Source organism: uncultured Thermanaerothrix sp., assembly GCF_938028735.1.
In the GTDB taxonomy this organism is placed as follows: domain Bacteria; phylum Chloroflexota; class Anaerolineae; order Anaerolineales; family Anaerolineaceae; genus Thermanaerothrix.
The window spans coordinates 171,147-228,817 of record NZ_CALIMF010000014.1 but is presented as its reverse complement, the minus strand read 5'-3'; the positions used below and the strand labels follow the sequence as shown (position 1 = coordinate 228,817).

53 protein-coding genes and 2 tRNA genes (1 of these 55 only partly in view) are annotated in these 57,671 nt (G+C 51.6%); 16 read left to right on the top strand and 39 right to left on the bottom strand.

Going from position 1 to position 57,671, the window contains the following annotated elements; translation table 11 throughout:
- Window positions 1-29 precede the first annotated feature (29 nt).
- The 4 genes from Q0721_RS08795 to Q0721_RS08780 are packed head-to-tail and all read left to right on the top strand — an operon-like array spanning window position 30 to window position 2,891.
- On the top strand, window positions 30-782 hold the full coding sequence (locus Q0721_RS08795) for an alpha/beta fold hydrolase (protein ID WP_299028439.1): 753 nt from the start codon (window positions 30-32) through the stop codon (window positions 780-782).
- Complete coding sequence (locus tag Q0721_RS08790; RefSeq protein WP_299028436.1) at window positions 779-1,777, top strand: alpha/beta hydrolase; 999 nt, start codon at window positions 779-781, stop codon at window positions 1,775-1,777. The genes Q0721_RS08795 and Q0721_RS08790 overlap by 4 nt, the downstream gene beginning before the upstream one ends.
- Window positions 1,774-2,241: a peroxiredoxin gene (locus Q0721_RS08785; protein ID WP_299028433.1), complete on the top strand. Its 468-nt coding sequence runs from the start codon at window positions 1,774-1,776 to the stop codon at window positions 2,239-2,241. Before Q0721_RS08790 ends, Q0721_RS08785 begins: the two co-directional genes overlap by 4 nt.
- 14 nt (window positions 2,242-2,255) lie before the next feature.
- Window positions 2,256-2,891, top strand: coding sequence for an SDR family NAD(P)-dependent oxidoreductase (locus Q0721_RS08780; protein WP_299028430.1), 636 nt, complete (start codon window positions 2,256-2,258; stop codon window positions 2,889-2,891).
- A gap of 140 nt (window positions 2,892-3,031) precedes the next feature.
- On the opposite strand, the gene eno is transcribed toward Q0721_RS08780, so the two are convergent.
- From eno to Q0721_RS08750, 6 genes are all read right to left on the bottom strand, one after another.
- The gene (eno, locus tag Q0721_RS08775; RefSeq protein ID WP_299028427.1) at window positions 3,032-4,324 is read right to left on the bottom strand and encodes a phosphopyruvate hydratase; all 1,293 of its coding nucleotides are present in this window, start codon (window positions 4,322-4,324) and stop codon (window positions 3,032-3,034) included.
- Between the two features lie 118 nt (window positions 4,325-4,442).
- Entirely contained in the window at window positions 4,443-6,083 is a 1,641-nt protein-coding gene (locus tag Q0721_RS08770; RefSeq protein WP_299028424.1) for a CTP synthase, read from the bottom strand.
- A gap of 285 nt (window positions 6,084-6,368) precedes the next feature.
- On the bottom strand, window positions 6,369-7,268 hold the full coding sequence (locus Q0721_RS08765) for a S1 RNA-binding domain-containing protein (RefSeq protein WP_299028421.1): 900 nt from the start codon (window positions 7,266-7,268) through the stop codon (window positions 6,369-6,371).
- Window positions 7,269-7,387: 119 nt separating this feature from the next.
- Entirely contained in the window at window positions 7,388-8,533 is a 1,146-nt protein-coding gene (locus Q0721_RS08760) for a trypsin-like peptidase domain-containing protein (RefSeq protein WP_299028417.1), read from the bottom strand.
- Window positions 8,534-8,539: 6 nt separating this feature from the next.
- Window positions 8,540-9,784, bottom strand: coding sequence for a S41 family peptidase (locus Q0721_RS08755; RefSeq protein ID WP_299028415.1), 1,245 nt, complete (start codon window positions 9,782-9,784; stop codon window positions 8,540-8,542).
- Between the two features lie 304 nt (window positions 9,785-10,088).
- On the bottom strand, window positions 10,089-10,748 hold the full coding sequence (locus Q0721_RS08750) for a pyrimidine 5'-nucleotidase (protein WP_299028413.1): 660 nt from the start codon (window positions 10,746-10,748) through the stop codon (window positions 10,089-10,091).
- A 142-nt stretch (window positions 10,749-10,890) separates the two neighbouring features.
- Here Q0721_RS08750 and mutL point away from each other — a divergent pair, with 142 nt between their 5' ends.
- Window positions 10,891-12,657: a DNA mismatch repair endonuclease MutL gene (gene mutL / locus Q0721_RS08745; RefSeq protein ID WP_299028408.1), complete on the top strand. Its 1,767-nt coding sequence runs from the start codon at window positions 10,891-10,893 to the stop codon at window positions 12,655-12,657.
- A gap of 25 nt (window positions 12,658-12,682) precedes the next feature.
- Window positions 12,683-13,543, top strand: a complete 861-nt coding sequence (locus tag Q0721_RS08740) for a DegV family protein (protein ID WP_299028405.1) — start codon at window positions 12,683-12,685, stop codon at window positions 13,541-13,543.
- Here Q0721_RS08740 and Q0721_RS08735 read toward each other — a convergent pair.
- Window positions 13,540-14,316, bottom strand: coding sequence for an NAD-dependent deacylase (locus Q0721_RS08735; RefSeq protein ID WP_299028402.1), 777 nt, complete (start codon window positions 14,314-14,316; stop codon window positions 13,540-13,542). The genes Q0721_RS08740 and Q0721_RS08735 overlap by 4 nt on opposite strands.
- 6 nt (window positions 14,317-14,322) lie before the next feature.
- Window positions 14,323-15,474 (bottom strand): response regulator, encoded by a 1,152-nt coding sequence (locus Q0721_RS08730; protein ID WP_299028399.1) that lies wholly within the window; start codon window positions 15,472-15,474, stop codon window positions 14,323-14,325.
- A 169-nt stretch (window positions 15,475-15,643) separates the two neighbouring features.
- On the opposite strand from Q0721_RS08730, the gene tilS reads away from it, so the two are divergent.
- Complete coding sequence (tilS, locus tag Q0721_RS08725) at window positions 15,644-17,059, top strand: tRNA lysidine(34) synthetase TilS (protein ID WP_299028396.1); 1,416 nt, start codon at window positions 15,644-15,646, stop codon at window positions 17,057-17,059.
- On the opposite strand, the gene Q0721_RS08720 is transcribed toward tilS, so the two are convergent.
- The 4 genes from Q0721_RS08720 to Q0721_RS08705 form a co-directional block, all read right to left on the bottom strand.
- The gene (locus Q0721_RS08720; RefSeq protein ID WP_299028393.1) at window positions 17,056-17,982 is read right to left on the bottom strand and encodes a tyrosine-type recombinase/integrase; all 927 of its coding nucleotides are present in this window, start codon (window positions 17,980-17,982) and stop codon (window positions 17,056-17,058) included. The genes tilS and Q0721_RS08720 overlap by 4 nt on opposite strands.
- Window positions 17,983-18,094: 112 nt before the next feature.
- Complete coding sequence (locus tag Q0721_RS08715) at window positions 18,095-19,123, bottom strand: LCP family protein (RefSeq protein WP_299028388.1); 1,029 nt, start codon at window positions 19,121-19,123, stop codon at window positions 18,095-18,097.
- Window positions 19,124-19,187: 64 nt separating this feature from the next.
- Complete coding sequence (locus tag Q0721_RS08710; protein WP_299028385.1) at window positions 19,188-19,976, bottom strand: LysM peptidoglycan-binding domain-containing protein; 789 nt, start codon at window positions 19,974-19,976, stop codon at window positions 19,188-19,190.
- Window positions 19,973-22,336, bottom strand: coding sequence for a histidine kinase dimerization/phospho-acceptor domain-containing protein (locus Q0721_RS08705; RefSeq protein WP_299028383.1), 2,364 nt, complete (start codon window positions 22,334-22,336; stop codon window positions 19,973-19,975). The genes Q0721_RS08710 and Q0721_RS08705 overlap by 4 nt, the downstream gene beginning before the upstream one ends.
- A 208-nt stretch (window positions 22,337-22,544) precedes the next feature.
- Between Q0721_RS08705 and Q0721_RS08700 the strand changes: the two genes are divergently transcribed.
- Together Q0721_RS08700 and Q0721_RS08695 are read left to right on the top strand one after the other, a co-directional pair.
- Window positions 22,545-22,629 (top strand) — tRNA-Leu (locus Q0721_RS08700).
- Window positions 22,630-22,702: 73 nt separating this feature from the next.
- Window positions 22,703-23,080 (top strand): septum formation initiator family protein, encoded by a 378-nt coding sequence (locus Q0721_RS08695; protein ID WP_299028380.1) that lies wholly within the window; start codon window positions 22,703-22,705, stop codon window positions 23,078-23,080.
- A 17-nt stretch (window positions 23,081-23,097) separates the two neighbouring features.
- On the opposite strand, the gene Q0721_RS08690 is transcribed toward Q0721_RS08695, so the two are convergent.
- Genes Q0721_RS08690 through Q0721_RS08680 form a run of 3 tightly spaced genes read right to left on the bottom strand, consistent with a single transcriptional unit; the run spans window position 23,098 to window position 27,686 of the window.
- The gene (locus Q0721_RS08690) at window positions 23,098-26,907 is read right to left on the bottom strand and encodes a GAF domain-containing protein (RefSeq protein ID WP_299028377.1); all 3,810 of its coding nucleotides are present in this window, start codon (window positions 26,905-26,907) and stop codon (window positions 23,098-23,100) included.
- A gap of 16 nt (window positions 26,908-26,923) precedes the next feature.
- Window positions 26,924-27,331 carry an ATP-binding protein gene (locus Q0721_RS08685; RefSeq protein ID WP_299028375.1) on the bottom strand — a complete coding sequence of 136 codons (408 nt, stop codon included), beginning with the start codon at window positions 27,329-27,331 and terminating at the stop codon, window positions 26,924-26,926.
- A gap of 19 nt (window positions 27,332-27,350) precedes the next feature.
- Window positions 27,351-27,686 carry an STAS domain-containing protein gene (locus Q0721_RS08680; RefSeq protein ID WP_299028373.1) on the bottom strand — a complete coding sequence of 112 codons (336 nt, stop codon included), beginning with the start codon at window positions 27,684-27,686 and terminating at the stop codon, window positions 27,351-27,353.
- A 222-nt stretch (window positions 27,687-27,908) separates the two neighbouring features.
- On the opposite strand from Q0721_RS08680, the gene Q0721_RS08675 reads away from it, so the two are divergent.
- Both Q0721_RS08675 and Q0721_RS08670 read left to right on the top strand, forming a co-directional pair.
- A complete protein-coding gene (locus tag Q0721_RS08675) occupies window positions 27,909-28,646 on the top strand; it encodes a LysM peptidoglycan-binding domain-containing protein (protein WP_299028371.1) in 738 nt (245 codons plus the stop codon).
- Window positions 28,647-28,793: 147 nt separating this feature from the next.
- Complete coding sequence (locus Q0721_RS08670) at window positions 28,794-30,158, top strand: hypothetical protein (protein WP_299028369.1); 1,365 nt, start codon at window positions 28,794-28,796, stop codon at window positions 30,156-30,158.
- Here the strand turns inward: Q0721_RS08670 and Q0721_RS08665 are convergent.
- The 5 genes from Q0721_RS08665 to Q0721_RS08645 all read right to left on the bottom strand — a co-directional run bounded on the left by Q0721_RS08665 (window position 30,150) and on the right by Q0721_RS08645 (window position 35,675).
- Window positions 30,150-31,418: an MFS transporter gene (locus Q0721_RS08665; protein WP_299028367.1), complete on the bottom strand. Its 1,269-nt coding sequence runs from the start codon at window positions 31,416-31,418 to the stop codon at window positions 30,150-30,152. The genes Q0721_RS08670 and Q0721_RS08665 overlap by 9 nt on opposite strands.
- A 95-nt stretch (window positions 31,419-31,513) precedes the next feature.
- Window positions 31,514-31,747, bottom strand: coding sequence for a hypothetical protein (locus Q0721_RS08660; RefSeq protein ID WP_299028364.1), 234 nt, complete (start codon window positions 31,745-31,747; stop codon window positions 31,514-31,516).
- A gap of 28 nt (window positions 31,748-31,775) precedes the next feature.
- Window positions 31,776-32,195, bottom strand: coding sequence for a vitamin K epoxide reductase family protein (locus Q0721_RS08655; RefSeq protein WP_299028361.1), 420 nt, complete (start codon window positions 32,193-32,195; stop codon window positions 31,776-31,778).
- 7 nt (window positions 32,196-32,202) lie between these two features.
- Window positions 32,203-33,456 (bottom strand): gephyrin-like molybdotransferase Glp, encoded by a 1,254-nt coding sequence (gene glp, locus Q0721_RS08650; protein WP_299028358.1) that lies wholly within the window; start codon window positions 33,454-33,456, stop codon window positions 32,203-32,205.
- Between the two features lie 23 nt (window positions 33,457-33,479).
- A complete protein-coding gene (locus tag Q0721_RS08645; RefSeq protein ID WP_299028355.1) occupies window positions 33,480-35,675 on the bottom strand; it encodes a bifunctional (p)ppGpp synthetase/guanosine-3',5'-bis(diphosphate) 3'-pyrophosphohydrolase in 2,196 nt (731 codons plus the stop codon).
- A gap of 267 nt (window positions 35,676-35,942) precedes the next feature.
- Between Q0721_RS08645 and pfkA the strand changes: the two genes are divergently transcribed.
- Complete coding sequence (pfkA, locus tag Q0721_RS08640; protein WP_299028352.1) at window positions 35,943-36,911, top strand: 6-phosphofructokinase; 969 nt, start codon at window positions 35,943-35,945, stop codon at window positions 36,909-36,911.
- Window positions 36,912-36,944: 33 nt separating this feature from the next.
- Here the strand turns inward: pfkA and prfB are convergent.
- From prfB to Q0721_RS08605, 7 genes are all read right to left on the bottom strand, one after another.
- Window positions 36,945-38,058, bottom strand: a protein-coding gene (gene prfB / locus Q0721_RS08635; protein ID WP_299028349.1) for a peptide chain release factor 2 whose coding sequence is annotated in 2 segments (ribosomal slippage) — window positions 36,945-37,991 and window positions 37,993-38,058 — 1,113 coding nt in all. Because the reading frame shifts where the segments join, the coding sequence is not laid out codon by codon here.
- A gap of 15 nt (window positions 38,059-38,073) precedes the next feature.
- The gene (ftsY, locus tag Q0721_RS08630; protein ID WP_299028345.1) at window positions 38,074-38,985 is read right to left on the bottom strand and encodes a signal recognition particle-docking protein FtsY; all 912 of its coding nucleotides are present in this window, start codon (window positions 38,983-38,985) and stop codon (window positions 38,074-38,076) included.
- A gap of 18 nt (window positions 38,986-39,003) precedes the next feature.
- Window positions 39,004-40,074, bottom strand: coding sequence for a 23S rRNA (adenine(2503)-C(2))-methyltransferase RlmN (gene rlmN / locus Q0721_RS08625; RefSeq protein ID WP_299028342.1), 1,071 nt, complete (start codon window positions 40,072-40,074; stop codon window positions 39,004-39,006).
- On the bottom strand, window positions 40,074-40,871 hold the full coding sequence (locus Q0721_RS08620) for an HAD-IIA family hydrolase (protein ID WP_299028340.1): 798 nt from the start codon (window positions 40,869-40,871) through the stop codon (window positions 40,074-40,076). Before Q0721_RS08620 ends, rlmN begins: the two co-directional genes overlap by 1 nt.
- Before the next feature lie 96 nt (window positions 40,872-40,967).
- On the bottom strand, window positions 40,968-41,573 hold the full coding sequence (locus Q0721_RS08615; RefSeq protein ID WP_299028337.1) for an ATP-dependent Clp protease proteolytic subunit: 606 nt from the start codon (window positions 41,571-41,573) through the stop codon (window positions 40,968-40,970).
- A 22-nt stretch (window positions 41,574-41,595) separates the two neighbouring features.
- Window positions 41,596-43,086 (bottom strand): trigger factor, encoded by a 1,491-nt coding sequence (tig, locus tag Q0721_RS08610; protein ID WP_299028334.1) that lies wholly within the window; start codon window positions 43,084-43,086, stop codon window positions 41,596-41,598.
- A 39-nt stretch (window positions 43,087-43,125) separates the two neighbouring features.
- Window positions 43,126-43,210: transfer RNA gene (locus Q0721_RS08605), tRNA-Leu, on the bottom strand.
- Between the two features lie 179 nt (window positions 43,211-43,389).
- Between Q0721_RS08605 and Q0721_RS08600 the strand changes: the two genes are divergently transcribed.
- Entirely contained in the window at window positions 43,390-43,821 is a 432-nt protein-coding gene (locus Q0721_RS08600; RefSeq protein WP_299028331.1) for a hypothetical protein, read from the top strand.
- 64 nt (window positions 43,822-43,885) lie between these two features.
- Here Q0721_RS08600 and ftsH read toward each other — a convergent pair whose 3' ends face one another.
- On the bottom strand, window positions 43,886-45,745 hold the full coding sequence (gene ftsH / locus Q0721_RS08595) for an ATP-dependent zinc metalloprotease FtsH (protein WP_299028328.1): 1,860 nt from the start codon (window positions 45,743-45,745) through the stop codon (window positions 43,886-43,888).
- A 182-nt stretch (window positions 45,746-45,927) separates the two neighbouring features.
- Here ftsH and Q0721_RS08590 point away from each other — a divergent pair, with 182 nt between their 5' ends.
- On the top strand, window positions 45,928-46,845 hold the full coding sequence (locus Q0721_RS08590) for a hypothetical protein (protein ID WP_299028325.1): 918 nt from the start codon (window positions 45,928-45,930) through the stop codon (window positions 46,843-46,845).
- Here Q0721_RS08590 and Q0721_RS08585 read toward each other — a convergent pair.
- The 11 genes from Q0721_RS08585 to Q0721_RS08535 all read right to left on the bottom strand — a co-directional run bounded on the left by Q0721_RS08585 (window position 46,842) and on the right by Q0721_RS08535 (window position 56,598).
- The gene (locus Q0721_RS08585) at window positions 46,842-48,062 is read right to left on the bottom strand and encodes a DinB family protein (RefSeq protein WP_299028320.1); all 1,221 of its coding nucleotides are present in this window, start codon (window positions 48,060-48,062) and stop codon (window positions 46,842-46,844) included. The genes Q0721_RS08590 and Q0721_RS08585 overlap by 4 nt on opposite strands.
- Window positions 48,040-48,393, bottom strand: coding sequence for a hypothetical protein (locus tag Q0721_RS08580; RefSeq protein ID WP_299028316.1), 354 nt, complete (start codon window positions 48,391-48,393; stop codon window positions 48,040-48,042). The genes Q0721_RS08585 and Q0721_RS08580 overlap by 23 nt, the downstream gene beginning before the upstream one ends.
- A gap of 35 nt (window positions 48,394-48,428) precedes the next feature.
- Entirely contained in the window at window positions 48,429-48,992 is a 564-nt protein-coding gene (gene efp, locus Q0721_RS08575; protein WP_299028313.1) for an elongation factor P, read from the bottom strand.
- 141 nt (window positions 48,993-49,133) lie between these two features.
- Window positions 49,134-49,706, bottom strand: coding sequence for a ribosome-associated translation inhibitor RaiA (gene raiA / locus Q0721_RS08570; protein WP_299028310.1), 573 nt, complete (start codon window positions 49,704-49,706; stop codon window positions 49,134-49,136).
- Between the two features lie 68 nt (window positions 49,707-49,774).
- Window positions 49,775-50,467, bottom strand: coding sequence for a ComF family protein (locus tag Q0721_RS08565; RefSeq protein WP_299028307.1), 693 nt, complete (start codon window positions 50,465-50,467; stop codon window positions 49,775-49,777).
- A gap of 76 nt (window positions 50,468-50,543) precedes the next feature.
- Window positions 50,544-51,494, bottom strand: coding sequence for a type II secretion system F family protein (locus Q0721_RS08560; RefSeq protein WP_299028304.1), 951 nt, complete (start codon window positions 51,492-51,494; stop codon window positions 50,544-50,546).
- A 19-nt stretch (window positions 51,495-51,513) separates the two neighbouring features.
- Window positions 51,514-52,482, bottom strand: coding sequence for a type II secretion system F family protein (locus tag Q0721_RS08555; protein WP_299028301.1), 969 nt, complete (start codon window positions 52,480-52,482; stop codon window positions 51,514-51,516).
- Between the two features lie 31 nt (window positions 52,483-52,513).
- Window positions 52,514-53,911 (bottom strand): CpaF family protein, encoded by a 1,398-nt coding sequence (locus tag Q0721_RS08550; RefSeq protein ID WP_299028298.1) that lies wholly within the window; start codon window positions 53,909-53,911, stop codon window positions 52,514-52,516.
- Between the two features lie 3 nt (window positions 53,912-53,914).
- Complete coding sequence (locus Q0721_RS08545; protein ID WP_299028295.1) at window positions 53,915-55,153, bottom strand: response regulator; 1,239 nt, start codon at window positions 55,151-55,153, stop codon at window positions 53,915-53,917.
- 31 nt (window positions 55,154-55,184) lie between these two features.
- Entirely contained in the window at window positions 55,185-56,270 is a 1,086-nt protein-coding gene (locus Q0721_RS08540) for an SAF domain-containing protein (protein WP_299028292.1), read from the bottom strand.
- 181 nt (window positions 56,271-56,451) lie between these two features.
- Complete coding sequence (locus Q0721_RS08535) at window positions 56,452-56,598, bottom strand: Flp family type IVb pilin (RefSeq protein WP_299028289.1); 147 nt, start codon at window positions 56,596-56,598, stop codon at window positions 56,452-56,454.
- A 430-nt stretch (window positions 56,599-57,028) separates the two neighbouring features.
- Between Q0721_RS08535 and Q0721_RS08530 the strand changes: the two genes are divergently transcribed.
- Window positions 57,029-57,577, top strand: coding sequence for a hypothetical protein (locus tag Q0721_RS08530; protein ID WP_299028287.1), 549 nt, complete (start codon window positions 57,029-57,031; stop codon window positions 57,575-57,577).
- A gap of 45 nt (window positions 57,578-57,622) precedes the next feature.
- On the top strand, window positions 57,623-57,671 hold the beginning of the coding sequence (locus Q0721_RS08525; protein ID WP_299028285.1) for an SPFH domain-containing protein. 989 nt of this gene lie beyond the right edge of the window; the window shows 49 of its 1,038 coding nt (coding positions 1-49); its start codon is at window positions 57,623-57,625; its stop codon lies off the right edge, out of view.

The following is a 57,671-nucleotide window of genomic DNA, read 5'->3' as shown; positions in this document are numbered from 1 at the left end:
AAAATCGATCTTGGCAGAGAGATCTAAAAATGAAAACTAAATTACGAATCCTTTTAGGATTACTTTTTGTTGGAGCTATCGGGATAGGGATCTTTCTAATTTGGGCACTTACGCCTCTGGGTCCAATGCCAGAAGCACAGGAAGCACTTCAATCAGATGCAATGGTCGAGGTGCAGCAGGGTCAGTGGTTGGTTTTTGTCCCTCGTGCTCGAGAGCCTCGTCTGGGCTTAATTTGGTATCCAGGTGGTCGGGTAGATTATCGCAGTTACGCGCCAATGGCACATGCTATTGCCGGCCAAGGTTACCTAACGGTTATTGTGCCAATGCCCCTCAACTTGGCGGTGCTATCACCAGAGGCGGCCCAGAAGGTTATAGCTGCCTATCCCCACATTGCGACTTGGGTAATTGGTGGACATTCCTTGGGTGGTGCGATGGCCGCTGCTTTTGTTTATGAGCATCCACAAGAAGTCCAGGGACTGATCTTAATGGCAGCCTATCCAGCGAGTAACCGTTCATTGCGTTTGGTTGCTGTTCCGGTATTATCAATCGCGGCTTCCGAAGATGGGCTGTCTACACCGCAAAAGATGGCCGCTTCCCGTTCTCTACTTCCTGAAACCACTCAATGGGTAGTTATTGAGGGCGGCAATCATGCAGGGTTTGGATGGTACGGAGACCAGGCGGGAGATGGTCTGGCGAGGATTCCTCGCGAAGCCCAACAGCAACAAGTGATTGAAGCCGTGGCTGGTTTCTTGGAAGCGATAGGAAAGGAAGAGGTACCGTGAAAGCATTAAGAATTCTTGGAGTGGTCTTAATCGGGCTGGTGGTGCTAGTGGCGGTTGGCCCACTTGTCATCCCCATTCCGCCCTTGCTAGAAGGAGTGGATGAGGAAAGCCTGGCCTGGCCAGATAGTCAGTTTATCGAATTGGGCGGATTAAAAGTCCACTATCAGCGTTACGGTGAGGGTCAGCCAGTGATGATCTTGTTGCATGGCTTTGGGGCCAGCACGTTTTCATGGCGCGAGGTGTTGAAGCCGTTAGGAGCGCACGGGACGGCAATTGCGTTTGATCGCCCGGGGTTTGGGTTGACCGAACGACCTATGCCTGAAGAATGGGAGGGGCCGAACCCTTATACATTGGATTTTCAAGCCGACCTGGTGATCGCACTCATGGATGCCATTAGAACCCCTCAAGCCATTTTGATCGGCAATTCCGCCGGGGGGACAGTCGCGTTATACACTGCGCTGAAATATCCCGAACGGGTACAGGCTCTGGTTTTGGTGGATGCGGCGATTTACAATGGCGGTGGTGCGCCGGTTTGGATACAACCGTTTTTGAATACTCCTCAGATGAACCGACTGGGCCCGTTAATGGTTCGATCATTGGCGGGTGAACAAGGTGTGGCGTTCCTGCGCTCAGCTTGGCACGATCCAAGCAAAATCACGGATGATATTGTTGCAGGTTATCGCCGTCCCCTTCAGGTAAGAAATTGGGATCGTGCCCTATGGGAACTGACGAAAGCCAGTCGTGCCTCAACCCTCAGCCAGAAATTGGGGGAGGTTAGGCAACCCGTTTTGGTTATTAGTGGTGATGATGATCGCATTGTACCCACTGAGGAGAGCGTTCGACTGGCTCGGGAGCTGCCTAATGCACGTTTATCCATTATTCCAGAATGTGGACATGTGCCGCAAGAGGAATGTCCTGAGGCTTTTCTACATACTGTCTTAACCTTTGTGATGAGTCTTGATCATGGCAAGGAACCCGTGGAGGTGCAAGGATGAGCAGACGTTTGAATGTGGGAGACGAGGCTCCTGATTTTGAGCTAAAGGATACACAAGGTAATTCAGTCAGGTTATCAGACTTACGTGGGCAACCCGTGGTCCTTGTCTTCAACCGTGGGTTTGCCTGACCGTATTGTGTGAAGCATATGGCGCAGTTGCGTCGGGATTATGAAGCGTTTGCAAAACGAAATGTGGCTGTTCTTATCATTGGCCCAGATGGACCGCGCGCTTTTAAGCGTTTCTGGGAGGAGCAAGCAATGCCGTTCGTTGGTCTTTCTGATGTGGGTTCTGGGGTGAGTCAGCGCTACCAGCAAGAAGTTAACTTGCTCAAGTTGGGGCGCATGCCTGCGGTATTCGTAGTGGATAAAGAGGGCAAAATACGGTATGTGCATTATGCCAAGACTATGGCCGATATTCCAACCAATGATCAGATTTTAGCCGCTCTAGATTCGCTTGATGAATAGGGAGATTTGATATCATGGCAAAAACAGCATTGATTTGGGGAGCAAGCGGTGGGATAGGTTTGGCGCTGGTAAAACTACTGACCACCAAAGATTGGCAAGTTATTGCCGTGGCCCGTAAAACGGAAAGCCTTACATCATTTACCCCTCATGTTTACGAGGCAGATTTCAGCTATCCAGGCTCATTGCAATCTATCACAGCACAAATGATCCAAGAAGGTTTCCAAGTTGATTGGTGGGTTTATGCGGCTGGTGACATTATGGTTGCACCGGTGACCAAGATGGATTTTGAACAGTGGCAGCGAATTCTTAGCGCTAATCTGAGCGGTGCTTATTGGGCCCTGCATTGTAGCGTTGAGCTACTTAATCCCGAAGCCTCCATTTACTTCCTGGGGGCTGTTAATGAGCGAATTCGTTTGCCTGGGCTTTCCGCTTACGCCGCAGCCAAAGCCGGCTTAGAGGCATTTGCAGATGTAACGCGTAAAGAATTAAAGCGAAGCGTTGTGGTGGTGAGACCTGCAGCAGTTAATACCCCCTTATGGAAGAAGGTGCCTTTCAAGATGCCTTCTAATGCGGTTGCTCCCGAAGTTATAGCCGCAAAAATGTGGGAGGCTTATCAGGCAAATTATTCGGGTTACTTGGATTTGCCATAATTAGCAAGGTTCTCCGCAATTTGGGTTTTAACCTAGAAACACTTAGAAACCTAATAGGTCGTGGAGAGAGTCTTTCTAAAAAAGACCGCTCTGGTCTGTGGATAGCCAGAGCGGTAGTGATCAAAGATGAACATTAAAGATCAGGCGCGTTTGAGAGCGTTCCAACCGGCGTAGACGGCGGTATCGCCGAGTTCAGCCTCAATGCGCAGTAATTGGTTATACTTTGCGACGCGGTCGGTGCGCGCAGGTGCGCCGGTTTTGATCTGTCCCATGTTCAAGGCAACAACCAGATCAGCAATAGTCGTGTCTTCGGTCTCGCCTGAGCGATGCGAAGTAACGGCACGCCAACCTGCTCGATGGCACAATTCAACCGCCTCAATGGTTTCTGTTAGGGTGCCAATTTGATTGAGTTTGACCAACAGGGCATTGCACGACTTTTCCTGGATGGCGCGGCGTACGCGTTCTGGATTAGTCACCAGTAAGTCGTCTCCAACGATCTGGATACGCTGCCCAAGTTCAGCGGTGAGCAATTTCCATCCCTCCCAATCGTCTTCGGCTAAACCATCCTCAAGAGACACAATGGGATATTGATCAATCCAGGATTTCCAGAAAGCAATCAGTTCTTCGCTCGTCATTTGCCTGCCTTCGCGGCGCATATTGTAGCGCCGAGTTTCAGGGTCATAGAGCTCAGAGGCAGCCGGATCAAGGGCGATGGCAATCTGCTCACCCGGCTTATAGCCTGCCTTTTCAATGGCTTCCAAAATCACCTCAACTGCTTCAGCATTGGCTTTGAGCGCAGGCGCGTAACCCCCTTCATCGCCAACCAAGGTGGCATAGCCCTTTGCCTTAAGGACACCCTTCAGCGCATGGTAAACCTCAGCACCCCAGCGCAGTGCCTCAGCAAAACTTGGTGCCCCTAAGGGGGCAATCATGAATTCCTGTGCGTCAGTGGATTGCCAGCCGGTATGGACGCCCCCATTAAGGATGTTCATTAGCGGAACGGGCAAGACATGGGCATATACACCGCCGATGTAACGATATAGTGGCAGCCCTAGGGCATTGGCCGCAGCCTTGGCGACGGCCAGGCTCACACCCAGAATGGCATTGGCGCCAAGCCTGGATTTGTTGGGAGTGCCATCCAATTCGATGAGCAACTGATCAATCGCCTTTTGCTCCACCGCATCCCAGCCCACCAAGGCTTCGGCGATTTCGTTATTGACATTATCCACTGCTTTGCGTACACCTTTGCCGAGATAGCGGGCTTTATCTCCATCACGCAATTCCAGCGCCTCGTGCACGCCAGTAGAGGCGCCTGAAGGAACTGCGGCCCGTCCCCAACTTCCATCAGCCAGCACGACTTCCACCTCTACAGTGGGATTGCCGCGAGAATCCAGGATTTCTAGCGCGGTAATGGATTCAATTGTCGTATCCATAATGTCCTCCTCAGAGAAATTATTTGAGATGGTACTTGAGTCTAGGGTAAGACCTTGGCATCTGAATGACTAGTATACTCCAAATGTCCTGGGTAATGTTGTGATATTTATCACGAGTTTAGACAGTTTCCATTTCGAAAGGCTGAACAGATACCCCGGCGAACTCACAGGCAGCTCTTACAAAGGCTTTGAAGAGCGGGTGAGGTCGCGTAGGACGTGAGAGGAATTCGGGGTGAAACTGGGTGCCTAGCATAAAGGGATGATCCGCCAATTCAGCAATTTCTACAAGACGTCCATCTGGGGAAAGCCCAGAGAATACCATCCCGGCTTCCTCAAACACTTGACGGTAGGTGTTGTTAAATTCAAAACGGTGGCGGTGGCGCTCCTGAACTAGGTTTTCCTGGTAGGCTTGAGCTGCCTTGGTGCCAGGCTTGAGCTGGCAGGGGTACAGTCCTAGCCGCATCGTACCGCCCAGCTCAGTTATTTGTTGCTGCTCAGGGAGCAAATCAATCACTGGGTAGGGAGTGGTTCGGTCAAATTCAGTTGAATTTGCCCGTTCATCGTTAAAGATATGGCGGGCAAATTCCACAACCATCATTTGCATTCCCAGGCACAAGCCAAGATAGGGGACTTTGTAAGTGCGCGCATAGCGAGCTGCCAGGATTTTGCCCTCAATTCCGCGTGAGCCAAAGCCCCCTGGTACCAAAATGCCGTGGGCCTCTTCGAGCATTTCCAAGGCTCGCCCGCGTTCCAAATCCGTGGCGTGAACCCATAAGATCTCGACCTCTACGCCTAGGTGAAGAGCTGCATGTTTTAGTGCCTCACGCACGCTCATATAGGCATCGTGCAATTCAACGTATTTGCCAACCAATGCAATCTTTACCTTGGGCTTTTCGCGGCGAACCTGCGCAACCAATCGCCGCCAAAGATTCCAATCGGGTTGGTGACGGGTTTCTAAACCCAGCCGCTCCAAAATAAAGTCCGCCACTCCTGCCTCTTCCAGCAACAGTGGGACTTCATATAAAATGGGGGTTGTGGTCATGGGGACGACAGCACGACGATCCACGTCGCAGTAAAGGGAGATTTTGTCCAGAAGGCTACGATCTACTGGGTAGTCAGAACGAGCGATGATCATGTCAGGATTAATGCCGATGGAGCGAAGTTCGCTGACCGAATGCTGAGTGGGTTTGGTCTTGAGCTCGCCAGTAGCGCCAATGTAGGGCAGCCAGGTCACGTGAATGTACATGGTATTTTCACGCCCCAATTCCCGCCTTAACTGACGTAAAGACTCTAAAAAAGGTTGGCTTTCGATATCGCCGACAGTTCCTCCAACTTCGACCAGCACGATTTCAGCGTTGGTAGTCTTGGCAACCAGGGTGATGCGGCGCTTGATCTCGTTGGTAATGTGAGGAATCACTTGAATGGTACCACCAAGGAAATCTCCTCGTCGCTCCTTGCTAATGATTTCGGCGTAAATTTGCCCAGTGGTCGTGTTGCAAACACGATTAAGACGAACATCCATAAAACGCTCATAATGGCCAAGGTCCAAATCAGTTTCTGCCCCATCGTCCAGCACGTAAACCTCTCCGTGCTGGTAGGGGCTCATGGTGCCAGGATCAACGTTAAGATAGGGGTCAAGTTTTTGCGCAGTCACGGAGAAGCCGCGCTCTTTTAGGGTGCGTCCGATGGCGGCTGCGGTCACTCCTTTCCCTACGGAGGAAACCACACCTCCGGTAAAAAAGATGTACTTAGTCGTCACAGATTACTACCTCCTGCAAACTAGATTACTGTTGGGGAATCGCTGGCATAGAGAGAGGGAGGGTCGGTGATCCGACGCCTCCCTCTGTGTGGACGAGGACTTCTTGTCTAGGTGTGGTCATGTGCTTGGGAGACCAGACGATCCTGTATAGGCGATCTAAAGCCTTCATTGTTTTCAAGTTTACCATATTCTCAAATCGAACGTCTGATTTTTTGTTTGCGATGACCAAAATACACGCGAAGAGGCGGGATATTATCCCGCCTCCTTATAGACACTATATTCTGCTTACGATTGACTAATGTTAGAACGATGTTCGAGAGTGCGGCTTAGAATGGCTTCTTGTTCTGCTGAGAGCGTTTTGGCTTTTTTCGCTTTAGACTCTTCCTTACGCTGCTTAGCCCGTTCCATCGCCTCGCGGAGCGCCAGTTCCATCGCTGTGGGTTCAGATTCAGAGGGTTGGACTTCCTCCATGGAACTGATCAGCTCGTCTAGATTGAGCGTGCTTTCATCAGATTTGCTCCGTGTGCGCTTGCGCCGCTTCTCGCGCTCTTTTTCGCGCGTTTTTTCTTTGCTGACTGTCTGATCGTAAACCTGGACTTCTTTCTTTTCTACGGGAGTGCGCTTCTTTTCTTCCGCTGGTTTGGGGTGTGTTTCCTGAACAGGTTCGGGTTGCAGGGCTTTTAGACTGAGTTTAATCTGCTTCTTTTTACGAATGACTTCAATGATCTTAACCTCAACTTCATCGCCTTCCTGAACAACCTCGGTAGGGGTTTTCACATATCCATGAGAAAGTTCGCTAATGTGGATCAACCCCGGTCGTTCAGCCCCAATATCCACAAAGGCGCCAAAGGGCTCGATGCGGACAACTTTGCCCCTAACGACCATCTCAGGTTTGATGTCTTTCCACTCGAGGTCGAGAGGCTTCTTCATGGTGAGTTCAATGCGATCCCCCTTAACCCGACGTACCCAAACATCCAGTGTTTGTCCTTCTTGCAGCACTTCTTTAATGTGCTTAATAGGCTGTCCCGGCGTGGGGGATGGGATCTGTGAGATATGCAAAACACCTTTTGCTACTCCAAGATCAATCACAGCCCCTGCCAGGTTAAGTTTCATAACCCTGCCGGTAAATTTCATCTTAGGTTTGATCTCTATCTTGTTGGCTTCCACGGCCACCATATTTTCCATAAGCCACACTCCCGTTTGCAATCTCAGTCAGCGAACAGGGATTATACCCCCGCTGATATCAACTGTCAAACTGTGTGCGGGTGAAACTTAGCACAAAGGCCAAAGTGGATGTTTGGAACTCAGCGTGACTCCCCTAGGGTTAGGTTGACCCGAAGGGTGCGTGAGCGTCGTACCAGTTCAATAATTACTTCATCCCCAGGCTTAAAGTTGAAAAGGACGTTGATAAAGGGGTGATTGGCGTCAATGGCGAGGTCGCCGATCCGAGTAATAATATCGCCGGGCCGGATACCGGCAGCCTCAGCCGGGCTACCTTGGATCACCTCAGAGACATAAATCCCCCATTCAACGGGCAGATTATATTGCTTCGCCAGCGTGGGGTTGATGGGTTGCCAGCGGACGCCAAGGAAGGGACGGGAGACGTATCCCTTTTCGATGATCTGGGTAGCTACTGCCTGGACAGTGTTGGAGGGGATGGCAAATCCTAAGCCTTCGACAGTGACACCACTGCTGGATGTACGGACGATGAGGGTATTTACCCCAACAACTTCGCCGGCCAGGTTAACTAATGGCCCGCCCGAATTCCCCTGATTGATGGCGGCATCAGTTTGCAGCAATCCCTCGAGGTAATAGCCTTCGCCCGTATCAATCGTGCGCCCTGTTGCGCTGATCACTCCAACGGTTACCGAGTTTTTAAAGTCTCCCAAGGGAGAACCAATCGCAATCACGGTTTCACCGGGGCGAAGTGCATCAGAGTCGCCCAAGGTAACTACTGCCGGGACTTCCCCCTCGATTTTTAGGACAGCCAGATCGGAGAAGCGATCTTGCCCGACCACTTGGGCTGGACGATCCTCGCCTGAAAGAAGGACAATACGGACCGACTCAGCGCCATCTACCACGTGGTTATTAGTAATAACATAGCCTTCTCGGGAAATAATAAAGCCACTACCACTCGAAGTTCCTCCGGGTATCACCCCGAAGAACCCCATTTGATCGGGCATTTTGGCTACCACGGTAACAACCGCCGGACTAACCTTTTCTACCACTTGGGTAATAGTGGTCTCGATCTGTGTAGTTTGAACAAAGAGATGAGCGGCCGGCGTGGGGCTGGATTGAGATGAGGGTTCAGGCAGGGCGGTGACGGGAGCAGTTATAGTCCTCTGGTTTTGGAAAAAGTAGTAAGCAACCAGACCACCCCCTAATGCTCCACACAAGGTGGCCGCAACCAGCACACCCAAGAGGGCTAAAAGAAGGATAGGGCGTTTCACGGCTTTCTACTCCTGAAGCAATATTTGAATAGCGGCCTCTAGCTGCGGGTCTTTCCCAGCTTTAAGATCGTCCTCGGTCAGAGGGACTTCAAGGTCAGGTGTTAATCCCACGCCGTTTATTTGTCGTTCTTTAGGGGTTAACCAGCGCGCAATGGTGATGCGCACAGCCCCTTGGTTGTTGACTAGGGGAGTCCAGGATTGAACAGATCCCTTACCAAAGGTCTTCGTGCCTACCAATTTCCCACGCTGATGGTCCTGGATAGCACCCGCAGTAATCTCTGAGGCAGAAGCCGTTCCCTCATTAACCAATACCACCAACGGGATGGTGGTAGCGATGCCTCGCCCTTTGGCTTCGTAGGTGATCTTGCGCCCGTCGCCATAGACTTCATACATGATTACCCCCTGTTTGATAAATTCTGAACTGACGTCAATCGCTGCATTTAAGTATCCACCGCCATTGTTGCGTAGATCCAGAATGACCCCCACTGGTTTCTGCTCTAATAGACGGGCAAGTGTGCTTCTAAGGTCAGATGCTGTCTTCTCGCCAAATGTGAACAGACGCACATAAGCGATATTCTGGTCCAACATTTTGCCTTCTACCGAGGGAATGGTAATTCTCTGGCGGACAATATTAACGTCAAAGGGGGTGGGTTCGCCTTCACGCTGGATAGTCAGAGTGACAGAGGTACCCGCCGGTCCCAGCACCCGTCGTAAGACCAGGCTTGGGTCCACGCCGGTCATATCCTCCCCATCTACAGCAATAATTCTGTCGCCAGCCTTAAGACCGGCTTTCTCCGCTGGCGAATTGGGCATTGGACTGATAATGGTCAAGAACTCACCACTGGTGTCTACCCATGCCCCAATACCCTCGTACTCACCCTCAAGTGGGGCGTTGGCTTGCTGGTACTCGAAGGGATCCATGTAGCCAGTATGCGGGTCATTAAGGGCTTCCAGCATTCCTCGAATAGCCCCGCGCATTAGAATCTCATCGTTAACCGGTTGATCTACGTACTGTTCGTGAACCAGGTCCCACGCTTGCCAGAAAGGTTTAAAGAGGGTTTCGACCGATGATGAGGTAGAAGTAGAAACCGGCGTGGGTAGGAATGTAAGTCGGCTAATAAATTGATTAATGGCTGAGGAAGTTGTAGCAGGGGCTCGTATGGCGACTACCACACCAGTGGCAAAACAGCTAATGGCAATTCCCAGGATGAGGGCGATGAATAATGCGATGCGCACAGACTTTGAATTCATAAAATGCTCCACTAAAAAGAGGTTTTTAGAGCCCGTCGGTTTCATTCTCTATCATTCCGAGGCTCATGAGGTGGTTCTGGTAGTGGTAATTGGTGCACAGCCTTGGCCAAACGTTCCCATTCAGCTTCTTCGTTCCAACGCAGTTCTCTTTGCCACGAGGTAAAATCAAGCTCTGGTTTGTGATGTGGAGGCGGCTGATGGCGATGGCGCCATAAGGAGACCAAAGTAAGGTTAATCACGAGCATAAAAGCGCAGAGCAGGAGAATGAACACCCAGGCCCCAGGCGATTCGGCGTGCATGGTTTCTACCCTACCTCATTGTCAAACAGACTGCCCTGGGCCAATACCCGGGGAAGTTCTTCGACTCTGCGGATATGAAAGTGCCCTTCACGGTTACGACCGTTCTCGCTGACTTGAACAGTCCAGAACCCCAATTGCCGGGCGGTGCGTAGATTGGCGGGCAAATCGTCAATGAGCAGGCAATGGCTGGTATCAGGGCATTGAAGCCTTTGTAGCATTTTGTGAAATGCTTCCGGGAATGGCTTGCAAGACGGCAACATATCCCAAATGTCAATAATCTGTCCAAAACACCCCTCAAGGTTCAATCGTGCCAAGACCCGATGGGCGTGATTCTTATCGGCGTTGGTAAAAATGACCTTGGGGTATGGAAGTACCTTCAGCAAAGTACGTAATTCGGGGTTGGGTTGAAGGTAGTTCTCCAAGGGAATGTCGTGTACAAAGGCAAGGTACTCGGCCGGGTCAATGTGGTATTGTAAGTAGAGACCGCGGAGCGTGGTCCCGTAGGAATGAAACAGATTTTTACGGAAAGCCTCAACTGCCTCAAGAGGGAGACCTAGCTTCTGATGAATAAATAGGTCAATCCGCTTGCCGATAGCTTCCCAAACGCCCGAGGAGGCCGGGTAAAGGGTATCATCAAGATCAAAGATCAGAATTTTGGGCTGCATCCTTTGCAGTATAACGATTTTATAAGGAGATGAGAAGAGGTCAACCCATTGATTTTTAAGGTTGAGGTGTCGGCGTAGTGTTGAAATAGCGAGAGTGGATATAATTAGAGCAATTCAATGATTATTGGCTCTCAGGTGAGCAATGCCCATTCAGATTCTAAGGGAAGAAGTTGCTGCGAAAATTGCCGCGGGTGAGGTGGTTGAGCGTCCGGTTTCGGTTGTCAAGGAATTGATTGAAAATGCACTGGACGCAGGAGCGACGGAGATTACCATTGAAACCCGCGAGGCGGGAAAGCGCCTGATAGAAGTGGCAGATAATGGGAGCGGTATTCTGTACGAGGAACTGCCTCTGGCAATTGCCCGTTTTGCTACGAGTAAGTTGAGCACAGCAGAGGATTTATTTAATATTCGTACCCTGGGTTTTCGGGGTGAGGCTTTGGCCTCTATCGCTGCCGTTTCGCGAATGACCCTGTTTTCTCGCCCGCCGGAGGCAGAACGAGGAGGGAAGATTGTGGTGCATGGGGGAAAGATTGAGACCCATGAGTTTGTTGGTTTGCCCCCCGGAACGGTTGTTCGGGTTGAAGATCTCTTTTACAACGTACCGGCTCGACTTAAATTTCTGAAACAGGATACCACTGAGCGTAACTTGATCAACGCTCTGGTAAGCCGCTACGCCATGGCTTACCCTAATGTGCGTTTTCGCTTGATCCACGATGGCAAGGTATTCCTACAAACTTATGGGCGAGGTGAACCGAGGGAAATCCTGGCGGCGTATTATGGGCTGGAAGTGGCACGACAGATGCTTGAGATTTTACTGGAGGAACCCGATCTCAGGGTTTGCGGTTTCATCAGCCCTATCTCGCAGACGCGAGCCAATCGTAAAGAGATCACCTTTTTTGTCAATGGGCGCTGGATCCAAGATGTGGCGTTAACCTCGGCACTTCTTCAGGCGTATCACACGCTGTTAATGGTGGGGCGTTACCCAATGGCCGTTTTATTCATTAACATTGTCCCCGAGGCAGTGGATGTTAATGTGCACCCGACCAAGGCCGAGGTGCGATTTCGCCAACCGGAACGTGTGTTCTCAGCAGTGCAACGCGCCGTGCGTCGGGCGTTACTAGCCCAATCCTCGGTAGCAGCGGTCGAGTTGTTGAGCGGGACCACGAGTCTTCCGCGGCAGACCCTAGATCCCGCTTGGCAAATGGCATCTGGCCTCAAGGTCGATGCAGAGAGCGGAGAGAGCACAGAACTATCTGCGCCATTGGAGGACACCACGTTGAGCTCGGGTGCGGCTCAACCTCAACAGGCCTCATTGCCGGGTCACTATTTGCCCCTGCTGCGCTTGGTTGGACAGGTGAGGGCCACCTATCTCGTTGCTGAGGGGCCCGATGGGCTTTATCTGATTGATCAACATGCAGCCCATGAGCGGGTCCTATTTGAGCGCCTAATGCGGGAACGGGAGCGCGGGTTGATAGTGCAATCCTTGCTGAACCCACAGCCCTTCCGCATACCCTTGGCCAAGGTGGAGGAGTTCCAGGAATATGTGGTCTTGTTACGTCAATGGGGATTTGAGGTCGAACCGTTTGGGCAGGACACTTTCTTGGTACGGACTTTCCCCGCCATTTTAAGTGGGAGTGATCCGGTGGCAGTTTTGCAAGCCTTGGTGGATGCGTTTGAGGAGGACGAATCATTATTGGAAAAAGAAGTGGAAGCGCGTTTGATAGCCCGAATCTGTAAACGCGCTGCTGTTAAAGGAGGGCAAGTTCTTTCTCGTGAGGAGCAAGAGGCCCTGTTGCGCGATTTAGAGGCGTGTGATTCCCCGCGTACCTGTCCACACGGGCGCCCTACGATGATTCATCTTGCAGCCGATGTGCTGGAGCGTCAGTTTGGGCGACGCGGTAGTCGCTGACTTAAATTAGGAGAGTGAGAGATATATGTTAGTAGTAACAGATAGTGCAGCCGATTTTGCCCCGGGGCAAATTGAAGGGCTGGATATTCACGTGGTGCCTCTGTATGTGATGTTTGGCGAAACCACCTATCGTAGCGGAGTGGACATCGACTATGAAACCTTTTACGATCGGTTGAGGTCAGGTGACATGCCAAGGACTTCTCAGCCCTCGGTGGGCGAGTTTGTTTCCGTTTATCGTACGCTGGCAGCACGGGACGCGGAGATCCTTTCTATTCATCTTTCTTCGGCGCTAAGTGGCACGCTCAGTGCTGCCAGGATGGCTGCCACTATGGTTCCAGAGGCCAAGATCACTTTTTTCGATAGCGGGGGTGTTTCGGTTATTGTTGGGTGGTGTGCTGAGATGGCGGCTAGGGCTGTTCGCGCTGGGTGGCCGTTGCAACGCATTCTCCAGCTACTGGAGCAAATTCGGGAAAAGATGCTCGGCATCTTTATGTTACCCACGCTGAAGTATATCATTGCCGGGGGGAGGGTTGGGCACTTAAGAGGCTTAATGGGTACCCTTATGAACATCAAGCCCATTATGGGATTTGATCTTGGACTTGGCACCATCATTGAAATAGGTAAAGAGTTTTCGCTACGACGAGCTATCCTAGCCCAGGCCGATTACATCGCCAAGCGCTTTGCACCAGGAACGCGCCTTAGAGTTCAGGTCGCTCATAGCCGCAATCTTGAAGGCGCGACTCTCTTAATGGAGCGCCTCAAGACCATGTTTGAGTGTTGTTTTTTGCCTCCAGCTACCATTGGCCCGGTATTAGGAGCACATGGTGGGGAGGGAATTGTGGGCGTCGGGGTGGCGCCAATGGATATATTTGAGGACCTGGCTTAGGCGCTTCTTTGGCCTAGGACGCGCGCAGCAACGTGAGGGATCACTTCCAGCACATTCTGGCGGAGGACAAGGGCTGCATCGCGGTCTAGGTAAGTCGGGGATAAAGTGTTAATAACGATCCGCCCGCCGTGCTCTAAGGTGTATAGAGGGAGCTGGGCAGCGGGCATTACTTCAAGGGAACTCCCGATCACCAACAACAGGTCGGCCTTCTCACAATGGGCGAGTGCCTCCTCCCAGGCTTCGATTGGGAGCATTTCCTCAAAAAGCACGATATCGGGTTTTAAGAAAGCCCGGCAGTTGGGGCAGCGTGGTGGGACTCCCCTTATGAAGGGTTCAATGAAAACCTCTATCTGGTATTGACGCTGACAGTTTAGGCAGGTTAGGGTGCGAAGTGAACCATGTAATTCGATGACCCGGGTGGCACCAGCACGCTGGTGCAGATTATCAATGTTCTGCGTAATGATGGCTTGAAGGTAACCAGCCTTTTGGAGGTCAGCCAGGGCGAAATGGGCGGGATTGGGAGTCGCGTGCCAGGATTTTGCAACCAGTGGTCGCAACCAATCAAAGAAGCGTTGGGGGTGGTGGCGGAATGCCCGCCATGAAGCCACTTCTAGCGGATTGTTACGCTCCCAAAGGCCGGTACCAGGAGAGCGAAAATCAGGGATGCCGGAAGGGGTCGAGATTCCTGCGCCGGTGAGCGCTACAGCATGGCGTGCGGCTTGGATCCACTCAGCTACTATCTGGATGTTCTTTTCCTGGTTGGTTTCTTGCATTGGGTTTCAAACGCGAGTCCGCTCGACAAATTGAGAGGCCAGTTGCATTACCTGCTGGGCATAAAGTCCTTCGGGTTGAATGTGAAGGAGGGGAACCGAACGCATTGCTGCATGGTAAGCCAGTTCTGGGACAGGTGGAATGGTGATGCTGACCGAATGTTCTAAAGTGTCCTGGACCTGGGTGATAGTGTACTGCAAATCAGCGCGCATACGATTATTCAACACCACCGTGAGCAGTTTAGATTTGCCGAAGCCATGCCCTTCCAGATCTGTCAGCAAGCGGCGGGTCAACTTGAGAGTGAAGGGTTGGGATTCGGCAACGACCATGACCTCATCGCATTGATTAAGAAGATCCAGATATCCGGGGAGAAAGGGCGTACCAATGTCCAAAATGACCAGGGTAGCAAGGGTCGCCAGATGGCGGGTGATGTTGATCAGTTTTTCGGCCATGCCCGAAAACAGCGGGTTGTAACTCTCGATACCTCGAGGGGCAAGAAGCAAGCGCACGCCGAATGTGGTGCGTAGCAGGTTATTTTCAACCGCCGAGCGAGTTACTTCTGAAGAGGAAAGGCTCAGCAGGTTTTTCAAACCTTGATCGTCGTGCAGGCTGAGAGCCTCTGCCCAGGTACCCTCTCCAAGGCGAAGTTCAGCCAGGATTACCTCACTCTTACTGCGTTGGTAACAGGCCAGCCCAAGATTCAGAGCCAGTGTTGAGAGCCCTATGCCGCCTTTGGCTGCTATCAGCCCTAAAACATATCCTCGAGGCAGGGAGGCTTCGCGACGGGCGCGGCTTCGTCCCAGTAAGGCTTTGATGTGGGCGATTAACTCTGCTGGGTGGATGGGTTTGGTGAGATAATCATCGGCGCCCGCTTCATATCCCTCTATCTTGTCTTCCACTTGGGATTTGGCGGTAAAGATTAGTATTGGGATCGAACTGGTCTCGGGATTTTGGCGCAGTTTGCGGGTCACCTCAAACCCATCCAGACCCGGCATCATAATATCCAGAAGGATCAGGTCAGGTCGTTCACGCACGGCAACCTGAAGCCCCTCTTCCCCAGAAGCGGCGGTTATTACATGATAGCCCTGCTTTTGAAGCATCAGGCCAACCAGGCGCAATGTCTCCAGATCATCGTCCACGACCAGGATCTTTTCGGCCATCCTTGCTTGTACTCCTTGTTCAAGGCTCTTTAGCAGTCTAGCACATTCTTCAGGCTGATACAAGCCTAAACGGTCTAGAAGCGTTTTCTGGATCTTTCGGGTGGAAGGAAGGAATTGGCGTATTGGTGATCCAGGAAGGGAAATGTATAATCTGATGGAGGTGTTCTGTATGAGGCTATTGGACGAATCATTACTCCACGAGACTTGTGGGTTGGAAAAACATTATCCAATCCTAGTTGGAGTGTCGGGAGGGCCAGATAGTGTCTATTTATGGTTACGGTTGCTTGAACTGGGCTTCGTGGTGGTGGTAGCCCATTTCGACCACGGCTTACGTCCTGATTCGGCAGCAGATGCCATGTGGGTGAGTGAGCAAGCGCATCGTTTGAATTGCCGCTTCGTGCTAGGGCAGGCTGAGGTAGAGACTGTTGCTGAGAAAGAGGGGCTTTCTCTTGAGGATGCTGCACGTCGCATGCGCTATCGTTTTTTATTTGAATCTGCGCAAGCTTATGCCTGTCAGGCGGTGGCGGTTGGACATACGGCGGATGACCAGGTGGAGACAGTACTCTTGCATTTGTTGCGCGGAAGCGGGTTGAGAGGACTAGGTGGAATGCGTTATCGTACTTTTCTTGAAGAATACTCGACTACCATCCCGCTTGTGCGACCTATCTTGGGAATTTGGCGCAAGGACATTGAACGCTATTTGGCGGAGAGGGAGATTTCTTACCGTCAGGATATGACTAATCGCGATTTGCGATTTTTGCGCAATCGTGTGCGGCATCGACTTATCCCGACTCTGGAGACTTATAATCCCCAAATTCGACGCCACTTGTGGCAAATGGCCTATAGCCTGCAGGCCGATTATGAGATTGTTGAGCGTGAAGTACAAGTTGCCTGGTTACGTTGTTTGGATGAGGAGTCGCCCAATTATGTGACGCTAAAACGAGCTGAATATTGCGCTGAGATTGGAGGGATCCGTGCCCGGCTTATCAGACTGGCTGTGGAACGTTTCACGCGTGAGCAGCGTGGAAGCAATTTCGCTTCAACGGAGCGTGTGGTTAAATTTATTCAAAGCGGCTACCCAGGGCAGGTTGAAATGGAAGGGGGAGTTCAAGTTGTCCTCGATAGCGCTCACATCTATGTCTTTCCGCGTGGCGAATGGCCGGTCAAACCCCTTTGGCCGCTTATTTCGCCTCAAACGACACTCCGGATTGAGGTTCCTGACCAACTTGCACTAGGGGAAGGTTGGATTTTAGAAACCTTTTTATCTTCATCTCAGGAGATGTTTGCATCGGTCAAACGCGATCCCTTTATTGCCTACCTAGACGCCGCTGTTGTTCGGATACCGCTGGTATTAAGAACCCGGCGACCAGGAGATCGCTTTTGGCCTTACGGGATGGAGGGCCCAATGCGTCTCTCGGATTTTCTGGTCAATGTGCGCTTGCCACGATGGGTCAGAGATCGTTGGCCACTCCTCTTTTCAGATGATGTGCTTGTGTGGGTGCCAGGGTTGCGCATTGCTCACCCTTGCCGGGTGACTCCATCTACACAAGAGGTTGTGGTGCTGAAACTTTACCGCTCAGCCTAACTGTCTACGGGTATTGGTGATGGGGTTATACTGTCGGCGAGGCGCTGCAATTTCATGCTAATTTCACGCCACTGAATTTTAGAAATGCCCAGTTTTTGACGGATCTGTTCTTGCTCCATACCCGATTGCCAGTCTCGAAGAGCACATGTCCAGCGGCACATGTCAAAAGAAAGATGTTTGGTAAGTCCTGCCTCTTCGCCGATATCTTCAAGCAAGTACTCCAGACGACGGGCTGACCACGGAAATACTGTGTCACGGGGCTGGTATTGTTCGAGGTATTCGTGATAGGCTTCTATCCAGGCTGGTGTGAGCGGCAGCTTACGTTCTTTATAGCGGTTACGGGGGTTACTGTAGCGGATGAACAGAAAAGGAGCCTCAGGGTTGGAGGTGTCAATGTGGTTACGATGAATGTTGAGGCACTCGCCTTTTTTGATACCTGTGTATAAAAGTAGGCTTAAAAGGATGTAGGGGCGGGCATCGGGTTTACGGGCGTGGCGGTGTGATTCGGCGACTTCCAAAACCTTTTGCTCTTCCTCAGGGGTCAGGACCTGAGGTAAGGGGCTGATAACAGAATATTGAATAACCTTCTCGGCAGGGTCGGCTGCGATGCGCCCGTTTTGGTGGAGCCAGCGGAAGAACGCCTTTATGGCCGTGATGCGCCGGGCCAGGCTCTTGGGGCTACAGGGTACACCGCGTCCATGCTGTAACCATGCCAGGAAATTGTTTAGTTCACGGGTTGTGATTTCTCCAACAGCGCGGTCGGGCGGGAGGTAGGCCGCTAGAAGCGAGAGATCACTGAGGAATGATTTGATGGTATATGGGGATTTTCCTTGGTCCCAGAGATAGATTTCCCAGGCGCGGATTATTGGGGCAAGGGGGGTCTGTGCGTTAACATGAGAGGGGATCTTGGAATAATCACTCATGGGTAGCCTCTGAATTTTCGTGTAGGTATAAATAATTATAGGCCAAATTGCTTAAAACGCCCATGTTCCCTTCGCTATTGAGAGGGATTTGAACGATGCGGTGCCCAGAGGGTTAGCGGGCGTTTAAGGCCTGACGCAAGATTTCGCGAATGGCTTCGATGTTGGGGATGAGGACACTGGCGCCACTTTCGGTTCTCGTGGGAGTGACCTGGGCAGGACCAATGGTATAGCGCCGAATGCGTGAGGGATCGGCCAGCAGTTGAGGTGCCAAAGGCGCTAAAGAGACCGCTACATCTAAAGGAAGGTTGGTCTCAACGCTAGAGCGGTAATACTGGTAGAGTTCGGGGGCGCGGGCTAGGGCGTTAAGGCTCATTAGTTTGTTGAATAACGCAATTAGGACCTCTTGTTCGCGCCGGGTACGATCGAAGTCGCTAGTACTGTACCGGGAGCGCACATACCACAATGCAGTTTGCCCGTCCATGTGGACCAAACCCGGCCCAACAGAACAATATCCATTTTGGGCCTGGGGCAATTTACAAACGTCTGTCAGGTTTCTGGCAGCGTAAACATCAATGCCACCCAAACTGTCCACAATGCTCACAAAGCCTTGGAAGTTGGTAAGTACGTAATAATCTATGGTGATCCCGAAGTTTTGCTGGAATGTGGCGACGGTAAGAGGGAACCCTCCAGCCGGGTGAGCGGTATTAATGCGGTTTTTGCCGCGCCCGGGGATGTCTACATATAAGTCGCGAGGGAACGAAACCAGGCTGGCTGTGCCCAGCTTAGGGTTAAGCGAGACCAGCAGAATAACGTCGGTGCGGTATCCTGCCCCTGGGCGCCAATCCGAACCTAAAACCAGGATATTAACCTGGCCCTCGGCGGGAATGATATCCCACAGAGGTGTGGGGGTGTTCTCCGGTGTGGGTTCCGTAGTGGGAGCAAGATTGGGGAGTGGGGTCTCGGTTGCTACAGGTAGAAAAGGTGTTGGCGTTGCGGTTGCATTGGGGGCTACCGTTACCCAATGTTGGGTCAGCGATACTGAACTACCTTGACTACCAATCTGGGCCGGCAAATTGCAGGCGATGGATATAAGGATAAGCAGAACAAGCAAGCCTAGTAGGATTACATGTTTTTTCATCATCTTTGCACTGTATTCAGGATTGTCATTCAATTATAAGACGATTATGAGGCACGAAAAGTTTCGGTTACGTAGTGGGAGGAGTGCCAGTGGGGGTTTCTGTTGGGGTTGGTATAGAGGTTTCAGTTGGGGACGGGGTAGAGGTGGGAGATGGTAGCGGTGTGAAGGTCGGAGAAGGGGGAATGGGGGTGGGTGAGGGAGGCGGGGTATCTGTGGGTCGAGGGACCTCGGGCTGCGGGGTGGAGGTGGGGGTGAACGTGCGGGTTGCAACATTGGGCACCCAGAGATATTGACCCGCGATAATCATGTCGTTTTCTAGGCAATTAGCTCGCTTGAGTAGCCAAACCGTGACCCCATACAGACCACCAATTCGGGTCAAAGTGTCGCCGCGTTGAACCCGGTAGAGGATCCAGCCTGGAGGCGGGGCACAACCCGTTGGGGAGGTTGGGCTGGTTGAGTTAGCAACTTGTAAGGAGGGTGTCAGGGCAGGTAGGTAAAGGATGGTCTCCGGTAAAAGCCCAGGCCCAACCAGACAATTGGCGGTCATAATCTGGTTGGCAGATATCCCGAGTTGGGCGGCTAAATTATCGATCGTTTCACCGTGTTGCACGATGTGAGGTTGCCATCCCGACGGTATTGGGCAGGCAATCTCGCTGCCAGAGGCTGCAGCGGTAGGGGTTGAGGAAGTGTTATTGGGAAGGGTGATGGGGGTGAGGTTGGGTGTTGGCAACAAAAGAGAGAAAGTGGGGGTACTGGCGAGAAGCTCATTCCCTGCAGTCAGGAGCGATCCTATTACTAGCAGGGTTGAAAGAACTCCCCATCCAATTCCTGGCAAAATGACCTTCCATGCTTTCATAGAATTGTGCCCACCGTTCCCAACGCCTCAATGGGTAGGAGCAAACTCACGGTTATAGCGTGGGAAGAGTCGCTGTCTACGTAGATTCTTCCGCCATTCGTTTCGATGAGCGCTTTGATCAACCCCAGATTAAGTCTTTCTTTATCTAGTTCCTGGAGCAAAGATTCCTCAAGGATGGTTTCACGCAGGAGTTGGCGCGGGGTGGTTTCCATTTTTTCCCAAGGGGTGTTAGAGATTTGAAGTAGAAGAAAAGGCGGCGAAGATAAAGTCGTCTCCCTCAAGATGCGTAAAGTGAGGTCGCTTTCGCTAGTAGCGCTGGTTACCAATTGCTGGAGAAGATGCACTAGAATCTGATAGAGATTATCAGAGTTGAGGCGCACCTTGGGCACATCTGCGGGAAGGTCAAGATGTACATTGATCTCGCGCTGTTGAATCTGAGGGGCAAGGTCATTGAGGGCTTGATCAATGATAGGCCCAATTTCAGCAATAACACTTACATCTTCGGGGGACTGCGCAGCGAGTGTTGAAATTTCATCTAACAATTGTTCAAGCAAATCGCGTGTTTTCACAGTGGCTACGCGTGTGCGCTCAAGAAACTTACGTTGGAGGGTGCTCAAGATGCCCACCGTTTCCCCCATGAGCAAATCTACATATCCCAGGATGGAGGAAAGGGGCTGACGCATCTCTTGGATAAGGGAAATGAGCACTTCCTGCTGGGTAGGTGGTAAACTAGAAGGCTGCCTGGCACTTTGCTGCAACTTAAGGATTTGGATGTTGGCTTCTGCCAGTGCGTTTTGCAGACGCGCAATTTCCTCAAGTGTGGAGCGTAGCTCATTCTCGAGATGTTCGACTTCTGGGCTAGAGGTGGATTTTTCTTGACTCTCGGCCAGCATCTCTCTCAAAGCCCGATTTTCGGCCTGGAGAGCCTCAATCATATCCTGAGCCTCGTGTTGAAGGGCGAGGAGGGCTTCCAAGTCATCTGAGGGTGTGGAAGGCGAAGTTGGTTTTGGGGCCTCAATAACTTGTCGAAGGGAACGATTCTCGGTCTGCATCTTTTCGAGGTCTGCTTCAAGTGACTGAAGCGCTTGTTCCAGTTGAGAAACCTGGGATTGAAGGTGATGAAATGCTTCGTCTTGTTTCAAAAGTGTTGCAATTTTTTGATTGAGTGCTTGCAGTCGTGTCAATTCCTCGGGCGTCCAGGCACGGTTGGAATAGGGTGTCAGTAAGACCACCAATCCGAATCGAGAGGTCGGGAATTCAATAGGGGTCGCGATCAGAGAGCCAGTGTGCTCTAGTCCAAGCGCGCTAGCCAGGGCTTGACCTTCTTCTCCCAAAGTATTTTCTTCCTCGAAAAGAAGGGACTTTTGATGACGAATTGCATTTAGGAGTTTCCGAAAGCGTAAAGTGCGGATATGGCTTGGCGCAATGGGCTCATCTCGAACCAGGTCGTAGCCAGCCTCTACTGTGAATGTTTCAATATCGGTTTTGTTCTGCTGCAAGATAAGGCAGAGGTCCGCTCGAAAAGTGTGAGCAATGGCCCGGGTCAAAGTTTGCAGGAGGTTAACTTTGCCGATCTCACCCGCCACATCACTCCAGGCAAAGATGGCTTGAATCAAGGGTGTGGTTGTGGGCTGGGTGGCAAGTGCGAAGGGCTCCGGGGTAACCGAGACGGGTATCGTGGTATTGAGACGTAAGACGTGTTGCACCATGGCTGGCAAAAGTGGATAGGCACATAACTGAGCCAGGCGCAGAGTAGCCGAGATGTTGGATTGTGGGGCATCGAGAGCATAGTGAAGCAATCCCCCTGCCAATATGAAGCCCATTATGCCGAAACCTTCCCCTGCAATAGGAGACGAACGGGTGAGCGCTATGACCAACGCCATGGAGGAAAACGCAATGATTATCACCGTCCAGAGTTGATCAAAAAGGGTTGCATTGTACCCAAGATCGATCCCGGTAGTCGGAGTGTAAAGGAGTTCAACCAGGAAGAGCAAAGGGATTAATAAAGTGAACACCAGGCTAAGGCGGTCAATGCGTGCGTTGGGGGCTGGAAAGAGCCAGAGCCGCCCCACCCAGAAAAGCGTGAGGCTCAAGACCATACGCTCTAGTGCCGGGATAAAGAATGAAGGAACCAGCAGATTTTGCCATGTCAGGCCTGCGCTAATGAACAGAAAGAGTTGCCCTGCCAGGGCTATGGTCAGTCCTAGGTAAAGGGTGCGCCGTATGGAGGGGGATGGATCAAGAGGCCAGAGTATGACATTCTGTAAGGCGAAGAGCACAGAGAAGGCAAGCACCAGATGGAAAAGCAGATTTCCTGGCGGTGATACGACTGAGGATAATAACTGTTCAATCGGTGTCATAGACTAATAGTTTTGGAAATGCTCTTTCAGGAGAGTAGGTAAGTAGTGAGGTGCAATAATTGTGCCTGAGAATCTCTATAATTTATTTTACTATGGGCTTCTCGGGTCATAGAGCCCACATATGGGCTGTAGGATGCGATTTTCGCGTTTGGGTCGGGTTGACAAATTCAGGGGGCTGACTTAAAATTTTGATCAGATCAGGAACCAAGCCGAAGTGGCGGAACTGGCAGACGCGCTACGTTCAGGGCGTAGTGGGCAATGCGCCCGTGAGGGTTCAAATCCCTCCTTCGGCACACGAAACAGCCCAACCCGAGAGGTGGGCTGTTTTGCCTTGTTATCCCCCACGCCTTGGAGTAAGATATAAACATGGAATCTTCTCCTTGGAAACCCCGCCAAATACTTTTTTTGGGTATTCTGATCCTTCTTTTTTTATTCTTGTTAGACTTGAATCAACGCTTAGTGCAATTGAATCGTTTGAGTCAAAAGCGTGATCAAATGCAAACCGAGGTTGCGGGTTTGCAACGTACGATCGATGCGCTTGGTACGCAAAAAGCCTATGCCACCTCGGAGAGCGCAGTTGAGGCGTATGCCCGTAACCAGGCGAATATGGTAAAGCCTGGTGAAAACCCGATCATTCTGGTACCAGTGCATACACCTCAACCCCCCTTGATGAGCACCCCAACCCCCGCTGTTGAACCCGTACAGCCCTGGCAAGTCTGGTGGGCACTGTTCTTCGGGCGTTAGCTGGATCGTTAGCTGGATTAGGCGGATTCTCTCTTTCGATATAAGACCAGAAGGGTTAGATCATCGGAGGCAGAGGCGAGCCCTCTAAACTCATCCAAAGCCGCCTTAATATACTCTGCAAGCGCGGTTGCACTTGTATGGGGGGCTTCCTTTATGACCCGAATAAGGTTTTCCTCACCAAAGGTATCCCCGGTTTCTGAGAACATTTCAGTCAACCCGTCGGTGTAAAGTAATAGAAAGTCGCCTGGGGCGAGGTAAGTGGTCTGATCCTGTAAGCGAATCTGGGGCACAATACCTAGTGCCATACCTTTTGAAGGTAAAGCCTCAATTTTCCCGTCGGCGCGAAAGATGAGAGGCCAGTTATGACCGGCGTTGGCATAGAGAATGCGTCCGTCATCGAGGTGGAGGATGGCGTAAATAGCGGTCACAAACAGTCCGTCCGGTGAGTCAAACACCAAAGAACGGTTGGCCCTTTGTAAGATGCGCGCAGGGGAAGGTTGCCCAGAGATTCCGAAAGCCCGAATCAAAGTCCGCGAGACAGTCATGTACAAGGCAGCGGGTACTCCTTTGTCTGAGACATCTCCAACCACAACGCCCCATCGGTTTTGTGGGAGTCGGATGATGTCATAAAAATCGCCGCCAACCTGACGGGCGGGTTCCCAGTAGACGCCAATTTCCCAATGAGGGTGTTCGGGGAAGCGGGTGGGTAGAAACGTCTTTTGAATCTGTCGGGCTACCTGAACTTCACGTTCCAACCGCTCTCGTTTGAGCATCTCACGGTTCAGGTGTTCGTTCTGAATGGCCAAGGCAATCTGTTGCGCAATTCCGGTAATAATTTCCAGGCGGCGTTCTTGGGAGGCGCTAGGATAGAGAGCATCGCGGACTAAAAGGGCTCCGTAGCGTTCCCCTTTGACGGAAAGAGGGATGCCTAAAAGGCGGTATGAGGCCTTGGTTTCCACTTCTTCATCGGTGACTAGAGAGTGGTGAGCCCATTCCGCGATTGGTAGATTGTCATGTTGAAGCGGGCATGTAATCAAGGTATCGTACTGGTGAATGAAATCTAATAAAGGGGCATGGCCGCAAGGATATGCTGTCCCCTCGAGGTCGGTTTGATGATGGTGATCCTGGTCAAAGGCCTTCACCAGACGGTATTCCTCTTTCTCGGCATCCCATAGGTAAATTGCGCACGCCTCTGCTCCTACCAGGATGGGGATAAGATGGACGGTGGTGTCTAACATGTCGTCCAGAGTGGTTTGACTCACAATGGCTTGGGCTACCTGTAGCAAGGCTGCGGTAACGTACGCCTCTTCCTGACGCGCGTCTAGCAGGCGGATGTTCTCCAGAGCCATGGCGGCTTGCTGGGCAATTCCCTGCAGAATAGCCAGGAGCTGGGGGTCAAAGCGGTAACCCGTGTGCGTATGCTCAGGGTGGTATCCAATCAACAATGCTCCGAGAATCTCATTGCGACTTATGAGGGGGAGCACCAGATAAGTGCCATCACTGGCACGTAAATCAATGTCCAGGAAGGATATCTCCTTAGCCGGGTCCTGGATAAAGACCGGCTCTCGGGTTTCTAACAAGCGTGCGACAGCCGGAATACGGCTATCAAAAGGCAGGTGGGGGGATAGGAGAGTGGGCAATCCATGCTCAGCCAGCATGAAAAAGGCCTGCCGGGCATCATCCCATATGAAAAAAGCACACTCCTTAATGCCGACCAGCAAAGGAATCAGGCGAGTTAAGGTTTCAGCCAGTTCTTCTACTGAACGAAGCGTCTGATTGGTTTCAGCAACCTGAAGTAAGATAGTAGAAATCCAGGCCTGCTCCTGGGCAGAGGCGAAGAGGCGATTGTTTTGAATTGCCACAGCAGCGTAACTGGCCAGCGTTGCTGCAATAAGAAGCGCCTCGCTGCCGTAGCGCCCCCCTGTGTGGTGCGCAAAAAGTAGCAAACCTAGTACCTGCCCCCCAGCCTTTAAGGGGGCAAGGATGGCAGAATAGTCGGCTGGGAAGCCAAGCGCTCGCCCTAGTGGGTCGTAGGGGTCAATGGGTTTTCGGATAGACGGTTCGGTTTGTTGCAGAGCGTGTTCGAGCCATTGGCGCGCTTCGTTCTCTTCGGCGGCAATCTGTTCAAGTCGTGTTGAAGCGATGCCGTGAACAGCGGCCAGGCGGAGGTTGGGAGGTTGCTTGGTTTCGGGCCGATACGGTTCTTCAAGAAGCCAGATAGCAGCGGCCTCGCAAGGCAAGTTGTGCTCGAGTTCGGCCAGGATACGTTCGAGCAAGTCTTCTAGATTGACGTTCTCGGAGATCAGCCCAGCGATATCGCGAAATGAATCGGCTACTTGCCGGCGCCAGGATTCGGTACGGTAGAGCATAGCATTGCGCATAGCAATGGCGATGCTGGCACCCAAGGCCTCAAGATAGGCTAAATCCTCAGGATCAAAGGCATTCGGATGATCCGACTGCAAATCAAGCACTCCCAGCACTTCGCCCCCATAGGCCAGAGGAATGGCCAATTCAGATCGAGTTGTTTCGGGCGGTAGGGGCGAGGGGCGATAGAGGGAGTCGGATTCTACATCGTTAGCCAGGTAAACCTTGCCCTCACGCGCAACCCAGGGGATAATGCCGGTGGGGTCATCCAGATCATAGCTAATTTGATGCTCCTCAAAGGCTTTGCTGCGGGCACCACTGCCGGCTTCGTAAAAAATTTTCCGCCGTCCTTGGTGAACACTGAATAAGTGCACATATGGGTAACCGAACCAACGCTGAATGGCCTTGACTACTTCATCTAAAAGACGATCCAAATCTAAAATGGAGGTTAGCGTATGGTTGATCTCGAGTAATGCAGAAATGCGATCAGCACGATGGGTTAGGATTTGATAGAGCTTAATGCTTTCAAAGGCTATTGCAATAGCGTCGGCCAGCGAGCGGAACAGGATCAAGTCGTACTCGTGAAAGGCATTTGGGCGTTCACTTTGTAAGTCTAAGACCCCTAAGAGACGTTCGCCATGTTTAATGGGAAAAGCGGCTTCTGAAAGGGTTTCGGGCAATACTGAGCTAAAGCGATAGCGTGGCTCCTGCTGGACATTGCGGGCGATGATTTCTTGACCGCTTTGGGCGACACTACCAATGATGCCCTGCCCCAAATGGATGGCATCAAAATCTTGGTGATAAGCCGGGGTGCTCTTTCCGGCACCGGCACAGAAGCGTAGCACGCCATCGGTCTCGTCCATCTCAAAAAGGCCCACATAGTAAAAATCGAAGGTTTCCTGAATCTGGAGAGCGATTTGATGGCAAAGCGCACGTACATCTGTGAAGCGTGTGATTTGTGAGGTAATCGTACGTACCAACGTTAGTTGTTCAGTGCGCCAGATTTTAATGCGCTCTTGTCGGAAGGCTTGAAGAGCCAAAACTAAATGGTAAGCTAGAGTTTCAAGGAAACGGATTTCCTGGTGACTCAGCGCGGGGCCCCGAGGACGGCTGATCACGAGGACCCCCAGCAACAGATCCCGTAAGATAAGGGGAAAAGCAACGGTGGGTGAGGGGGCAGAAGGATTTATGAGGGGGGTATCTGGATCAGAGAGAATCGTGCGCTGTTGGGCACAGCGTTTGGCGAGGGCGGGGCCAATCGGGTCACTGAGAAGTGGAACTTCGGGTTCTCCCGGTAGTGGGTATTGAGGCTCAGAGAACCAAAGCGAGGCCTTAACATCCAACCACTCCCGAAGGCGCTGTTCAATAAGCACCATTTGGGAGCGGGTATCGGGAAGTCCCAGAAGATGTTCCCCAAGGCGAAAAACCTCATCAAAGCTTGGGAGAATCTTGGGTTCAACCATGGAAGGGCATGCATTCCTATTTCTTGCGTTTTATCATAGTTAGTGTGTTGGTGCCTTCGCTGAAGTCGAAGTGAACTTCGTCCATCCATTGGTAAATGAAATAAAGTCCCAATCCATGGTTACGGCGCTTCTTAAGGGGAGCATCTCGCCGAGGGGGACGGACTTTCTTGGGGTCAAAGGGTTTACCGTGGTCACGCAGCCTGATGATCAGCGAGTTGGCCTCAATCATGTATTCTAATTCAATCTCACCTCGCCCTTCCCCGCCGTAAGCATGCTCAATGATATTACTGCAGGCTTCATCAACGGCCATTTCAACCGTGTAAGCGTCTAGAGAACTAAGTCCCAGTTCCTGCGTGGCTTGGCGGACTAAAGCGGCAATTTGGGCCAGGCTTTCATATCGCCCTGGAAATGTAAACTTAGGCATTAGTGCATCAACATGCGGTTCAAACATTCGCCACGGCTGAGACCACGTCGGGATAAAGCTTGAACAACGTGGTAAAGCCCGCAAGATCAAGAGCAGCCTTGATATTCTCGGGAACGTTGGCCAACACGACTTCTCCGCGATTGTAACGGCGGCAGATCTTCTGGGTGCTGATCAGCGCTCTTAGCCCTGCGCTTGAGATGAATTGCAGATCTTCCATGTCGAGCACAATGCGGTAACGCCCCGAATTGGTGATTTGCTTAAGTTTCTCCTCAAAATCGGGTGCACTAGCGCTGTCTAATCGCCCTTTCACCTTAATGAGATCGCAACGCTTATAGGCGGTATGTTCGATTTCCATGATTGAAAGCCTCCACATAATACATATCTAGGTGAGTTGCTTCAAAAGATTATATCATGAGCCATTTGATGCTAGGGTGACTGTGCGACACCAAGGAAAAGGGGACAAATTGTACCTGCGTATTTTTTGGTAGAATTACTTTAGCACTTGACAGCGATAAGGTAATTTGCTTTGGCCTGTAAATAGGCAACTGACTCTTTATGTAGAGAAAAGGACACAACCATGGCTGGAAAGCAATCTCCCCAAAACGTTATCGAGGCATATCGCCGGCGTCAGCAGATGATGCCTTTTATCATTTGGGGGTTGGCTATCGTGCTGGTCGTTGTTGGGGTGATCATTCTGATTGTCTCGTTAACGGGACCTAACCGCAGCGGTCTGCTGGCCCTTTTTGCTTCACCGACCCCTTCTGCCACAGCAACCTTAACGCCAACTCCTACTCAGCCCACTCCTACGCCCTCCAACACTCCAACCATTACCGAAACGCCGCTTCCCACTGAGACCCCTACGCCCAGCGCCCCGTTCGAATACACGGTGCAAGAGAGAGATACGTGTTACGATTTGGCAATCAAGTACAACGTTGATTTGCTGGTTCTTTTGGCGATCAATAACTTTCCTTTAGATCAGTGCCCGATTCGGGTGGGGGACAAGATTCTGATTCCAGTCCCCGGTCAGACCCTTCCTACAGCAACACCCTTGCCAACTAATCTGCCGCGGGGTACTCGTATTGAGTATTATGTGGTTGCCAATGACACGCTCGATCTGATTGCCGCGCGATTCAACAGCACGGTGGACGCTATCATGCGGGAGAACAAGATTGAGGATAAGAACAAGATATTTGTGGGGCAAAAGCTCATAATTCCAGTCAACATTGTAACCCCGACACCCACCCGTGCCCCTACCAGCACACCCGCGGGAACCATATTCCCTACCCTTACTCCAACGGTTACTCCCAGTCCATGACCTTATTGGAATAGGTGGGGCATTTTCTGGGCTAAGAGCCGGGAATATGAGCCTCCTGTTTTCCTGTAGAGGGGCAGGATGGATCGTGAAAATTGATATAGTGCATGTATTGATTTGACCTGACAGGGTGTTCCCAAAAGGGCTAATATGATCTTCTTCAACCGTCGAGATAGGGTGGTTCTGGCTGTTTCATTAATAATAACCGGGGGAGTGGTCTGGTTTTTGGCAGGTGTATCTCGCTCCGAGGCGATGCCACAACTTCGCTCAGTCGCAGGGGGAGAAATCGGGCAAAGGGGACCCATCGTATTGGAATTTCCCGGCAAAGTTAGTGAACCAAGTGTGGAATCAGCCTGGCATTTGGAGCCCGCCACTCAGGGGTATTTCGAATGGCGGGAAAGGCAGCTATGGTTCTGGCCAGTTACCAGTTTTGAACCCGGCCAAACCTATTCTCTGGAATTGAGAGCGGGGTGGAGTTACGCAGATGGTATCCGCGTTACTCAGGCGTTGCGGTTTACATTCAGGGTGCGGGAGCCGCTTCTTCTCTATTTGGGAAATCCAAACGAATCCCCCGAGGTTTCTAGCGTTACCCTGGATGGACAAGTAACCCAACGCCTGACCAACACCTCTGGACGGGTGGTGGAATTTGCTGCCTCACCTGATGGGGAGTCTATTGTGTTTAGCGTTCGTAATGATCAGGGAGGTATTGATCTAGGGGTAGTTAATCGCCAGGGCCAAAACCAGCGTATCCTGGTGGCTTGTGGTCAGGATCGCTGCCATGAGCCGGCCTGGACACCGGACGGTAAGTGGATCACCTTTGTGCGTTTTGGAGCTGACCAAAAAGGGCAACAAAGTTCCGCGCTATGGGGTTACGATTTTGCTAAAGGGCGGGCGATCCAATTGGTAAGTGCGCCGGGTTTAGTCCCAACCCTGCCCACTTGGTCGCCTGACGGGAACTACTTGGCAATTTATGATAAGGGAGCCCTGGGGATTCGCGTCATTGGCAGAGAGGATCGGACAGTTGCCGTGATCCCGACTAATGTTAGCCAATCACCACACTGGTTGTGGGACAGTCAACGCCTGTTTTTTGTGATAGAGCAGGGGGATACCCTTTTGCCATATCGTTCGGCTTATCTGGCTGATCTGACGATACAGACCACGCGTCACCTTTTTTCTGCAACTCAAGAGATCTGGGATGTGAGCACGCCTGCCGAATCCCCTGATGGTCAATGGGTCGTTGTCGGCAAACGGGTTCTCAATGGTCCGGTGGGTAAACAACTTTGGCTGATACCGATGGAATCCCTAGATACCGGGGAGGGTGCTATTCCTATTACCACAGAGGCGATTTTCAGCACGGCCGCTTACCGGTGGGAGCCGGCCGGGCGTGGATTGGCATATCAGCGTTATGATCTCACTTCCTCGGATGCGGTTCCCCAGATCGTGATCTGGTGGCGTGATAGGCTGCAGAACCAAGTAGTGGCGGTTGATGGAGCCTTTCCGGAATGGCTACCCTGAGGTGGAATTTGCAGTAATGGACTGACCGCGTTCTGGAGATTGGACGAAGAAGTGAAGTACTGCCAAGGCAATTAGACCGAGACACGTAGACGCTGCAAATGTGGCCGGATAGCCCCACTGATCGGCCAACCATCCGCCTACCAAAGGAGATAAAGCTGCTGCTGGGGCAATTAGTGTGTTGGCTAAGCCCACGTAGGTAGGACGCTGAGACTCCTGCCCAAACTCTAGGGTGATGGCTAGACCGATGGCCCAAAAAACGGTGTTGGCAATGCCGGTTAGGATCATAACTAGGTAAAACCAGCTCAGGGCAGGGGCAAACCATGCCAGTAGTGCGCTCAAAACGACCGCAAGGGCGCCCAGCTCAAGCACTGGTTGACGTTTCCAACGGTCTGCCAGCCAGCCCAAGAGGGGATTGGCAATCACCTGGGTAATGAACAGGACGCTAGTCATGATACCGGCTTCGAATTTGCCCATTCCGCGCTCCTGGACCGCATATACCATATAGAAGGCAAATGCCATCATGGAGAACTGAAAAAGAATTCTTCCAACCAAGTACCAAGTGAAAGATTTATCGCAAGTAAGAATTTTGCGTACCTCTGCCCAGAAGGCTTTTGTATCTCTTGGATTGGTCTCAACGTAATGTTCGGGTTCGCGAGTCAGGCTGATGAAGAAATAAGAGAGCCCCATCATCAGCGAGGCCAAAAGGAAGCATAGGGCAAAATTGCCCGGAAAAACCAGGCGTTCCAGAATCAAGCCAGCCAAAGCCGCCCCGGCACTGCCTAACAAATTTGCCGCTGCTGATTGCAATCCAAAAAAGGTGGCGCGGTACTCGGAGGGAATGATCTTTCCGATCATGTTCTGCCACGCGTTAGCGGTCAGGCCTCCTCCCAAGCCCTGCCAGGTTAGCAAAAAGAAAGAGAGCCAGAGGGTAGTAGTTTTTCCCAGCGTGGGGCTAAGCCAAGCGACCAGGCTGAGAAATACAAAAGGAATACGCTCATGGATGGTCATGAAAAGCACCCATGGTTTGAAGCGGTTCAGTGCTTGGACTCTTTGGGCAGTAAAGAGTTGAGGTAGTTGCCACCCCACAACATGAATGGCGGGGACTAGGCCAACCAATACTGCTGAGTCGCTCATAGTGGCAATGAAGAGGGGGAGAACTGTGGAAAGAGAGGCAAAGCCAAAAGCAAAGCCAAAAAAGCCCCCGTCCAGCAAGTTGACCCAAAAATTAAAGCGAAAATGCCTTCGGATTTCAGCGTCCATGGTCACTCATTTAAGGTTATACACCAAAAACCCCGGCGTTTCTCCCGGGGTCTTGGATGGGAAGGTTTATTTACTTGGGAGTTTCCCGGAGCGGCTCAGAATTCTTCTTCGTCATCCAGCCACTCTTCTTCCTCTTCTTCTTCCAACTCTTCCAGATCCTCCCATTCTTCGAGTTCTTCCTCCTCTTCCCATTCCTCCTCAGCCGGGGTTTCGGCGGTGGGAGAGTAAGTCAGGCATCCTGAGTCGGGGTCAAGTTCAATGAGCGCTGCGCTACAATACCCTTCATCCAGGAATGCACAATCAATGTAATGGCAACGAATTTTGGGCATGTATTTTTCCTCCTCTTTGATGTTGCCCTCATGCCTTTGCCAGTCGAACGATGGCAATTACGAATAAAAGCCCCATGACAATCGCCGAAAGCAGGCAGAACGGGCAAATCGCTTTTATAATCGCAAATTCCAGGTAAGTCAAGTAGGCTGAATAACCTGTCCCGGCTAAGGTTACGCCAAAAAGGATCAAACTCGTGTTTTCCTGCCAGTGGGGCATTCGTTGCTCAACGAAAAGCAGTCCCAGGATGGTCAGATAAGCCAATGCCCCTAGCAAGGCAATGGGTATACCCATGATTTCGGAATAGCGGCTGTTATTGACAATATCACAGTTACCGAAACCAGGCAGGCAGAGAGCTTCAGTGTGGCTAATCTTAATCCAGGTTAGATAGAGCGAGTCTATCAAGCCGATCAGGCCAAGGATGAGGATGGATAGCCGTAAGCGTTTCAAGAGTGCCTCATTGTCCGAGGAAGTTTTCTAAGGGCCATATCTCTACCTCGCTTCCTGCGGCGATGGATTTTACCCCCGCGGGGACAATCAGTATGGCATTTGCTTGAACCAGCCCATAGAGATTTCCAGATCCCTGATGTCCAGCCAGACGCACTAAGCGTTCCCCCCTTTCATGGCGCACAATGGCCCGTAAATAGCTCTTGCGTCCATCCGACTCAACAGCGTGCTCAAGAGTGGCCTTGAGCACCGGCACTGGCGCGGATGGAAGACCTGCCATGCGATAAATGGCCGGGCGGACAAACACCAGAAACCCCACAAAGGCAGAGACAGGATTACCTGGTAAGCTCAAGACAGGTACTCCGCGGTACTTTCCAAAAAGGAGTGGTTTCCCCGGTCGTATGTTAACACGCCAAAGGTGCACCTCTCCTTCCCGTTCCATGAGCCCTCGTACGTGATCGTAAGTCCCTACGCTAACACCCCCCGAAGAAAGGAGCAGATTGGCTCTCTTTTCCACTGCTGTATTCAGCACAATATGGACGGCGTCTAGTGTATCGGCTACTATGCCCAGATCCACCGCTTCGCCTCCGGTTTGCTCAATTAGAACCCTTAACATGAGGCGGTTAGAATCGTAGATTTTGCCTGGAGTTAGCGGAGAGCCAGGAGGAAGGAGTTCGTCCCCTGAAGAAAACAGAGCAATCCGCGGCCGGCCATGCACCTCAACCTTGGACATCCCTAAAGCGGCCAGCAATCCAAGATCCTGAGGGCGTAAACGATGACCAGCAGCAAAAACGAGCTGACCTTGAGTAAGATCTTGGCCCTTGGGACGTATGTTGTCGCCTGGTCTTACCGGGGTGAAGATGCGAACGATGGATGGGGGTTGATGAGCAACCTTTTGGAAAGAAAGGTTGGTATGTTCCACCGGCACAACGGCGTCAGCGCCATCGGGCAAGGGTGCACCGGTCATAATCTGGGCGGCGCATCCTGCCGAAAGGGGGATGTGGGGGAAAACGCCAGCCGGTATATCGGCAATGACGGTTAATTCGACGGGGTGTTCGGGTGAAGCCGTACTCACATCCGCGGCCCTAACTGCAAAACCATCCACACTGCTGTTGGCAAAGGGAGGCAAATCGAGGGGCGCCACAATGGGCCTGGCTAGCACCCGCCCTAGCGCTTGGTCAAGGGGGATTGTTTCAGGAGGAAGTGGCTTAAGTTGATCAAGGATGCGTTCGATAACTTCTTCCACCGATAACAAAACTGCCACGGCGATTTACCTCCGCTGAGGGGCTACTCGATCAAACGTCGGGCTTCCATAATATTTGGCAGATTTTCGATGCGGTTAAGTACCCGGCTGAGGTGTACGATATCCTTGATCTCAATAATGGCTCGAATCGAGGCCAAGTTATGGGTAACACGCGTGCTGAGGTTGAGCACGTTGGCTTTTTCGTCCCCAAAGATTTTGGAGATGTCGCTTAACAGGCCCTGACGATCATAGGCCTTGATTTCGATGGTTACTGGGTAAGTGCGCTGGGTTTCACCCCAGGTAACTTTTACGATTCGTTCTCTTTCTTGAATGCGCAAGAAATTCGGACAGTCGCGGCGGTGAATGGTTACACCACGCCCACGCGTAATATAACCCATAATTTCGTCCCCAGGCAAGGGCTTGCAGCAACGCGCAAAATTGATTAGCAAGCCCTTGACTCCCAACACCGAAATTTCGGCGCCACCTTCTGGGGGTTTGGGCTCGCGGGTGGGCGCCTGGACCAGCAGAGGATCCTTCTTGGGTGAGATATCACTAATGCGGTTAATCACTCGCCCTAAGGGAATGTCTCCGCATCCGATGGCTACGTAAAGGTCATCGGCGCTGCGAAATTCAAAGGATTGTGCCAGCTTCTCCACATCCACATCTTTGATGCCCAGGCGAGTGAGCTCTTTTTCGAGCATTGCCCGACCTTGGTGGATATTTTGCTCGCGATCCTGGTGTTTGAACCAGGCGCGGATCTTTGAAATGGCACGCTGGGTCTTGACTAAGCCTAACGCAGGGTTGAGCCAATCGCGACTGGGGCCTCCCTGTTTGGCAGTCAAAATCTCGACTTGATCCCCTGTCTTGAGTGTGTAATCAAGCGAAACCAATTTGCCGTTGACTTTGGCGCCCCGGCAACGATGGCCGATTTCAGTGTGAATGTAGTAAGCAAAATCGATCGGTGTAGAACCAGCCGGCAGATCCACGATATCCCCACGTGGGGTGAAAACGTACACTCGATCCTGAAAAATATCACTTTTTAGCCCATCTACAAACTCTTGGGCATCCATGACCTCTTGGCGCCATTCACTAAGTGTTTTGCGCAACCAGTTGATTCGTTGTTCATAAAGTTCATCGCGTGGGCTGCGTTCCTTGTAGCGCCAGTGAGCGGCAATACCATATTCTGCGTTTTGGTGCATTTCGTAGGTGCGAATTTGAACTTCAAGCGGCTTACCATCATCATAAATGACGGCCGTATGAAGGGATTGATAGAAGTTATCCTTAGGGGCTGCAATGTAATCATCAAATTCCTGAGGGATGGGACGCCAATGCCCATGAATGACGCCGAGAGCAGCGTAGCAGGTGGCCTTATCTTCAACCAGCAGACGAACACCCCGAAGATCACGTACCATATCAAAAGTTTTACCGCGATCTACCATTTTGCGGTAAATGGAATAGATGTGTTTGGGACGCCCGGTGACCTCGGCTTTAATTCCGTTTTCTTCCAGCACTTTTTTTAGGCGGGCGATGATTTGCTGGATCTCGCGCTCACGGTCTTCGCGTCGTTCCGCCAGTTTTTCGGCGATTTCGCGGTACTTTTCAGGATTGACGTAGCGGAACGCCAGGTCTTCCAGTTCCCACTTGATTTGCCAAATTCCCAGACGGTTGGCCAGCGGCGCAAAGATATCCAGCGTCTGCTGGGCAATGCGCCGACGTTCTTCCTCTGGAAGATACCCCAGGGTGCGCATGTTATGCAACCGGTCGGCTAACTTAATCAGGACGATGCGAATATCATCTCCCATCGCTAGGAAGACTTTTCGCAGCGTCTCGTTTGTCAAATCGGTGCGCCTGGAGCGGGGGTAGGTGCTGATTTCTGCGGAACTTTCACCTTCACGGGTGGGCTTTTCATCTGCCGAGATGCGGGGCAGATTAGATAGTTTAGTCACTCCGTCCACCAGATGAGCGACTTCATCGCCAAACTCTCTTCGTAGGTCATCTAGGGTTACATGGGTGTCCTCAACGGTATCATGAAGTAAAGCGGCCATTATCATGACTGGCGGTACCTGAAGCTCGGCCAGAATGGCAGCGACCTCTACGCAGTGCGTGATATATGGCTCACCTGAAGCACGTTTTTGACCACGGTGGGCTTCTTCTGCGAAGCGATACGCCCGCAGGATGAGTTCACGTTCTACCAACGTGTAACTCTGTGGCAGGCGTTCCATAAGCGATTCAATTTTCATGTCCAACTCGTCCGCGCCAATAGTTCGGCCAATCATACCTTTAAGCGCCTGTTTCTGATAAAGTGGATACCTGCGAAATGCCGTCTGATCTGGGTGATAGTATACTCCCTCTACGTAGCGAAAAGCAAGAGCGTAAAAACCTCGGGTCATTATATGTCACAGGATGTTCAGACTGGATCAGTTTGTTCTATAGTGAGGCCGGCACTCTTATGTTAAAATCAGCATCGTTATGCATCTTATTTTCGCTGCAATAATTCGGAGGGATTCATGAAGCGGATTGCAGTTCTGACAAGTGGGGGGGATGCTCCCGGGATGAATGCGGCCATCCGGGCAGTGGTACGCACCAGCATTTATCGTGGGTGGGAAGTGTATGGGGTCCAACTGGGCTACCAAGGCCTCATTGACGGCAAAGTCGTTCCCCTTTCAGCCCGAGATGTGGGGGGCATTATTCAGCGGGGTGGGACAATTCTAGGCAGTGCCCGGTCCTTGGAATTCAAGACCAAGGCTGGCCAACTTAAGGCGATTCGCACACTCAATCAGCATGGGATTGATGCCCTGGTAGTGATCGGTGGAAACGGTTCCCAAACTGGTTCCTATGCTCTTCATAGCCTGGGGTTTCCAGTGGTGGGTGTGGCTTCCACCATTGATAATGATCTTTACGGTTCGGATATCACAATTGGCGTGGATACTGCTCTGAACATTGCTTTGGAGGCCATTGATCGGCTCAAGACCACGGCTTCTTCCCATCAGCGGGCTTTCTTAGTTGAAGTTATGGGACGTGATTGTGGTTATCTGGCGCTTATGTCCGCCATTGCAGGGGGGGCAGAGGCTGTCGTGATCCCTGAAGTGGAGGTAGACCCGGAGGAAATTGCTCAGCGGTTAATCCGTGCGTATGAACGGGGCAAAGCTCACGCGCTCGTGGTCGTTGCAGAAGGTGCCCGCTATAATGCCGAGGGGCTGGCCGAATATTTCAAACAACATCACGAACGGTTGGGGTTTGACTTAAGAGTCACGATCCTGGGGCATGTGCAGCGCGGGGGAAACCCCAGCGCTTATGATCGCATTTTGGCCAGTCGGCTAGGTGCGGGCGCCACTGAGACGATTGAACGGGGTGAGACAGGCGTACTAGTTGGGCTGGTCCAGGGGGAAGTGACCACAACGCCATTGGAACAGGTTGTCAATACCAAGAAGCCTCTGGATTTGCGGCTATTCGAACTGGCGAAGGTGTTGGATTAACGATACGGGCGCCGATTCAGGCGCCCGTTCTTATTATGACGATGGGGTGGGGATGTGATGAGGGCGGACATTTTGACGCAAATAGGCTTCAATGAAGCCATCAATTTCCCCATCTAGGACCGCTTGAGTATTGCCCACTTCGTAATTGGTACGGTGGTCTTTGACCATTTGGTAGGGATGCAAGACGTAAGAGCGGATCTGATTGCCCCATTCGGCCTTTTTGTATTCGCCACGTAATTCAGCCAGTTTACGTTCCTGCTCTTCTTGCTTGAGGGCAGCCAGCCGAGCGCGAAGTACCCGCATCGCGTTTTCACGATTCTGCAATTGGGAGCGCTCATTTTGGCAACTTACAACAATTCCAGTCGGCAGGTGGGTGATCCGCACCGCTGTGGCATTTTTCTGGACGTTCTGTCCACCCGCACTGGACGAACGATAGATGTCAATGCGCAAATCATTGGGGTTGATGACGACATCCTCGCTATCTGAGGCAATTTCGGGAAGCACTTCTACCTGAGCAAATGAGGTATGACGGCGATGTGCAGCATCGAAGGGCGAGAGGCGTACTAGGCGATGGACACCTTTTTCGGCTTTCAGGTAGCCGTAGGCATTCCTTCCACTGATTGCCATGGTCACGCTCTTAATGCCGGCCTCTTCGCCTTCAGAGTAGTCAAGGATCTCTACGTCGTACCCGTGACGTTCAGCCCAGCGCAGGTACATGCGTTGAAGCATGGCGGCCCAATCCTGGGCATCAACCCCTCCGGCGCCCGCATGGATCGCCAGAATAGCATTGCCGCGGTCATAGGGCCCTGAAAGGAGAGTATTCAATTCACGCTGCTCAAGGTCTCGTTCCAGATCTTCAACCTCTTGTTCAATTTCGGGACGCAGCGATTCATCCTCTAATTGAGCCAGATCGAGCAGGTCCTGGACGCGTGCGCTTAGCCGGTCCCATGATTCGATCTCCTCTTTGACTTCAGTCAATTGTTTCATCGTGCGTTGAGCGCGAGTTAGATCATCCCATAGGGTAGGATCCTCGCTGATTTTTTGTAGGTTTTCTAGATCAACTCGTTTCTTGTCCAGGTCAAAGATGCACCTGCAGGTCATGGATTCGACGCTTGATTTCTTCTAATCGTTCAATCAAATCCTGCATGTTCGCCTCCTATAGTTAACCTTCTAGAATACCTTGAACAAATGCTTCGGGGTCAAATCTGTCGAGATCTTCGGGTTTCTCGCCCAGACCCACAAAAAGTATTGGGATACCAAGCGTGCGTTGGATAGCGAAGGCCATACCACCGCGAGCAGAAGAATCCAGCTTAGCGAGGATAATCCCGTTAACGCTGACTGCATCCTTAAAGGCACGAGCCTGTTGAAGGGCATTTTGCCCGGTGGTCGCATCAAGCACCAGCCAAACGGCGTGGGGAGCGCCGGGGAGGGCTTTGCCAACCACGCGATACACCTTCTTAAGTTCTTCCATAAGGTTGTAGCGGGTGTGCAATCGCCCCGCGGTATCTATCAGAACAATATCCACTTTGCGCGCAAGGGCGGCCTGGATACCGTCATAAGCCACTGCCCCGGGGTCTGCATTAGGTTGACCCGCTACGATGGGAAGTTCCAAGCGCTCTGCCCACACCTGAAGTTGGTCAATTGCCGCTGCCCGGAAAGTATCTGCGGCCACCAAAAGGACCTTTTTGTTGTGTTGTTTGAACCAGCGGGCCAGTTTGGCGATGGTTGTGGTTTTCCCAGAACCGTTGACCCCAACGATGAGAATGACTGCAGGTTGATATGAATCAAGATTTATGGGCGGGGGTTCGTCCAAGCGTTTGAGTAATTCCTCTTTCAAAGCCTGCTGCAGTTCACTCGTTCGGGTTAGCCCTTGCTGGTGTACACGCTGGCGTAAGGCTACTATAATCTCCTGGCTAGTTTCCACTCCCATATCCGCCTGCAGGAGTAGGGCTTCCAGGTCGTCCCATGTGTTGGCATCAATTTCACTAACGCCTAAAAGAACGGCTAGGCGACCAAATGTGGCCCTACGGGTGCGTTCCAGTCCTTGTTTCCATTTATTTATAAAGTCAACCATAGCGCGTAGATTATATCATTACTGAGATAGGGAATTATGCAAGGTAGCAAGTTGCCCGCAGCCCGCTTGTATGTCTATCCCTCGTCGGATGCGCACGGTGCAAGGAATACCGTGGCGCTCCAGTTCGGCTTTGAACGCATTGGCGCGTTCACGTGTGCTCCCCGTGCCAGAATAACGCCGTGTGGGGTTGAGGGGGATCACATTCACGTGACAGAGGAGGCCCTTGAGCAGCGCTGCCAGTTCACGAGCCGTTTCTACCGAATCGTTCACGTCTTGGATCAGTGCCCACTCAAATGTGATGCGGCGTCCGGTCTGGGCAACATAATCTCGACACGCTGCCAACACCTCCTGAATGGGATATTTGCGGTTGATGGGAAGCAGGCTATTGCGCACTTCATCTCGCGTAGCATGCAGACTGATAGCAAGATTGACCTGGCGTTTCTCAGTTGCGAAGCGTCGGATGGCTGGCACCAGTCCAACTGTTGAGATGGTAAAACGCCTGGCCCCAAGATTCATGCCCAGGGGGTGGTTGAGGTTGTCAATGGCTTTCATGGTAGCCTCGTAATTGTGGAAAGGTTCCCCCATGCCCATGATTACAATATTAGTCACCTCTTCGCCTTCCTGGCGCAACAGGCGGGCATAATATAACACCTGCTCTGTGATTTCGCCGGGAGAGAGGTGACGCTTGAAGCCCATTTGTCCGGTGGCGCAGAAGACACACCCCATGGCACAACCGACTTGCGTGGAGATACAAAGGGTGTTGCGACGTTCATAGCGCATGAGAACCGCTTCGATAGCCAAGCCATCGGGCAACTGAAAAAGGGTCTTGGTCGTATTACCATCGCTTGAGTGCAATGAGGTTACCGGTATAAGGTGGCTGAACGTGAATTCCTCCTCGAGCCTCTGGCGCAGGGCTTTAGGCAAAGGGCTAAACTGGGAGGAAGCGTTCCACAATTGTTGATACAAGCCCCGCCAGATTTGTTCGGCACGATAGGTCGGTTCACCCCATGCCTGGACAATTTTCTCTAATTCAGGCAATGAGAGATCGAGGATAAACACTTTTTGAGGAGAAGTTATTGTTTGTGTCATCACTCTTTTTCTAGCCCAATTAGATGTGCCAACGTAGGGGCGATCAGGTCAGGCGGGGGTGACCAATGCTCAGCTTCTTCAGCAGTGCTGACTCCACTCAAAACCAGGGCGGTGCGCATTCCTGCTTGTTGACCACCGAGTATGTCGGTATCCAGGCGATCACCCACTACTAAGGTTTCGGCTGGAGTGGCATTAAGCCGTTCCAACGCCACACGAAAGAGGGTGGGGAAAGGTTTCCCCACAATAACTGGTTTGACATCACTGGCGGCTTCAAGCGCAGCCAGCACAGTGCCGGCACCAGGAATCAATCCTTCCGGGCTGGGGTAAGTGCGATCAGGGTTAGTACCAATAAAAGGCACGCCTTGCCGAATCAGCAGTGTGGCTTTGCGCAATTTGTTATAAGTGAGTTGCCGGTCCAGACCGGCCACAACCGCAATGACCTGACCATCCTCAACTGGATAGAACCCATACTGGGCCAAGGCGTGGCGCAGACCCTCTTCACCTACCAAAAAAACGGGTCCTCCCCGAGGAAATTGCTGGTGGAGAAAATATGCCGTGGCCTCGGCTGAGGTGACAACCATTTCTGCGGTAAAAGCAACTCCAAAACCCATGAGCTTTTGGCAATACTGCTCGGCGGTGCGCGTGGCGTTGTTAGTGGCTAAAGCCACTCGTAGCCCCTGAGCCTTGAGGGTCTCGAAAATACGTGGCAGATCGCCAATTGGCTGATTGCCTCGCCAGAGGACGCCATCCATGTCGAGGATCAAGGCTTGCACAGGGGGATGAAGTGTTTTAATCATAGGTGTTCTCCGACAGAGCAAGCCGGACAGCAACAGCTATCCGGCTCGCGAGGTGACATCATCGAGAAAGAGAAACCGCGGTGGTGTTGCCTATCCTTATTTTTCGGGGGGGGTCAACACCTGATCCACAATCCCATATTCCACTGCTTGGTAGGCATCGAGATAGAAATCCCGCTCTGTATCACGCTCAATGACTTCGAGGGGCTGGCCGGTGCACTCTGCCAGAATCTGATTGAGCTGCGATTTGAGGCGTAGAATCTCGCGAGCCTGGATTTCAATGTCGGAAGCTTGGCCCTGCGCACCACCTAGAGGCTGGTGCATGTGGATAGTGGCATGCGGTAGTGCATAGCGTTGCCCCTTGGTACCTGCAGCCAGCAACACGGTGCCGAAAGAAGCCGTGACACCAACCGCCACGGTGCTGATCTTGTTGGGGATCATCTTCATAGTGTCATAAATGGCCAAACCGGCGTAAATTTGCCCTCCTGGAGAATTGATGTACATCTGAATGCCCTTTTCGGGATCTTCGCGGCTCAGGTAGAGTAATTGGGCAACAATCAGGTTGGCTACCTGATCGTCAATAGGCGTACCGACGAAGATGATTCGCTCTTTGAGCAGAAGCGAATAAATATCGTAAGCACGTTCACCCCGGGCCGAAGATTCAATCACCATTGGGATGATGAGGTCAAAATTGTTCAAACTCATAAGGCTCCCTACTCTTTCTTCTTCAAGATTCTGACTTTTTCGTATCTACATTAGATTCTACCCTATCTGCTTCTAGTTTGGCAGTCTCTGTAACAGCCTCGGCCTGGGGAATGGGCGGGTTGTTTGTTGGAGTTTCACCAGTGGATTCAGACATGGACGTGTTCTCATCAGAGACCCGAACGTCCATCTTCTCAATCTGCCCACTGGCAATGGCTTTGAGGCGCTCAATCAACTCGCTGACCAGTTCATTGCTGAGGCGGCGCTCTAATTCCACAGAAACACGATTGCCCAACCGTTTTTGCTCGCGTTTGGGAAGACGCGAGATGTCTCCAACCAGGCTTTCAACGGCCCGCTGGTAGGCTTCTTGGGATAGCTGAATATTCTCCTGTTGAATGAGTTTATCCACCAGGAGGCGGCGTTCTAATGCTTGAATTGCAGCGGGGCGGATGGTTTCGTTGATGAAAGTCTGGGGATCCTTGTTTGTGATGCGCAGATAAGATTCGAGATTAAGTCCGTAATTGCGGAGTTCCGCTTCCCAACGCGTGAGTTGGCGTGAGATTTCTTCTTCGACGAGTTGTGGGGGGTACTTGAGAGTGGCTTGTTCACGGATGCGATTCAGCATTTTTTCAGCCAGTTCACTATCGGCCTCAGCCCGATGGCTGGCCTCCAGAGACGTGCGCACACGTTTGCGAAGATCATCCACAGAGTTTAACTCTGGAAACACCGATTGGACAAATTCATCTGTGAGTTCGGGAACACTTAACTGTTTGACGCTTTGCACTACAACTCGGTACACGACCTTTTTGCCTCGCAGGTTCTCCTGCTCCCAGTCTTGTGGAAACTCATGGACAAAGGAGGTTTCCTGCTCTGCGGTTAGGCCAACCAAATGGGCTGAGAAACCTGGGAAAGGGCGTTCCGTTTCGGGCTTCCTTCCAATAAGGTACTCTGCTGCTTCAGGTTCAGAAAAGTTCGAGGGTGTTTCTTCACCTTCCAGGACAGCCCACTGGTATTTAACGTATACGACATCCCCGTCTTGGGCTGGTCGATCCACCGGCTCTGCCACTGCGTTAGCAAGCAGAATATTTTGAATGTATTCCTCTACCTCTTCCTCAGAAACTACCGCTGTTTCGGATTCGACGCGGATCTTATGATAATCGCCCAATTCTACAACGGGCTCTAATGGCACCACAAAAGCCAGGCGCAGGGGTTCGCGGCTTAGAATATTTTCCAAGCGCCCCGGCGCACCTGGGTTGACTTCGGCGGTCTTCAGCATATCCCCGTATTTGTCGTCAATGAGCATTTCGATGGCCAGTTCCTCGATGGCTTCGTTCCCCACAGTTCGACGTACCATCTCTAGAGGGGCTTTGCCTGGGCGGAAGCCAGGAATACGTACCCTTTCGCCCAATTTCCTGGTTGCTTTACGCTTATAGTCCTCCCAAACCTCAGGCTCAAACTCAGCCACAATGTAGACCTGATGGTCATCACGTTGTGTTTTTTCGATGATGTTTACCACCTATTTGTCATCCTTTCGCATTGCATAGTCTTTTCGCTTTGGTGGGGAAGGCGGGACTCGAACCCGCACGCCTTGCGGCACGTGATCCTAAGTCACGCCTGTCTGCCAGTTCCAGCACTTCCCCTGACTGACGAAATTATAAGCAGAACTAACCTTTGCGTCAATGACCCGTTCGTTAGAGCGGACTGCGCGTGTGATTTTGAAGTCACCATAAGTCGGCTTGATCACATGTCTTTTCTTTTGGAAAATAAAGGCTATAATCTGAGCCAATTGACAATCCAGTAGCGAGCCTTTGGAGGATCATTGAGTCGAGTTATTCAGACGGACAGTGTGGGCAAACAGCGTCAAACTCTGGTGAGAGCACTGGCATTGGCGGTACGTGAACTAATGCGCCAAGGGACAATTAATGCACAGACACGGGATTTAGTGGCTTTCCTGGTGCTAGCAATGGAAGAGATTGCCCAAAATATTGATGAGACGGTCAAAGCTTGGGAGAAGCGCGGCTATTGGCTTAAGGCCGATCGTTTTCGATTGGATTGGGAGTGGACCCAGGTTGTGAGTCGTCGTTTACGACAGGCACTCGCCGAAGAGGACTGGGAGGGGATTGTGCCTTTGGTTGGCGAAGTGGCTTCTAGGGTCGGTCATGTCCAGATCCCTGTGCGTCATCGTTTAGGGGAACCCTGGAGAGGAGCCTGGGAAAAGCTGCAGTCAAAGCCTCGACCTCTTCTGAGATGAATATGAGATGAATAAAAAGAGTGCTTGCTCGAGCAAGCACTCTGCATGATGCTCGTCAAGTGAACTAATAGTTGGAGACCATGCTGGGAATACCGCTGTGTTTGGGCACCGGCGGAGGGAAGATGGCTTCGAATTCTTCCCGTGAAAGCGTCTCAACTTCTAACAAGCGCTGGGCAACTGCATCCAGTTTGTCGCGATACTGAATAAGCAACTGGCGTGCCTTTTGATAGGCTTCATTGACCAGACGACGCACTTCACGATCAATTTGCTCGGCTACGGCTTCTGAGTAATCGCGCTGCTCGGCAATTTCACGACCCAGGAAGATTAACTCCTCTTTCTGTCCATATACCATGGGCCCAAGCTCCTCGCTCATGCCCAGACGCGTTACCATCATCCGTGCCAGTTGGGTCACCCGTTCCAGATCATTGCCAGCACCGGAGGTGATGTCGTCAAACACCAGTTCCTCTGCCGCTCGTCCGCCCAATAGCCCTACCATCTCGGCAATCAGTTTTTTCCGCGGCATCAGAGTGCGATCTTCTTGCGGTAGCGAAAGTGTATAGCCAGCGGCCATTCCACGCGCAATAATAGACACTTTCTGCACTGGGTCGGCTTCAGGCAAGGCGTTCATGACGACGGCATGGCCCGCCTCATGGTAAGCGATGATACGTTTTTCTTCTTGGCTAATCAGACGGCTCTTACGTTCTGGACCAGCGATTACGCGTTCAATGGCCTCTTCAAATTCGGCCATAGAAATGCTTTTACGATTGCGGCGCGCTGCCAGAATAGCAGCCTCATTGACCAGGTTTTCCAAATCAGCGCCCACGAAGCCGGGCGTGGCACGTGCCAGGATGGAAAGATCTACATCACTATCCAGGGGCTTCCCTTTGACATGAACCCGCAATATGGCCTCTCGCCCACGCACGTCTGGGCGATCAAGGACCACACGACGGTCAAAGCGCCCAGGACGAAGGAGTGCAGGATCAAGGATGTCAGGGCGATTCGTGGCGGCCATAATGATGATATTGGTGTCGGTATCGAAACCATCCATCTCAACTAACAACTGGTTAAGCGTCTGCTCGCGCTCATCGTGGCTGCCACCAAGCCCTGCGCCGCGTTGACGTCCTACTGCGTCGATTTCATCCACAAACACGATACATGGGGAATGTCGCTTAGCCTGGTCAAATAGATCGCGCACTCGGCTCGCGCCCACACCGACGAACATCTCTACAAATTCGGAACCGGAGATTGAGAAGAAGGGTACACCTGCTTCACCGGAAACGGCTTTGGCTAAAAGGGTCTTCCCAGTACCAGGAGGGCCCACCAGAAGCACGCCCTTAGGAATTCGAGCACCCAAGGCGATAAACTTCTGCGGTTCACGTAGAAACTCAACCACCTCTTTCAACTCTTCTTTTGCCTCATCTACGCCCGCTACATCTGCAAATGTTACGGTAGGGTGATCGCCCGTAAACATACGTGCGCGTGACTTGCCAAAAGACATGGCAGCATTGTTGGTGCCCTGAGCTTGTCGAAAGATGAAGAAGAAAGCCCCAATCAGGAGGATGAAGGGAAGGATGTACCCTAATGCTGTAACAACTCCCAACCATGGGCTTGGAGGCTTGATGATGATGCTGATGTTGTTGGGATGCAGTTGTTCCTGGGTTACGCCCAGGTTGAGCAATTGCTCAACCAGTGTGGCGTTTGCCTCCTTGGTCGAGATGGCTTCTGTCAGGTCCTTGTATACGACGCGCAAGCGATTCTCGTTCTCCTCAATCTTGCTAACGCGGCCCTGCTTAATGTCCTCGGCTAACTGATTGATAGAAACTTCAGAGGTGCTTCCCCGCTGACTGAAGTTGTAGACCACCATGACAATGATGGCTACAAACAGTAGCAGGTAAATGATGTAGGATTGGTTTCGTGAATTCACACTGACCTCCGTCAGTTCTTAAACCTGTAAGGTTTATATGCATAAGATGATTTTCTGGTGGAATTATACCAATCTCGACACCAAGATACCAGGATTTATAAAGTTCGTTTAGGCTATCATATAGACTTTGACAAGCCGGATGCGTTTGGATATACTCAAGATACCCAGAGGAGGAGAAAAAGATGCTTGAGGAGAATGTTGGGTCGCGGGGTGTTGGGGTGGAAAATTCACCAGATGTTGTCCAGCCGGATGTTTCTTCAGGAAACTTAACCAGCGAATTAGCTAACCCCGACTCCCCTGGCAGTGAATGGCCGGTAACTCTTCGCGAAGTTTCCAGAGCAACGGACAAGGTAAGTGAATGGCATGAATTATTTGAGCGAAACTTTATAGATCGTGTGGATGGAGTCCGGGATAGTATCCGATCCACCGTCAACAACCCGCAAAAGGCGGTGACTTTTCTTGATCTTCTGGAAAAGGCTCAGAACCTGTTTGGTCAGGGTAGTGAGTACTATGAAGAGGCTGAGCGCCTATTAAGTGAAGTGGAATACTACCTTGCTTTTATGGAAAGGGTGAGAAGGGCTTCGCAGAGGGTTGGATTTCCACTGTTTCTTTACGAGATCTTTTGGTTTAGCGTGTTAGCCTGGGGAGTGCTTCAGATCAATCTAGCGCCAACCTACGAGGTTATTCGGAATGCCAGTCCCATCGCAGAGGTTAACCTGGTTCACTTGCTAAGCAGTCTGATTTGGGGCGGACTGGGTGGGGTGGTGGGAGCGCTTTATGCGTTGTGGAAGCACGTAGCCAAAGAGCAGGATTTTGATCCTCAGTATACTATGTGGTATCTCACCAATCCTGTTTTGGGGGTTATGTTAGGAGGGTTTGTCTTTCTTGTTATTCAAGCAGGTTTCTTCTCTTTGACTGCAGGGATTGAGCCTGGGTTTAATATTCGCTCCGCTTTTGTTATTTATGTGTTGGCATGGATCTCCGGTTTTAAGCAAAATGTGGTTTACGAGATCGTACGCCGTATTCTGGATGTCTTCCGTGTGGAAACCCCAGTCCAAACCTCGGGGGTCAGCACCGGGGGCGAGGCGGAACGGAGTTAAGAGGAGTAATGTCGCATTACCTGGTCTATGGTGTTGCCGATTTGGCGAATGTGTGTGCGGTCGTGGGTCACCACAAATTCCATAATTTCCTGGAGGGTGGTGGGACCAAAGATGGCGTGGCGGGCCGAGCGTTGCCAATCGGCGGGAGAGAGAGTTTCAAGGCGCTCAAGCATCATTGTGCGCACTGCCATGAAATCTTCTAGGGCTTGGAGGCCGTTCTGAGCGTGATAGTTTCGCACCTCGGCCCAGCTATCGGTGTTCACCCCAGGAACGAAAGGATTTTCATCGCTTAACAGAAGATCTAACCGCTGTAAGTTGACTTCAGCGTCAACATCTCTTAAGTGGCAAATAATTTCGTTGATTGCCCATTCTTGGGGGGCGGGGCGCTTTGTCCAGAGGGGTGGGATTAGAGTACGAGTCAGGTTCTCGATGGCGGCTGGAGTGGCTGCCAGCGCTGCCATAATAGCCGAGGGGGACTTGATCTCCGGGCTCCTGACCGCTTTTTCTATCTCATTCAGCCAATCCATAACCCCAGAAAGGGGACCTTGGCAACTCAAGGGGTGTTTTTGTATCGAACTAGGATGAGAAGATGTATTCACCCAATAGGTTGGCAGTCCAAGTGCCTCAGCCGGGAGGATATCCTCCTCAGCGCTGTTTCCAATCATGACTACGCTCCCCTCAGGCCACTGCAGGGTGGCTAGGATCTCAGCCAGGAAGGCTGGATTGGGTTTGCAAAAGTGGAAGGTCTCATAATCGGGTATCAGGGTGAAAAGGTAAATTTCAGGTGGAAGCAGGGCCCACCGTAGGCGTTCTAGAATGGCTACACGTGGAAAGAGTGGGTTGGTGGCTACGACCACTCGGTGACCTCTGGCCATAGCCCTTTCCACGAGTTCAACCGCTTCTGGACGTGGTTGGGTATAAGTGCGCAGGGAAGGAAAGACATTGGCGTAAAAGTCGTGGATTGGTTGTTCAAGCAAGGCTTGGGATACACCCAAGGCGGGGTAAAAATGCGCGTCAAAGGTGGATTTCAGTGTTCCCCGAGGCGACTTCTTCCGATACAAAGCATGCGTGGCTGTCAGGAGTTGTTCTATTAGCTTCTTGGGCGGAACATAACGCTTGAGATGCTCAGCTAGAGCCTTAAGATAGGCTTGCTGAAATAACTCGGCATTGTTGATTAAGAGAGTGTCATCAAGATCAATCAGAAGGGTCAGTGTCATTGGTAATGTTCAGAAAGGATAAGGGTATTGGATGGCACTCGCCACAGCCAACCTCAGGATGGTCAACCTCCTGGCGAACTTTCTGACAGAAGGCACTTACGTGCACCCGTTTGCGCAACCCCAGCCAGTGGCGTTCTACTCTGGCATGGATGACCAGATGTTCACAAGCGTTGGCCTGGGTGATGCGGGGCACCGGACACGTGCGGCATAAAGCAGGTGTCCAGTTATCGGGGGGTGCGGCTGGGCCGATCAGACGACATTCTTCCTGGGTACGACCGCGGTAATAATTTCCGTAGAAAAAGGGACACTCGGTCCCGGCTGGGGTACGCATAGGGGTTACAGAGTCATAATGCCTTGGAAGGCTTTTCAAGATTGGACACGCGTCACATATTCCCCAGTACGGGTATCTACACGGATGACATCACCCACTTCCACAAACGCTGGAACCTGGATTTGCATGCCAGTTTCAACTGTGACCGTTTTCGTCACACCTGTTGCTGTATCGCCTTTCACAGCTATCTCTGCCTGAGTGACTTCAAGATCTACCGTAGTAGGGAGTTCAATATCCAGCGGCTCGTTGTTGTAGAAGGTGAGTTTCACTTCCAGATTCTCCTTCAGGAAACCCGCGGATTCGCCGAGGATTTCAGCTCGAATGGGGTACTGCTCAAAGGTTTCCGTATCCATAAAGTAGTAAGTGTCCCCATCGTTGTAGAGATATTGCGCCGTATGATAATCCAGGCGAATATCTTGCACGCGCTCCCCTGAGACGAACGTTTTCTCAATGGTGGCACCTGAACGGAGATTACGGGCTTTAATGCGAATGATAGCGTTCCCGCGCCCTGGCTTGTGGTGATGGTATTCTAGTACTTTATAAAGATTACCGTCGAGTTCGAATGTAACACCTTTGCGAAGATCACTTACGTCAATCATGATGAGAACTCCCTTTGTATCTGGTGGCTAACTTTTCGGAGCGGATTATAGCGCATGGAATAAGGCTTGACAAGTCGGAGCCATGGTGGGGGCAAAAAATTCCCCCTCGGGAAGCCGAGGGGGAGAAACAGGGTTATCAACTTACCCAATTTTTGGCTCGATTAGACCGTAGGTGCCATCCCGTCGCCGATAGAGCACATTAATGGCGTTTGTGTTCGCGTTATAAAAAACAAAGAAATTCTCGTGGCCTAAGAGTTTCATCTGCTCGATGGCTTCCATTTCGTCCATGGGTGCTAGCGTAAAGGTCTTACGGCGAGCAATGATGGGCATCTCTTCTTCTTCAGCCTCTTCTTCAGGAGGCGCTATCACCGCTGCCACGGCGGAAGCTGGAGTGCCGTCACCTCGACCACGGTAGTGCTTTCCCTTGTAGCGAGAGATTTGGCGTTGCATTTTATCAACCGCCTCGTCAATGGCGGCAAAGAGGTCATCAGAGCGCTCCTCTACGCGCAGAATGAATCCGCGCCCACGCAAAGTGATCTGCGCTACCTGACGGTCAGCAGCATTGCGGGCCGATTTGACATAGGCCAGGTCAACACGGGTTTCTTCTACATCATTAATCAGCCGATCAAGTTTGGAAACCTTCTTGTGCACGTATTCTCTAATGCGGTCATTTAGGTCGAGGTTGCGTGCAAAAATCTCGATATTCATGGTCATAGGTTGTCCTCCACAAAAGTTCGCACCCGTTTTGTTGCATTGGAGTAGGGGCTTGTCTAAAGTATAACTTAAAGTTGATCATCTGCGTGAGAGATTGCCCGTGCCAGAGTTAGGCCGTAGGTGGCACTGGCGCCTGCAGCGAGCAAGGCCTCGGCACAGGCATTGAGGGTGGCTCCGGTGGTGAACACATCGTCTATCAGCAGAACGCTACGTCCGGTAACATACTGTGGGTCAGCCTCGAATGCGCCTTGCACATTCTCCCAGCGCTCACTCGCTGAACGCCCCACCTGGCTAGGGGTCTCGCGACACTTTTTGAGTCCACGGGACACCAGCGGTTTTTGCAGGGCTAGGGCTATAGGCCTTGCCAGCACACTTGCCTGGTTGTAGCCGCGCTGTCGTTGGCGAGCAGGGCTTAGGGGGACCGGAATGACCAGGTCTATGCTCCAATGTTGAGACAATAAGACGTGAAGAAGGTCTGGGGCAAAGTAATCCCCAAGTGCTAAGTTGCGGTGATATTTTAGACTTTGAATGGCTTTACGGAGTGGCTCCTGGTAAAGCGCCCAGGATCGCACCCCGTGAAGTACTAGAGGAGTATTTTGACACTGGGAACAAGCATCTTCTGCTGGGGTAGAGAGGGGTGTGCCACAAAAGCGGCAGACCTGGTCCTGGTTGATACGCATCACTTGAGCCGCACAGCTAGGACAGAAACGAAGGCCTGTGGCCCCGCATCCCGCGCAACTGGGAGGGAAGATCCAGTCCATGGCCCTCCAGAAGCTATGGTAGAGGTAGGAGGACCAGGAGGGGGGTGAGGCTGTCCTCATTGACATATGGGATGGTTTATCGGAACATGGCGCCCAGCGCAGAATGCATCAAGCGTAAGGCAGCGGGTGTTAGTAGCACGATCATGAGCGAGGGGAAGATCAGTAATGCCATAGGAATGAGCATTTTTAAGGGGGCTTTATGGGCTTCTTCCTCGGCTCGCTGACGCCGCCGTACTCGCATTTGCTCTGATTGAATGCGCAATACTTTGGCAAGGCTAACGCCTAGCATTTCGCTTTGGATCACCGCGGCAACGAAGGAGGTCATTTCAGGAATGCCAATGCGTTCTGCCATGGAGCGTAAAGCCTCGCGGCGCGTTTTCCCCAATTGAATCTCCTGGATGGCTCTGGCGAAGGCAAGGGAAAGCTCGCTTTGCCACTTTTCGCTGACCTTCTGCATGGCTGCATCGAACCCTAGCCCAGCTTCTACACAGATGGTCAGCAAGTCAAGAGCGTCGGGCAGGGCTTTGCGGATCTCGCGTTGTCGTCGCGAGATGCGGCTCGAGAGCCACATCATTGGAAAGACAAACCCCAATAATGCAAAAACAAAAGTCAGGAGCAGGGTGGTTGCCGGGGGCTGGCGGTTAGGCCCCAGTGTAAAAAGAAGGAATATTAGCCCGCCAAAGATAACGGCAAGTACACCCTGCGAGACGAGAACCAGTCCTCCGTCCCAAAAGCTAGTGGCCCCGGCCAATTCTAACTGCTTATTGTAGCTCTGAATTAAGTTGGCAGGCGTAAAGCGCGAGGCAAATTCGCCCAACTTACGAGCAAGTGGGAAGAGAACTCGCTCGGTAAAAGGCTGGGAGAGTTCCAGCCTTCGCAGGTCTACGGGTTCGCCTGCGCGGCTGAACTCTTCGAGGCGTGCCTGGAGAGCGCGCTCATTGGCCATCTCGGGATTGCGTAGGCCAATGATAGTCAGGGTGATCACTCCGACCAGGACAAAGACAAGCAAGCCAATTAACATAGCCATTTGGCGCCTCCTGAGGTCCTTATACCTCGATGTTTCCCAGTTTGTTCATCACCAGATAACCCGTTATGATCAAGAAAAGCGCAATACCCAGTGCAATGTAGCCGCATGGGAAGTTCTCAGCTTTGAAAAATTCCATAACGTAGGGGCGATTGATCATGTAAAGAACGGCGATCAGAATGATGGGCAACAACGATAGGAAGCGCCCCGAATACATAACTTGAGTGGTCAAAACTCGGATTTCACCTTTGATTCGGACACGCTCGCGAATGGTAAACGAAATCGAATCCAGGATTTCAGCCAAGTTACCGCCGACCTCTCGTTGAACGTTCATGGCGGTGATAACTAGGTCTAGGTCATCGCTAGGGATGCGTTGGAGGAGATTGTCAAGCGCGCGATCCATGGGAACACCCAGCTGAATTTCTTGAACCACACGCCGGAACTCGTCGGCGATTGGGCTGGGCATTTCTCGGCTAACCGACTCCATGGCCTGTAGGGTGGAGAAACCCGCTCGGAGGCCATTGACCATCAGATTTAGCATATCTGGGAGCTGCTCGTTGAATTTGATCAGACGCTTTCGCTGCTGCATTCTGACGTAAAAACGGGGAATCTGGCTGCCAACGATTGCTCCAAGGATAGCCATAACAACGGAACGATCGCCGATGTTCCAGAAAACCAGCCCGGTTATGGCGGTGCTCAATAAGATAATCAAGAGGTATTCCCCGGACTTGAGCTTAAGATCAGCGCGTGCCAACTCACGTGAGATACGGTCGCCGTAAGAAGTGCGTTCGACCTGGCGATTAAGCCAGTCTACCAAAGGACGGGCTCTCTCTTTCTCGGTGAGGGGCTGTGCGCGTTGGAGCTCTACGTAACGACCCAGGCGTTGCTCAACCAGGGCTCGTTCGCTAGTTATCGAGACCACAATCCCAATGAGCAGAAGCAGAAGTGCCAATCCTCCGCCTATCATTAGTATTAAGAGTGGCTCAACCATGACTCCCTGTCCTGTCTAAATGTACATATGGTTAACGGCGTCGTTCCATCATTCCGAAGATCGAAGGAGGTAGATGTATACCCGCAGATTCGATTTTCTCCATGAATTTAGGACGCAAGCCTGTTGGACGCAGCCGACCAATCACCTTTCCGTTTTCGTAGCCAGTTTGCTCAAAGACAAAGAGATCGGTCATGGTAATCACCTCACCTTCCATACCAGTAATCTCAGAGATGCTTACCACTTTGCGTGTTCCATCGCGCATACGTTCCTGATGAACAACTAGATCAATGGCTGAAGCGATTTGTTCACGAATAGCCCGGCTGGGCAGATCCATGCCAGCCATCATGGTCATGGTTTCGATGCGGGCCAAAGTGTCGCGCGGGCTGTTGGAGTGGCAGGTGGTCATGGAACCGTCATGGCCGGTGTTCATGGCTTGGAGCATGTCCAGAGCTGCTTCATCACGAATCTCGCCCACAATGATGCGGTCAGGACGCATACGCAGAGCATTGATAACCAGTTGACGAATGGTAATTTCACCGCGTCCCTCAATATTAGGGGGGCGAGACTCCAGCGTCACAACGTGTTCCTGACGTAGTTGCAATTCAGCGGCATTTTCAATAGTAATGATACGTTCATCTGGCGGGATAAAGCCGGAGAGCACGTTTAGCAGGGTAGTTTTACCAGAACCAGTGCCACCCGAGATTACGATGTTAATACGTGCTTTTACACAGGCATCAAGGAATTGAATGGCCTCTGGCGTGATCGAGCCAAATTGAATGAGTTGATCAACGGTAATGGGGTTACGGGCAAACTTACGAATGGTAATCACTGGGCCCACAAGGGAGATTGGTGGAATCACAATATTGACACGCGAGCCATCTGGGAGGCGGGCATCTACGTAAGGAGAGGATTCGTCCACACGCCGTCCTAGAGGTGCAACAATACGCTCGATAATCCGCATGACGTGCTCGTTGTCCTCAAAGGATAACGGAACACGTTGTATTTTTCCACGGCGCTCAACGTAAATGTTACGAGCCCCGTTAACCATGATTTCGGTGATGGTATCGTCCTCGAGGAGAGGTTGGAGCGGGCCAAATCCCAGGATCTCAGCCACGATTTGCTCATACATTCTGGCGCGCTCGGGGCGCGAGAGTACGATGTTCTCTTCATTTAGGATTTGTTCAAATAGTTCCTGAATGGTACGCCGAACCTCAGCTACTTTGGTTACGTCCATGGAAGGGTCAAGCGTCGAGAGAAGCTTGGCCTGAACCCGATTTTTGAGGTCCTGGTAGGTATCTGTGCCCGTGGGCTGAATCGGGGTGGGAACCCGTTTGACAGGGGTGGAGGGATTGCGCAGGAGGCCCGCACTTGAGTCTTGGTGATTATTGGGTGTTGAGGTTTCACCGGATAAGCGTTTTAATAGTGACATCGTTTATACTCCCCGTTTCTTACCAACCGTTTCGCGCTCAGGAGGCGCTTCAAGTTGCGAGATTTTCTGCTGAATAAGCTCAGCGAGATTGAGAACCCCTTTGGTAATCGCGCTTGAGCGATCTTCCAGAACAAAGGGACGTCCTTTCAGGATAGATTGAATAGCTGCACGCTCATCCAAGGGAATCACAACCTCTATGGGATGCTTGAGGCTGTTGTAAATCCTCTCTGCATCGAGATTGATACGCTTGTCGTACCGATTCAGCACAAGGATGAGGCGATCTCGCGGGATGTTAGACTTATCTGCCAGCGTCAGGAACAGACTAACATTTTTGAGAGTCGGTAGCTCCTGGGTTGTGATCAGGACAATGAGGTCGGCTGTTTCAAGGGTGGATTGTGTAGTATCGCTCAGATAGGAGGAGGTATCCACAATCACAAAACGATACAAGGTGCTTAGGAACTGAAGGAATTTAGCAAATTGCTCTCCGCTTACCTGAAGCGCCATCTCAGGTGTAGGCGGAGCGACTAGGATAGAGAGCTTAGTCTCCCGGTGGGCGACAACTACACCCTCAACCACCTCGGCGTCAAGTTCTTCGGCTCGAATGGCCAAATCGATGACGCTGTTTTTTCCCCGTTCGTTAAGGATAACAGCCACGTCACCAAACTGCAAGTCACCATCCACCAGGATGGTGCGCTGGTTCTGAACCTGCAGGGCAATGGCAAGGTTAGTGGCCAGGAGGGTCTTGCCTGTACCACCTTTAGGCCCATAGACAGCAATAATTTTGCCTTTTTGAGCCGGACTAGGCGTGCCACTAGGTGCTACGTTCTCAACCAAAATTGAGGTGCTTCGTTTCTCTTCTAATGCCATTGCACCGGCGCGTCTGACTGCGGCTAGCAGTTCATCAATATCCGGTGGCTTTGAGAGAAAATCACGTGCTCCAGCAAGCATCGCACGACGCATGTACCCGGGGTCGTTTTGTACGGAGAGGATAACAACCTGTGTGTAGGGTACCTTCCGGCGAATGGCTTCTGTGGCCGTGATGCCGTCCATGTCTGGCATGTTAATATCCATGATAACCACATCAGGACGACTCTCGAAAACCAGTTCGATAGCCTCCTGACCGTTTCTGGCTACCCCTACAACCTCAATGTTAGGCTCCAGTTGGAGAGCACGCCGAATGGTTTCTCGGGTCTCTAAAATGTCGTCAACGATAGCAACCGTAATCTTCTCAGTATTTGCCATGCAGGCTCCTGATTGGACATCCCAGTGAGGGTTAGGGCATTGGGGTTGGAGTTATTTCGCTCTGCAATTTAGGAAATTCTAATTTGTCCACCCGCGGCTCAATGGCATAGGGTAGTTTGGCCGGCAGGGGGATGTTCTTTTGATCCATCAGATACTGGAGGGTCACTGCATCGGTAACGATGGGCTTAGTATCGGTTGGATTGCGCAGTGCCAGGTTGATCTTGATTCCTTCCAGCATCATGAAGTTTAGAATGACGGCATCTTCGGGGCTGACTACAAGCGTCACAGCGCTGGGCATGGTGGCTGAGACAGGAGGCGCCTCACCCGGTTGAGGTGTAGGGGCTGGTTGTTGAGCGGTGCTGACTTGGGCCTGAGCAACCTCTCCCATGCGAAGCACAACGGCATCTTGAATGATAGTTTGACAGACCAGGCGAGGACGTTGAGGCTCAGAGGGCACAGCGTAAAGGGGTTGGTTGAGGGTGGGATCGAACTCGGCTCGTCCCTGATCAGTCAATGTGGCCGTGTCCAAAAAACCAGGAGTGAGCGATTCGGGTTCGTTAACCAATCCCGGTTTGATCACTTGGGGGAGTTTGTTGGGGAGCTTCGACTGGAACTGTTGGTCTACATCCACCAACAGCATACACCCAATCACCATGACATGATCTCCTGGCTGAAGGGCGTAAGAAACAGAAGTCAGACTGGAGATCGGAACCGACAGGGCCACATATTCCTTGGGAATGTCGAATGAGACCACAGAGCCGGCGCCGGGTTCTAGGAGTGCTCCTGAGGTCAAGGGAATGCCACGCTCCAAATCGTATTTCGCTCGCTTCCCGTAGACGGATTGGAGATCCGTAATAAACGTGCCAGCAACGAGTTTATCGCGAGGGTAAGGGATAGTGGTTACCGCTCCTTCAACAATTTCTGAGCCGCGTGCGATGAATTGAGTAGTGATGACAATATCCACCATATCTTGTGGGGGCTGAGTGGGCAGGGGTTGGGCCTGTCCTGGCAATCCTCCTTGCATTTGAAGCCATAAGTAGGCAGCTCCTACAAGCAAAAGGAGGATAAGTGCTACTATGATGATTAAGAGTCCGCCTCGCCTGGTTCGACCGGCCATCTTCTATAACCTCCCGTCGTATAGATGATTTGCTGGTTTGCCACTCCGGTGTGTAGATAACATTATTATAAGGCAATTTGTCAATGGGGTCTCTCTTCAAAATTGTTAGCTTGGAGATTCACGAAATAGACCCTGCTTAGCAGGGCCTATTTCGCACTTGCGCGATGGGCGATTTTGTTGCCTAGATGCTCTGCATAATCCGGCTGAACACGTTGCCGATGGCGGGGCCGAGGAGGGCGAGGACAACGATAACAACGACTGCTACCAGAACAAGGATCAACGCATATTCGACCAAACCCTGGCCCTTCTCCTTAGGTGCAAACAGCATCGCAATTCACCTCCTTTCTCTTTCAGAGTAATCTTGCATTCATTATACAACACTCAGATCTAAAAGCAATGGTGAGGGCCTTACAGATGACTTACAGAAACTATTGCTGAAAAATATCCCCTATCAGCAAACCTGCCAAAATAAGCCCACTCGAGTGAGGCTTCATTCAGTATCTTTGGCAGTATCTTTGGATTGGATTGCAAACTGAGATAGGTTAGCGCTCATGATTGATCATGATCTGGCTGAGTCTGTTGCTGACAACGGGGCCAGGGAGGATCAGAACGAGGAGTAAAGTTTAGAAGTACGTGTGGGACCTTAATCATAGATTTCTTGATTAGTTCCTGGAAAAACAGATTGTGTTCTCATTTTTGGGCCTATAATCAAAGAAAGTAAATGTATCCCTTGAAAACGTAGAGCCTTAGGAGGCGAGATGGGCGATATCTATGATCGTGTCACCAGTGATCAGAATATTTTTAACCAGTTGTTGAGCCGAATTCCTGGGTTTGCGGGATATGTGGAACGTGCTCAACGTAGGATGGCTGACAAGATCTTGCGTGAAACCCTGGCTAACCGCTTCGAAGGGTTGTGGCAACGTGTATCTGCTGTCCAACGTGCCCTACTGGGAGAAGGAGAATTGGAACTGGTAGGTGACATAGAGGAAGCCTCCTTAAAACTCCGCCAGTTTGTGGATCGCCTAAGAACAGCAGCCTATGGTTATACGGGATTCTTTGATGCCGTTCGCGTTCGTCCAGAGGATTTGGCGCGAGTCTATGCATATGATCTGGCGCTCGTGAACCTAGAAGATGAGATTGCCCGCGCTCTCGATCAGGTGGAGGCTGCTATTGGCGGCGAGGGTTTAGGAACGGCTGTGCGTAACCTCATTGCTGTGACGAAGAAGTGCTTGGATGCCCTCGAGAAGCGGGCTGAAGTCTTGATGGGGATAGGGCTTCAGAGTGATCCGTCGAATGAACAGGTGTAAGGTGCCTATCTAAAGCCAATTCGCGATGGGAAGGAGTGTTTCGAGATGGCAAGAATTTTTGATGTTGTTGAGTATCCTAGTGAGATGGTGGATG

Coding starts and splice junctions, on each gene's coding strand:
- rlmN (WP_299028342.1), bottom strand. CDS start 40,074: ATGACACAAACAATAACTTCTCCTCAAAAAGTGTTTATCCTCGATCTC.
- Q0721_RS08695 (WP_299028380.1), top strand. CDS start 22,703: ATGGAATCTTCTCCTTGGAAACCCCGCCAAATACTTTTTTTGGGTATT.
- Q0721_RS08765 (WP_299028421.1), bottom strand. CDS start 7,268: ATGGAAAATATGGTGGCCGTGGAAGCCAACAAGATAGAGATCAAACCT.
- Q0721_RS08660 (WP_299028364.1), bottom strand. CDS start 31,747: ATGCCCAAAATTCGTTGCCATTACATTGATTGTGCATTCCTGGATGAA.
- Q0721_RS08710 (WP_299028385.1), bottom strand. CDS start 19,976: ATGAAAGCATGGAAGGTCATTTTGCCAGGAATTGGATGGGGAGTTCTT.
- Q0721_RS08780 (WP_299028430.1), top strand. CDS start 2,256: ATGGCAAAAACAGCATTGATTTGGGGAGCAAGCGGTGGGATAGGTTTG.
- Q0721_RS08560 (WP_299028304.1), bottom strand. CDS start 51,494: ATGGCTATGTTAATTGGCTTGCTTGTCTTTGTCCTGGTCGGAGTGATC.
- Q0721_RS08715 (WP_299028388.1), bottom strand. CDS start 19,123: ATGATGAAAAAACATGTAATCCTACTAGGCTTGCTTGTTCTGCTTATC.
- Q0721_RS08645 (WP_299028355.1), bottom strand. CDS start 35,675: ATGAAAATTGAATCGCTTATGGAACGCCTGCCACAGAGTTACACGTTG.
- Q0721_RS08795 (WP_299028439.1), top strand. CDS start 30: ATGAAAACTAAATTACGAATCCTTTTAGGATTACTTTTTGTTGGAGCT.
- Q0721_RS08735 (WP_299028402.1), bottom strand. CDS start 14,316: ATGCAAGAAACCAACCAGGAAAAGAACATCCAGATAGTAGCTGAGTGG.
- Q0721_RS08690 (WP_299028377.1), bottom strand. CDS start 26,907: ATGGTTGAACCCAAGATTCTCCCAAGCTTTGATGAGGTTTTTCGCCTT.
- Q0721_RS08580 (WP_299028316.1), bottom strand. CDS start 48,393: ATGCGTACCCCAGCCGGGACCGAGTGTCCCTTTTTCTACGGAAATTAT.
- Q0721_RS08685 (WP_299028375.1), bottom strand. CDS start 27,331: ATGCCTAAGTTTACATTTCCAGGGCGATATGAAAGCCTGGCCCAAATT.
- eno (WP_299028427.1), bottom strand. CDS start 4,324: ATGGATACGACAATTGAATCCATTACCGCGCTAGAAATCCTGGATTCT.
- Q0721_RS08540 (WP_299028292.1), bottom strand. CDS start 56,270: ATGGCCGGTCGAACCAGGCGAGGCGGACTCTTAATCATCATAGTAGCA.
- raiA (WP_299028310.1), bottom strand. CDS start 49,706: ATGACCATGAATATCGAGATTTTTGCACGCAACCTCGACCTAAATGAC.
- Q0721_RS08730 (WP_299028399.1), bottom strand. CDS start 15,474: ATGGCCGAAAAGATCCTGGTCGTGGACGATGATCTGGAGACATTGCGC.
- Q0721_RS08740 (WP_299028405.1), top strand. CDS start 12,683: ATGTTAGTAGTAACAGATAGTGCAGCCGATTTTGCCCCGGGGCAAATT.
- mutL (WP_299028408.1), top strand. CDS start 10,891: ATGCCCATTCAGATTCTAAGGGAAGAAGTTGCTGCGAAAATTGCCGCG.
- Q0721_RS08620 (WP_299028340.1), bottom strand. CDS start 40,871: ATGATTAAAACACTTCATCCCCCTGTGCAAGCCTTGATCCTCGACATG.
- efp (WP_299028313.1), bottom strand. CDS start 48,992: ATGATTGACGTAAGTGATCTTCGCAAAGGTGTTACATTCGAACTCGAC.
- Q0721_RS08585 (WP_299028320.1), bottom strand. CDS start 48,062: ATGACACTGACCCTTCTGATTGATCTTGATGACACTCTCTTAATCAAC.
- Q0721_RS08535 (WP_299028289.1), bottom strand. CDS start 56,598: ATGCTGTTTGCACCTAAGGAGAAGGGCCAGGGTTTGGTCGAATATGCG.
- Q0721_RS08670 (WP_299028369.1), top strand. CDS start 28,794: ATGATCTTCTTCAACCGTCGAGATAGGGTGGTTCTGGCTGTTTCATTA.
- Q0721_RS08675 (WP_299028371.1), top strand. CDS start 27,909: ATGGCTGGAAAGCAATCTCCCCAAAACGTTATCGAGGCATATCGCCGG.
- Q0721_RS08545 (WP_299028295.1), bottom strand. CDS start 55,153: ATGGCAAATACTGAGAAGATTACGGTTGCTATCGTTGACGACATTTTA.
- Q0721_RS08755 (WP_299028415.1), bottom strand. CDS start 9,784: ATGAATTCAAAGTCTGTGCGCATCGCATTATTCATCGCCCTCATCCTG.
- Q0721_RS08530 (WP_299028287.1), top strand. CDS start 57,029: ATGGGCGATATCTATGATCGTGTCACCAGTGATCAGAATATTTTTAAC.
- ftsY (WP_299028345.1), bottom strand. CDS start 38,985: ATGGTTGACTTTATAAATAAATGGAAACAAGGACTGGAACGCACCCGT.
- Q0721_RS08590 (WP_299028325.1), top strand. CDS start 45,928: ATGCTTGAGGAGAATGTTGGGTCGCGGGGTGTTGGGGTGGAAAATTCA.
- tilS (WP_299028396.1), top strand. CDS start 15,644: ATGAGGCTATTGGACGAATCATTACTCCACGAGACTTGTGGGTTGGAA.
- Q0721_RS08550 (WP_299028298.1), bottom strand. CDS start 53,911: ATGTCACTATTAAAACGCTTATCCGGTGAAACCTCAACACCCAATAAT.
- Q0721_RS08665 (WP_299028367.1), bottom strand. CDS start 31,418: ATGGACGCTGAAATCCGAAGGCATTTTCGCTTTAATTTTTGGGTCAAC.
- Q0721_RS08705 (WP_299028383.1), bottom strand. CDS start 22,336: ATGACACCGATTGAACAGTTATTATCCTCAGTCGTATCACCGCCAGGA.
- Q0721_RS08615 (WP_299028337.1), bottom strand. CDS start 41,573: ATGAGTTTGAACAATTTTGACCTCATCATCCCAATGGTGATTGAATCT.
- Q0721_RS08565 (WP_299028307.1), bottom strand. CDS start 50,467: ATGGACTGGATCTTCCCTCCCAGTTGCGCGGGATGCGGGGCCACAGGC.
- Q0721_RS08555 (WP_299028301.1), bottom strand. CDS start 52,482: ATGGTTGAGCCACTCTTAATACTAATGATAGGCGGAGGATTGGCACTT.
- Q0721_RS08720 (WP_299028393.1), bottom strand. CDS start 17,982: ATGAGTGATTATTCCAAGATCCCCTCTCATGTTAACGCACAGACCCCC.
- Q0721_RS08680 (WP_299028373.1), bottom strand. CDS start 27,686: ATGGAAATCGAACATACCGCCTATAAGCGTTGCGATCTCATTAAGGTG.
- Q0721_RS08750 (WP_299028413.1), bottom strand. CDS start 10,748: ATGCAGCCCAAAATTCTGATCTTTGATCTTGATGATACCCTTTACCCG.
- pfkA (WP_299028352.1), top strand. CDS start 35,943: ATGAAGCGGATTGCAGTTCTGACAAGTGGGGGGGATGCTCCCGGGATG.